The sequence below is a fragment of the Brevibacillus daliensis genome (assembly GCF_021245735.1).
Taxonomy (GTDB): Bacteria; Bacillota; Bacilli; order Brevibacillales; family Brevibacillaceae; genus Brevibacillus_B; species Brevibacillus_B daliensis.
Map to the genome: position 1 here is coordinate 514,887 of NZ_JAJISB010000003.1, position 52,867 is coordinate 567,753.

The window sequence follows — 52,867 nt, forward strand, 5'->3', positions numbered from 1 at the left end:
CAAGTGAGAAGTGATGCTATCAGGGAAGACAGAATCACTTTTTATCAAGCGGATATCTGTGTAGATGATCTCACAGATATTTTTTATGAAGAGAAACCAGATTTCGTGATTCATTTGGCAGCACAAGTAAGCGTACAACGATCTTTAACGGAACCACATCTCGATGCGAAACTAAATATCCTAGGAACAATACAGGTGCTTCGACAATGTGTAGCTCATAACGTTCAAAAAATTGTATTCGCATCCTCAGCCGCTGTGTACGGAGAACCAACTTGCAGTGTTATAAGCGAAGATCACGAATCTGTTCCCGCTTCTTTTTATGGTATTTCAAAAATTACTGCAGAAAATTATATCAAAATGTTTTCAAAGGAGTATGGACTCAATTATGCAATTTTGCGTTATGCCAATATATATGGAATGCCCCGTAACGGAGGTAGAGCGGCTGGAGTAGTATCGATATTTTTAGAAAATATTCGCAATGATTCTCCGACAGTGATCTATGGGGATGGAGAACAAACAAGAGATTTTATCTTTGTAAAAGACATTGCCCAAGCGAACGTAGCTGCCTTATTGCGTGGGGATCGTGAAACCTTCAATGTTAGTAGTAACTCGCCTACAACAATTAATCAGCTTTTTTACACCATAACTGAAATGATGGAAGTAGAAAGACATCCACAGTACATGTCAAAGAAATCAGGTGAAAATCAATACAGTTTATTAAATAATGCACATGCCAAAGAGATTTTATTATGGGAAGCAAAATGGGCATTAGTAGATGGCGTACGTGAAATCATTGAACGGCAAAGGATTGCTATTTATTAGAAAGGACAATGTGTACATGAAGATTCCTTTTTATATTCCATATCTAAATGAGGAAGAAATCGTGGAGGTAACTGCTGCCATTCAATCCAATTGGTTAAGCAAAGGACCAAAAACGCTTGAATTCGAAAAAGAGTTTGCAAAAAAGGTAGGAAGCCAATATGCGGTAGGATTGAATTCTTGTACAGCTGGACTTCATTTGGCTCAGTTAGCTTTAGGAATTGGGCAAGGTGATGAGGTGATCACAACTCCATATACATTTGTTGCCACGTCGAATACCATCCTGCATTGTGGTGCAAAACCTGTCTTTGTCGATATTGATCCGCTCACACTTAACATATGTGCAGAGGCTATCGAGCAGGCGATTACTCCGAGGACAAAAGCGATTATTCCCGTTCACTTTGCTGGATATCCATGTGACATGGATCAGATACGCGAAATTTCAAAACGGTACAATCTAGCCATCATTGAAGATGCAGCCCACGCTGTTTACACGAAATATAAAGATGAGCCAATCGGTAGTATCGGGGATATTACTTGCTTTAGTTTCTATGCTACCAAAAACCTGACAACTGGTGAGGGCGGAATGATTACCACGAACGATGAGGCGATTGCAAACCAAATTAGAATTATGAGCCTGCATGGCATGAGTCGCAATGCATGGAATCGTTATGCAGCAAAGGGTGCTTGGTATTATGAAGTGGAGCAGGCTGGCTTTAAATACAATATGACGGATATCCAAGCGGCAATGGGTCTTATCCAACTTCAAAAGTTAGAAGAAATGCAGACGCTGAGAAAGCAATTGGCCCAAGCCTACAACGAAGCGTTACGAGAAACGGATGAATTAATTCTTCCTTATGATTCACCGGAGCATTGTCATTCCTGGCACCTTTATTATATTCAATTAAAGGAGGACCAAGTAACTATCACGCGAAATGAATTGATCGAAAAATTAAATGAAGCAGGCATCGGCACATCTGTTCATTTTATCCCGGTCCCCCATCATCCTTTCTATCAGAAACAAGGCTATCGTTTAACCGACTATCCCGTGGCAAAGAAAACATATGAATCTATCATTTCGTTGCCTTTCTACCCAACTATGACCAAGGAAGCAGTAATGTATGTAGCTGAAACATTAAAAACCATCCTATCTTTGCACAAAAGGTAAGAGATGAATAAAAGATACCAAATAACAAAGCGCCTGATTGATATGTGCAGCTCCCTCATCGGATTAGTTCTATTAAGTCCAGTTTTTCTACTCATTGCATTATGGATCAAACTTGACTCGGTAGGACCGGTGTTTTTTAAGCAAGTCCGAATTGGGAAAGAGGGGAAATCTTTTCATATTTATAAATTTCGCACCATGATCTCAGATGCAGAGAACGTTGGTAAACAACTAACGACTGCGAACGATAAACGAATTACGCGTTGTGGTGCTATACTACGTAAATTCAAATTAGACGAGTTACCTCAATTGATTAATGTGGTGAAAGGCGAAATGAGCTTGGTAGGACCACGACCAGAAGTCCCTACATATGTTCGCCTGTATAACGATCAGCAAAGAAAGGTACTTACGGTAGCTCCAGGTCTGACTGATGAAGCATCGATTAAATACCGCAATGAGAGTGAGCTCCTTTACCATGCTGCAGACGCTGAACAAATGTACATCGAACAGATTATGCCTGATAAATTAAGCATGAACATTCAATACATTGAAAAACCTTCTTTGTTGGCAGACTTCCAAATCATTTGCAAGACAATTTGGGTTGTTATTAAAAAATAATACGATATACCACGGATGGAGGAGGGAAAATTTCCTGTGTTGCCCTTGAGTAAATAGAAAGAATCTACAAAATGGGGCGTTGGAATAACTCCCCTCATCCTAAATAATTGCAGATGACCGAAGGTGTTCATCATTTAACTGGCGTGCAAGTTCTAGATTTTGCACGTTTTCGCCATGATGCACAAGGTGATTTTGGCAGAAATGATAGGCAACAAAAAGTGTTAAAAGCGGTACTGGAGCAGAGTAAAGAGATTCGTTCTACAGCAAGAGCGAAAGAGAGTGGCCAGTTTGTTACATCAGAATATCTCTCTGAAGTAAAGAAGCTGTTCTACTTCAAACTTTATGAGATATACCTAATACTACAGAAACCAAATGGAGTAGCACGGAGGATATGCTTATGATAGATATTCATGTTCATATTCTACCTGGAGTAGATGATGGTCCGAGAAGCCAAGAAGAGATGATTCTTATGGCAAAACAAGCTGTTCATAACGGTATCACAACAGTTGTAGCTACCCCACATCATCGGAATGGTCTCTATGAAAATCCACCTGAAACTATCCTGCAAAGTCTCTGCGAAACAAATACGATCCTTCAACAACAAGAGATCCCACTTACAATCTTGCCAGGAATGGAGATTCGACTCTACTCAGATCTGATCAATGATTTACAAAAGAATCAATTAATCGCATTCAACCAGCAGAATCGCCATATATTGGTGGAATTACCGCATGATCATGTTCCTATTTATATGGAACGATTTATTTTTGAGTTGCGCTTAGTTGGATATGTACCGATCATTGCTCATCCGGAACGCAACATACATATTCGTACAAACCCTAACTTGCTATATCGGTTCATCGAAATGGGAGCAATGGCACAAATGACCGCAGCTAGTCTCACTGGTGATATGGGGAAAAATGTACAAAAAAGCGCTTGGGATATGATAAATCATCAACTTATTCAGTTCATTGCATCAGATGCCCATAATGTTGGAAAGAGGGGATTCATTCTTAGAGAGGCTTATGAGGTGATAGAACATCGTTTAGGTCGTGAATATGTACAACATTACAAGGAATCAACACAAAATATCATAGATGGAAGAGATTGTTTGGTACTTCCACCCACTAAAATCACTAAGAAATTCCTTGGTTTTTTTCGTCCTTTTACATAGTAATCACCATTTCCTTCTTATGAATAAAAAAGCATTCGTAAATAGGTTAGCAAAAATTCCTTCTCAATCAGCGATGGGATAAATGAATAAGAGACCATGGATAAAAAGGGGAAATGGTGATATATGGAAAGGACAGAAACGTACGAATTCTGGAGCATTGTTCGCAAACGGTTTCTCCTCATCACCCTCTTAGTTGTGTTCATCGTGGGTGCTACCGGTTTACTAAGTTTCTTTGTGATTACACCGGTGTATGAGGCTACAGCCACATTATTAATTCAAACAAAAGAAGAAAACAACCAGATCAAGTATGATGATTTAATTACAAATCAGAAGTTGGTAAAAACCTATGGCGAAATCATAAAAAGTAGGTATATTACTGAAGATGTCATCAAAAGGCTTAATCTACCGATCACTGTAAATCAACTGTTAGAAAATGTGAAAGTGAAATCAACCGAAGAGTCCCTTCTTACTTCTATCATAGTTAACGATCGGGATCCTAAAATGGCTGTTGACATAGCCAATGCCTATGCAGAATCATTTTCAACAAACGTTAATACAATCATTAAAGTGGATAATGTTTCGATTTTAGATGAAGCCAAGATTCCAGAAGTCCCCTTGCCGATTCGTCCACAACCATTGATTTATATGGCCATCTCCTTTGTTCTTGGTTGTCTGATAGCATTTGGACTGGCATTTTTTCTTGAAACACTAGATAAAACGGTGAAAACGCAAGAAGAATTGGAACAGATTCTCTCTCTACCGGTTCTTGGAATTATTGCAGATATCAATAAGTTGCGTCATACCCAAAATAACACCCAGGAGGCCATTCATGAGATCAAAGGCAATAACGAAGAGAGCAATCTGCCTGTATGAGCCTAATTCTTCTGTTGCAGAAGCGTATCGGATTTTACGGACGAATATTCAATTTACCTCTGTCATGAAACAAATCAAAACGTTGATAGTAACAAGCTCTGGACCTGAAGAAGGGAAAACGACTACCATTGTTAACTTGGCAATCGTTCTTGCGGAAACAGGTAAACGCATCATACTCATTGATGGTGATTTGCGAAAACCAATGATACATCGTGTGTTTAATCTGCAAAATGATAAGGGACTTACAAACTTTCTTACTGGTAAAGAACCATACAATCAAGTGATTCAAACGGTTCATAGTTGTGGGCTAGATGTGATCACAGCAGGACCTACTCCACCTAATCCTACTGATTTCATTGCCTCTCCAGATCTAGAAGCACTCATTAAACAATTAAGACTAACTTATGATATGGTACTCATTGATTCTCCACCCGTTTTGCCAGTAACAGATAGTCAACTACTCGCAGGGTATTCTGATGGGGTACTTCTCGTGGTTCGTGCTGGGAAAGCAACCAAGGAACATATCAAAAAAACCAAAAAAATGATGGAAATCGTTGGTGCACATGTCATAGGTACTGTTTTGAATAGTAAAAAAGTAGGGAAAAAGGGCATGGATGCTTACTACAGTTACACGGATTAATCAATTTCAATATCAAGCGTGCTCGTAATATGAAGAGAAAGGAGAGAGCACTTTGAAAGTAATGATTGTAGGTAGTGGGTATGTTGGATTAACAACTGGTGCTGTATTAGCTTATCTGGGACATGAAGTAACACTACTTGATATTGATACGAGGAAAGTTGACAATCTGCAACGAGGAACGCTCCCCTTTTACGAACCAGGATTATCAGAGATTCTTCAGGATGTGAAGCTGAATTATATATCCACATGGCATCAATTTGATCAAACCACTGACATCGTAATGATTGCTGTAGGTACATTGAGTAAGACGGATGGCGATGTTGATATGGCAGCAGTTGATGCAGTTGCGCAATCTCTAGGTGAGCAAATCCATTCGCAGTTCAATGGAATCATCGTTATGAAGTCAACTGTTCCTGTAGGTACTGCCGCGAGTGTTAAAGGGAGAGTAGAGCGCGGATTAGACGCACGCGGTATCAAAAAAGAAGTGGAAGTCGCATCAAATCCTGAATTTTTACGCGAAGGTCAAGCGCTTTTTGATTCCTTTTATCCTGAACGAATCGTTGTAGGCACTACTTCTAAGCAAGCACAAGCCATCCTTCATGATCTATATCTCCCTATCTTGCAACAAACCATGCAGGTTCCAACCGTGCTAGATCGACCATCAAATGATATCTACCCCGTCTTTATTAACACAACCAGTGTGAATGCGGAATTAATCAAATATACAGCGAATTCATTTTTGGCTATGAAAATATCATTTATTAATGAATTTGCTAATGTGGCAGAAAAAGTGGGGGCAGATATCAGAGAAGTAGCCTATGCAATTGGATTAGATAAAAGGATTGGCCCTCAGTTTTTACAGGCAGGTATTGGCTGGGGCGGGAGCTGTTTCGGTAAAGATATGCGTGCGATCCAACACCTAGCCAAGGAATATGGATGTGAAATGTCCATGATTCAAGCAACTATTGACGTAAACAATAGACAACGTGAAATCGTAATCAAAAAATTACAAGAGACTTTACACATCCTCAGAGGAAAAACCATTGGAATACTTGGACTATCCTTCAAGCCAAACACCGATGATATTCGTGAGTCCCCATCTTTAGACATCTTGCGAAAGTTGTTAGATTTAGGTGCCTGCATAAAGGTATATGACCCGCTAGCCATGCAAGTTTGTCAAAGCAGATTCCCAGAGCTCACTGTAGAGTATTGTGAAAATGTGGAAACGTTGTTTAACGGTTGCCATGCGGTAGTACTTGTGACTGACTGGCAAGAGTTTAGAGGGCTAGACTATCCTGAGTTAACAAGAAAAATGGTAAAACCGATTTTTATTGATGCTAGAAATGTTTTAACAAATGAGCAGATAAACGAAGCTAAATTGATGTATGTGGGAATGGGAAGAGGTGGTTTGAAATGGGTCAAAGAGTTCTAGTTACAGGGGGAGCAGGCTTTATAGGGAGTCATTTAGTTGATTCACTTCTTGCTGATCAATATGAGGTACTAAATATCGATAATTTTGATCCTTTTTACGATCGATCAGTGAAAGAAAGGAATATAAAACGAAGCCTCGTTCATCCGCATTATACGTTTAAAGAATACAGCATACTTGATCGAGCAGGGATTAACCAACTATGTGAAGAGTGGCAACCTGATCTTATTGTTCATTTAGCTGCGAAAGCGGGGGTTCGACCATCTGTGGAGTCTCCACAAACCTATTTTGACACGAATGTAACAGGTACAGTCAACATCATGGATGCAGCTGTAACACAATCCGTTAAAAAAGTAATTCTAGCTTCCTCCAGTTCTGTGTACGGATTAAATCAGACAACACCTTTTGCAGAGACTGACCCCATTTTGGACCCAGCTTCTCCGTATGGTGCTAGTAAAATTGCTGGTGAAGCGATCGGAAGAAGTTATAGTCATTGTTACTCACTTCCGGTTACAGCACTTCGCTTTTTTACTGTCTACGGCCCAAGACAACGTCCTGATTTAGCAATCCATAAATTCGCGCGAAAAATAGTAAAAGGCGAATCGATCCCAGTCTTCGGGGATGGCACTACAAGCCGTGATTACACGTTCATTGATGATATCGTTGCCGGAATTCGAGGAGCGATGGAAAGGGAGCAGACTGGATACGACGTGTTTAATTTAGGGAACGATCAACCAGTTTCATTAAGACAATTAATTGAAGAACTAGAAGAAGCACTAGGCAAAAAAGCAAAAATCGATTGGCTTCCTCCACAAATCGGGGATGTTCCACATACCTGGGCGAATATTGAGAAGGCCAAACAAATAGGCTACTGCCCAAAAACAGATTTTAAACAAGGGATTCATCGCTTTGTGGAGTGGTTGCACGGAAGTAAGTATGAGATCACTACTTAGCTTCTATTTTATTATCTTTGGATGTGTCGGTGTATTAGCCATTACATCTGTCTTGCCCCTTCCATTATTGCTAGCTCTATTCATTCTGTTATGTGTATGGCTTCGAAATAGTCAAGAGAGAGTTCTTCAGGTTGAACTCTCTTTACTATCACTTGTTCATGTCTTGTTTTATTGCTTAATCGTGATCATTATAAGTAGCTATCTATTACAAACTTTAGAACTTGGTTTTAGTGAAAAAGGTTTACACCACCTGTTGTCCTATCTCATCGTTATCCCAGCATTTTACTTCGCCATCTACTTTGGCCTTCACGCTTCAAAAATAAGCATGGATCTGGTATTTAAGTACATCGCGTACGGAGTAATGTGGACGGCTACTTTTGCCATAATTGAATTTGTAAGTAAGAATTATTTGCATATGGGAGATGTAGTGGATGAACTGACTCTTCGTGCGGCATATGAACCAATTTACAATATTAGCGGTCATTCCTTTATCAGAGCTCGGAGTGTTGCTGAAGAATCCGGTCACTACGCGATGTATCTTGTGATGTTCAGCCCATTCGCTCTCTACTACTTTTACCAAGCGAAGAGCAGGTTCAAGACCTTCATTTGTTTTTTTGTGATGTCTCTAGCGTTAGCAACTACCTTTAGTGCTAGTGCTTTTCTCTCCGTTTCTATCTCTCTCGTCGCGACTACCGTTCTTTATTTATTTCAAACGAAGAAAAATAAAGTGTTAAAAATCATTCTTACTGCATTGATCGGGATTATGTGTATTACCTTGTTTTTCTTCATTAGTGATAGCTTGCATTCCTTTGATGCTGTGTTCTCTAAACTCACTTTTGAAGACACGCGTTCAGCACAAGATCGCTTGCGAAGATGGCTATTTGCCTTTGATCTCTTCCAACAAAAACCGTTCATCGGAGGGGGACCTGGCATATCAGCCATACTAACAGACTCAGGTATTGTGAATCTTTATTTGGAGTTACTTACACAATTTGGTGGGCTGGGTTTTATCGTCTGGATCGGATTGTTATTTGTTTTTCTCAAGTTGATCATGCGAATAAAGGGTGCAATGCGTTATGTATACTTTTTCTCCATGTCAGCAGCTCTCATTCATTATGCAGCTATTTCTAACTACTGGTTTCCCTGGCTGTGGAACCTGTTCGCCTTGATTTCTTATCACTCACATATTCAATTTCAATACAATCTGCAAACAAAGAACGGTGAGGTGTCATTAGATGAGCATTAAAGTCCTCATGCTTTCAACAGGATTTGATATGGGGGGAGCAGAGCGACAAATAGCTGATCTCTCCAAAGAACTAGTAGCTCATGGGTACGAAGTTCGAATCGTCTCCTTAACACCACTCGGTCATTTAGCTAACCAAGCTGTCTGTCAAGGTGTAGATATTCTAAGTGTGAACAAGAGCAAAAAAGCGAATCTCTCTATGTTCATACAGTTATACAAGCTCATTCGTGCATGGAAACCAGATATTCTACACGCTCATCTAATCCATGCAAATATCTTGGCACGTCTACTAGGGATAGTTTTACGTGTTCCGATCGTGATTTCAACCGTGCACAGTTATAACGAAGGAAAGAGATGGGGAACACTAGCTTACCGTTTGACAGAATGGTTTGTAGATAAAACAGTTTTCGTCAGTCGAAAATCACTACAAAGGTATGTACAACTAGGTGCCGTTCGAGCAGGTAAAGCAGAAGCGATTTCGAATGGGCTCGATTTTACTCGTTATCACTCCAATCAAGTGTGGCGAGAGGAACTGCGAGCATCCCTGCAGATCGAGGATCATTTCGTTTGGCTGGCTGCAGGTCGTCTAGAGAAAGTCAAAGATTATGCAACCATGCTGCGTGCTTTTCAAATCGCAAGAAATTTTGAACCAAACTGCTTACTTTTAATTGCTGGAGAAGGTGTCTTAAAGTATGAATTACAAGTTTTGGCTACTGAGTTAGGCATAGCTGATCATGTTCGATTCTTAGGCCTTCGCCAAGATATACCAGAGATAATGAACGCTGCTGATGCATTTATATTATCTTCACAATTTGAGGGGTTTGGCAGAGTTTTAGTTGAGGCATTGGCGTGCGAATTGCCCGTTGTATCAACTGCGTGTGGAGGGCCTGAAGAAATCTTAGAAGAAGGGGAACTAGGTATACTTGTCCCAGTTGGGAGTGTTACTGAACTAGCGCAGGCCATGCAAAATGTGATGACTACTCAAATCCATCATTCGATTCGAGAAAACAGAGCAATGAGCGTAAAAAGTACCTATTTTCATGAAAGAATCGTCGGGCAGTGGGAAGAACTTTATCAGCGATTACTCAGGAAAAAAGGGATGAAAGCTCCAAAGATTGTGTATGAGGAAGGTAAAGAATGAACGCAAAATATATTTTTCGAATTGACGACGTGGCTCCTAACATGGAATGGGAAAATTACAACCGTTTAAAACACATCTTTCAAAAACATAATGTAAAGCCACTTCTAGGTGTGATTCCCGATAATCAAGACGAAGAGTTAAAAAAATGGCCAATCTGTACGTTCGACTTCTGGGAAGAGATAAGGTCCGTGCAACAACAAGGATGGGAAATTGCCATTCATGGCTATCAGCATAAGTTTCTCACAAATGACGCTGGCATCTTAGGAATACATCCTCGAAGTGAATTTGCTGGGCTGCCATTCGAGCAACAATACTCCAAATTGAAGCAAGCAAAAGAAATTTTCCTCGAACATGGAATTCAATCAAGCACCTTTATGGCACCTGCCCACACTTTTGATCAAGATACACTAAAAGCCTTACATTTGTTGGGAATTCATACTATTACGGATGGCTACGGTTTTTTCCCTTATTTGTACTCGCAGATCATGTTTGTCCCACAACTTTTTGCGTTTCCTCGGAAGATGCCTTTTGGAGTGTTTACGTTCTGTTTACATCCGAATCTGATGTCCGTCTCCGATATCATTTACATCGAGCAATTTATTCTCGCTAATCAGCGTGACATCATCCCGTTTGTAACAGCAAAGACTTATCTAACAAATAATCCCTTGTATTTTTGGATGGGAAAAGGAGCGGGATTTGTCCTTCAATTAGCAAGACGATTACGAATGTAGATTTTATAAAAAAAACTTCACTAAAGAAGGTTTGATACAAGTGAACAGAAAAGTAGCACACATCTGTACATCGCAATTAAGTTATAAGATTTTAGAGGAGAAACTGATTCAGCTTTCTTCGCAGTATGGCTATGAGATCCATCTCATCTCTTCTGAGGAAGGTCAAGATTCTGGAGCTTTTCGCAAAAATGGGTTACAGCAGCATTATGTCCCAATGAAACGCTCCATTCATCCTTGGGAAGATTTCAAGTCGATTTATCAGATGAGCCGCTTAATAAAAAGAGAGAAATTCGATATTGTACACACGCATACAGCAAAAGCAGGCATTATTGGAAGGATAGCTGCCACCATATCGAAAGTGCCACTGATCATCCATACTTCTCATGGGCTTCCGTTTTATGACGGGCAGCCATTTTGGCAACATCAATTGTATAAAGCAATAGAAATAATGGCATCTACCTGTTGCCATTATGTTGCGAGTCAAAATCAAGAAGATTTACAGAAGTTAGCCAAATACATTCGCGCAGATAAACTTATTTATGAAGGAAACGGCGTCGATGTGGCTGAGATAGACCGGTGCGACCACTTCACTACAGATGAGTTTATTCACGAAGTAAAAGCGAAGTATGGAATTCCCAACGATAAAAAAATAATCTTGATGGGTGCTCGCTTTGAACCTGTTAAAGATCATTTTTTACTACTGAAATGTTTACGATTGTTAAAAGAACAGGGGACTGAGCCGTTTTGTTGTTTACTTGCTGGGAATGGTCTACTGGAAGAGGAGATCAAACGAAGCGTGATCGAAAATGAACTTGAAGAGGAAGTTATTTTTCTCGGGTATCAAGCAGATATGTTTCCCTGGTTTAAAATGGCGGATCTATTGATGTTAACTTCCCAAAAGGAAGGGATTCCTCGTTTTCTGATGGAAGGAATGGCGATGTCAAAAGCAGTGGTTGCTACCGATGTTCTCGGAACAAAAGAGCTGGTCGTGCACAACCAAACCGGCTTGTTATCCAGATATGGCGATGCTAATGCACTTGCATTCGCAGTGAAGAGGTTGCTTGAATCTCCAGAAGTGAATAGGGAGTTCGGTATTGCTGGTCGTCAGAGGATAGAAGAGCAGTTCTCTCTTGAGGCAGTCTTAAAAAGGATGCATGAGCTCTATCAAAGACAGAAATATCAGGTAAAGGCTACATATGAACAAGTATAAGCTTCGCATGGACTTATGAAAGGAGGGAAAGGAATGAAAGTACGTAAAGCGATCATCCCTGCGGCAGGATTGGGAACACGCTTTTTGCCAGCAACAAAAGCTCAACCCAAAGAGATGCTTCCGCTCGTAGATAAACCAACCATTCAATACATTATTGAAGAAGCGATCGAATCAGGAATTAAGGATATCATTATCGTAACAGGTAGGAGTAAGCGTTCTATTGAAGATCATTTTGACAGATCCTACGAGTTGGAATCTGCGTTGTTAGCACGTAATAAATACGAACAATTGGAAGAGATCAATCGCATTTCTAATCTTGTAGACATTCATTATATTCGACAAAAAGAGGTAAATGGTTTAGGTCATGCAATATGGTGTGCACGCAAATTTATTGGGGAAGAGCCATTCGCTGTCTTATTAGGAGACGATGTGGTTGTGTCCAAAACGCCATGTTTACAGCAACTAATCTCTTTGTACGATCAACACCATACAAACATCATTGGCGTACAAAAAGTAATTGAGGCAGAAGTGGTGAATTACGGTATCGTTGAACTAGACCAGCATCTTCGTGATGGCTGTACGATTCGTAACATCATAGAAAAACCATCTATTGAAGAGGCACCTTCGCAACTTGCCGTAATGGGACGCTATATTTTACAGCCCGAAATCTTTGATATTCTTGAACACCAAAAACCAGGATTAGGCGATGAAATCCAGCTTACGGATGCGCTTTGCTCTCTCTTAGGAAAGCAATCGATCTTAGCTCATACAATTGAAGGAAAGCGATACGATGTTGGTACGAAAAAAGGATTTATTGAAGCAACATTAGAAATCGCGCTGAATCGTCGTGATTTGCGAAACGATGTCATCCATATTATAAAACGGTTAGTTGAACAAATTGATGTAGACGAATTGGGCGACCGAAATTGGATGTAAGAAGCATACCAAAAGATTTCCTTACCGGTTTCAAAGAATCTCGATTGGTTCGTAACGTGTCATGGTCTCTCATAGGGAATATCGTGTATGCCTGTAGCCAGTGGGGAGTACTTATTGTTATTTCGAAATTAGGTTCTACGGCGATGTTAGGCGAATTTGCCATAGGGCTAGCTATCTCTGCTCCTGTTTTTATGTTTCTTAATTTTCAACTGCGTGCGATTTTGGCTTCTGATGCGAACGATCAGTTTCGTGTGAATCAATATGTCGGCCTACGGATTTTTTCCAATGTACTGGCTATCATTTTCCTGTTTGTTATCGTGAGTATGCTTTCTTATTCATTGGAACAGAAGCTCATTATTCTATTGATTACAGTGTCCAAAGCGATCGAATCCTTTAGTGATATTACGTATGGAATTCTGCAAAAAAGTGAGAAAATGAAACAAATAGCAATTTCTCTGATGCTTCGAGGCATGTCCATGATCATGATCGTATTGTTGACTCTCTATGTGACGGAGAGCTTAATGCTCGCAATGATCGGGCAGTGTATGGCCTGGTTAGGCGTATTCATTTTTTATGATCGAAAAAATGCGAAGAAAATAGACAAACTTCAACCCGTTATTGACAAAAGTCAATTATGGCAATTGTTAAAAACGGGCTTGCCGATGGGGATAACAGCCTTGCTTTTATCGCTCAATACCAATATACCTCGTTACTTTATCGAACATTTCCAAGGGGCATATGGATTAGGCATATATATTGCGATCGAAAGCATCATTGCAGTGCCCCAAACGCTATCGGATGCTTTAGCGCAATCGACTCTTCCCCAAATGTCGAAAAGCTACGCGAAAAAAGACATGTTTGCTTTTCGTTCCTTACTGCGGAAATTGATGATTATTGGCGTTGTAATGGGGATCGTACAGATACTGGTAGCTGCTGTGGCTGGTTCCTTTATTCTCCGTTTGATGTATAACCCTGATTACGCGCATTATTCTATCCTTTTTATTGGGTTTATGATTTTATCCGCCATGCTTAATTTCCAAACATTTCTCAATATGTCGATCAATTCTGTCCGTATTTTTCAGTTACAGTTGCCAATCAATCTAGCAAAATTGCTAATCATCGTCATTCTGTCAGTTTTGTTGATTAATGATTTTGGAATAACTGGCGCACTAATCGCTTTAATCATGAGTGCAGTCTTTTCTGTCGTCGCTTTTACAATAATCCTGCTCCAAAGGATACGCCAGGTACCGAAGGAAGGGTAAACATGCTGGTTGTAAATAGAAAAAAATTTTTTCTGAAGATCGCAGAGGTGTATTTCTGCGAACAAGATAATGCAAATGCTCAAGATGTTGATGTAATTATGTATGTTCAATCTTCCCATGATAGAGAAGGGGCGAAGCAATTCCACACCCTACAAATTGACCTATCCAAAGAGGAAGATCTTTTATTTCAGGAACTGGGGAAGAACAACCGCTACAAAATAAAAAGGGCAGAAAAACAAGATCATGTAACGTTCACGATCCTGACTTCACCCGAAGATAAAGATATCGATGACTTTCTCTCTTATTACAATATCTTTGCAAAAACGAAACAGCTACCGAAAGGCAACAGACAAAAGCTGGCTGCTCTTCAAGAGATGAACGCGATCGCAATCACCGAGGTGAAAGATGAGCAGGGAAATCGTTTGTGTGCACATGTGTACGTATTAGATCAAGAAAGGGTAAGGCTCTTATACTCTGCTTCACACTTCCGCCAATTAGCAGATTCTGCACAACGTAGCCTTATTGGGCGGGCGAATCGATATTTACATTGGTTGGACATCAAGGAATTCAAAGAGTTGGGTTATCGGACGTATGATTTCGGAGGGTTAGCCTTAGAGGGGGCTGAGGGTGAAACAGGACAAATCGATGAGTTTAAAAGGGGATTCGGAGGAAGGATTGTAACGGAATTTAATTATTTTCAGCCAAAAAGTGCATTAGGTAAAATGGCGGTGAAACTCTTTATATAATCGTGAATGATTTATTGTGCATCTGCCCGCCATGTGCTGATTCTCCACGTTTGAGGAGAGGGGTTAACAGTAGACTGAGTCGTATTGTAGAAACGAATGGTTACTTGGTTATCGGCACTAACAAAGCAAGACCAAATGATCCCGGCTGGAGGTACCCGTACTGGATTAGCCACGGCTGTATCGCCCGTTTTGGCGCCATTTACTGTAATAACGTAATCGTTCGTCGTTTGTTTTGCCATATTAGGGAGATCAATGATTGCTTGCCGGTTTCTGAAATCTCTTAAGGCTTGCCCACCATTTATTTCTAAGCGTTGAAGACTCAATCCAACTTCTGCACCTTTGGATGCGTCGGTGTGAGTTAACCGGACGAAGACTGGAGTTGCACTAGTGTTTTCTAGAACAATTTGGAGGTCACGATTAATGGGGTTTTGCTGTAATCGCCACACACCAGAGATGGCGGGATCAGTAATCCCCAATTTATTTATGTTAAGGCCAGAACTGGCAAAGGGACGATCGTAATCTTGAGAATCACGATCAACAATGAAGTTTCCTGCTCCATTATTTTCAATATTGCTGCTAATGATTCCTGATCGGAACCACATGACGTGATTTCGATCTGCACCAGGATCTAAGATGAATTCACCTGTTTGGTTATCTTCTACGTACGCGCCATAGAATTGATGTCCTTTCGCTCCCTTTTTAAGATAAATCCCTTTTTGTACATTTTGTTGACAGGCGACGCCAATAAACGTACAGTCTATTGCATTTTCAATAACGAGTCCATGCCCTTTATTGGAGCGGATATCAGCACCTAATAACAACCCTGCATTTACGTTAGGACTAATTGCGCTATCATGCACGTAAATACCGCTTCCTGTATTGCCTAAGCAGAACACATTTTCTAGTCTCCATAAATTGCAGTTGTTCCCTATATCTGTTCCAATCCGTATACCTATCCCTTGATGAGAAGTAGAAGAGACATTCTTTATGAGTACGCGACTACCTATCACTTGGATACCGTCTTTTCCATTACCTGTATGACCATAAACTTGCAAGCCTAATAGAACGGAGTCGTCAGATAAAGAAATACCTACGAAATTACCATCTTTTTTAATAACTGTAGGAGCACTAGGTGTCACATATTCAGAACTATAGCCTGCTCCTTGCAGGGTGCATTTTGGAGGAAGAACGATTGTACTCGTAATCCGAAAGATCCCCACGGGTAAAATTACAGTACCACCCTTGGCGCTGACCAAATTTAATGCACTTTTTAATGCCGCTGTGTCATCTGAAATTCCATCTCCAACTAAGCCAATGGCTATCGCATTGACACTTAGGTCGGCTAATGCCTTGCCTTCGATTGTTACTTCTGCCATTTGTGCGGTGCTACCTACTTCTTGTACTGCGGTTAGCTTTTTCTCTGAAGGGGAGGTAGTATCCGGTTGTGAATGATTCATTGATTGGTTGGCGTTGTTTAATTTTTGCTTGGCATTCGCAAATACTTTTTCTACATTCGTTTCTAGGCTTTTCATAAGCTTTTTTATATTTTTTTTTAATGCCATTCTGTACCACTCATTTCTAATATTTTGTCGAAAGATGCAATGCAGATCTCGTATAGCGATATAATTGGGTTCTGCTTGTCTAAAAAAACAGGAGAGGTTGAGAGAAATGTCGCAATTACAAGATGCTACAATCGCTTGGCAATACCAATAAAATAAACCTAAATAACTTCTGACCATTATCAGAAAATATGTTATTGATGGATTCGAATTAGCTTATTCGATTGAAGGAGAAGGTGTTCCTGAAATAGTAATAATTAGTGCTATTTACCTGGTGTTAAAAATTTAAGAGTTGGATTAATTAATTAACTTTAGAGTCTGTTGACTCTTTTTTTAATTGGTGGTCAAGAAAGAAATTGCGGAGATTGAAACGCAATTAAAGGGAATCATGCGGTACACCGAGGAAGAAATTGAAGAACTATAAATGGGTTTAAGGAAAATTGGCAGAAGGCGACAACAGCAAAGGATACTATCATAATATTTCACTTATTAGGGCTAAAGTATAATTCAAGCTTAATTGGTAAAAATGAAATTGAAAGAGAAAGATCAAGTTGATTATATGTGAATAATTATCATTTCACAGGGCAATTATTTCCGTAGATATCAACTAACATGCTTCTTTTAAAATTTTCGATTGAAAATAATTAAGGTGAAACAGTGTTTATGAAGTGAACTAGACTCCAAAATTTATATAAGCGATGAATCAAAATACTGAGAAGGAATAAAACGTATGCGTTTTTTTAAGAAACAAAGAAAAAACAGTGTAACCCACTCCTCATTCGAGCAAGGAGATCAAAGTAAGGAAAATAACAAAGACCTGTTAAAAACAAGCCTCGAAGGAAATATTCAATATGTAAAGCAAGTGCTCGGAAATAGCAGAGACATAGTGATTAGAGAAATACAAATTGGCAAAAAAGGTGTTAAAGCAGGTATTTTCTATACGGATGGATTGGTGGATACGAATTCCATTCAGAACTTTATTTTGGAATCGCTCATGTTAGATATCCATACCGACCAGGGTCAAATCATATCATCTCAACATAATGTTTTGCAAATATTGAAAGATGACATCCTTACGGTTGGAGACATACAGGATGTTACTGAATTCAGTTATTTATTAACTTCCTTGTTATCAGGGGATGTTGTCCTCTTAGTGGATGGATATGCACAAGGATTCACAATTGGCATGCGTGGTGGAAAAGACCGTGGTGTCACAGAATCTACCACTGAGACAGTTGTTCGAGGACCCAAAGAAAGTTTTACAGAGAACTTGCGTACCAATACGGCGTTAATTCGCCGAAAAATAAAAACTCCTAATCTTTGGTTGGAAACAAAAACAATCGGAAGAATGACCAGAACAAACGTAGCAATCATGTATATTGATGGAGTCGTGAATGACAAAGTTGTTGAAGAAGTGCACAAGCGTCTAGATAGAATCGATATCGATGGGATCCTAGAAAGTGGTTATATCGAGGCATTGATTGAAGATGAAAAGTTCAGCCCTTTTCCGACTATATATTATTCGGAACGACCTGATGCGATTGCTGCAGAACTTTTGGAAGGGAAAGTTGCCATATTAGTGGATGGAACGCCGATTGTTCTAGTCGCCCCGGCACTGTTTGTTTCCTTCATACAGTCCGCAGAAGATTATTATCAACGTGCAGACATTAGCACCCTCATTCGTTTGCTTCGCTTTTTTAGTATATTTATTGCTCTACTAGGACCATCCCTATATATTGCTATCACAACGTTTCATCAGGAAATGCTACCAACTGGGCTTCTGATTAATTTAGCCGCCCAACGGGAAGGCGTTCCTTTTCCTGCATTTATTGAAGCTCTCATGATGGAAACGGCATTTGAAATCCTGCGGGAGGCTGGCTTACGAATGCCAAAGGCTATAGGACAAGCCGTATCAATTGTAGGAACACTGGTGATTGGTACTGCAGCAGTAGAAGCTGGGTTTGTATCGGCTGCCATGGTAATCGTTATTGCAATCACGGCGACTTCAAGTTTTGTGCTTCCTACCTTGGCCTTGTCAATGTCCATTAGGATGCTCCGTTTCCCAATGATGGCGCTTGCCGCTTCTTTTGGCTTGTTCGGGATACTCGTTGGATTTATTGCACTTGTTCTTCACTTGTGTAGCTTGCGTTCTTTTGGGGTTCCTTATATGAGTCCTTTTGGCCCTTTTATCCCGGAGGACATTAAGGATACGCTTATTCGGGTACCCTGGTGGAGGATGTTTTCTCGCCCACGTTTAATCAGCCAGAAAAACATCAAACGCGAACAAAATTCAGCCTCGAAACCGCCACGGAATAAAATGTGAGATTGAAAAACAAAATTATCAAAACAGCATAGAAAACACATAGCTCGTCTATTTGGACTTGGAAGCCCGATTCCAAGCTTGCCAAAGGTATAAAAAGAATTGGAACAAATAATTTTGAATTGCCCGTGAATACATAGTAGATATAAAGATTTGACGCATCGGTACAGTATCCCATTCTTTCATAAAGCAAAGGAAGAAAGGAGTAGATGAAAGTGGTGGCTGTTATAGGAATCTTTGTAATCGTCGCTGTGATCGTCGCGATAGATGTTCCTCCTCTTTTGAGAAAAAAATGTAAAAAGGAACTAGGGATATTTTCCGTTCTTCTACTATTTGGAACCGCGTTAAGCATTGCCCAAGCCCTAAATATTAAATTTGCCAATCCGCTAGATTGGATTACAACCATTTATAAACCGCTTTCTGACATTATTGAGAAACTTTTAAAGTGAAAACGATTTTACATGGTTAAAGTTTTTAAGAAACATTCATTCAAAAAGGACTAAATGGAGTCTTCTTCCCCTTAGATATAAGCATGTATAAATAATTCGAAAGGAATTTAATCTATGAAACGCTACGTTACATTGCTTATCATGCTGCTCGTATTTCTATTATTTACTACAGGTTGCTGGAACCGTCGTGAATTAAATGAACTGGCTATCACACTAGCCTTCGGGATAGATAGTACAATGGATGGTCAATATCTTGTAACCGCCCAAGTAGTAAATCCTAAGGAAGTGGCTATGGGAAAGGCTGGTGGAGGAAACGGTCGTTCACCGGTAATCATCTATCAGGCGAAAGGGCAAACCATATTTGAGGCTCTTCAAAAAATGACAAAGGAATCCCCAAGGAAAATTTATCCCTCACATCTTCGGATGCTTGTGATTGGTGAGTCATTAGCAAAAAAAGGAATTGGAAAATCGTTAGATATTCTCTCAAGAAACAGTGAACTGCGATCAGATTATTATATTGTTGTAGCTAAGGGAATGAACGCAGAAGATATCCTCAAGGTGCCTACAGCTTTAGAGAAAATACCTGCCATTAATTTATTTGATACCCTTAAAGAAACTGCAAAAGCATGGTCAGCGACAAGTTTCGTTACGTTAGATGATCTGATCACGGATTTGGTAAGCGACGGAAAGCAACCGGTGTTAACAGGAGTCTTCTTGCATATGAAAGGCGATAAAGAAAAAGATTTAGGTAATCAGAACGTAGAAGTGATTGATACCCCAGCCCGATTATTCTTTCAAAAATTAGCAGTGTTTAAAAAAGATAAATTAGTTGGCTGGTTAGATGAGAAACAAAGCAAAACGTATAACGTCATTACAAACAAAGAGGCAGGTACAGCTGTGAACGTACCGTGTCCTAAAGGCGGAAAATTTGTGTTTCATGTGACGAGTTCAAATACTGAAATGAAAGGTAAAATAAAGAATGGAAAGCCTGAGATAGATCTAAATGTTCACGTAGAAGGCAGTATAGGTGAAGTAGAATGCGATATCGACTTGACAAAATCAGAATCAATTGACAAGTTAGAGGAAATGTATGAAAAAGAAACGAGGAAAATATTTAACAACGCAATAAAACAAGTGCAGGAAAAATATAAAGTGGATATATTTGGATTTGGCGAGGCAATTCATCGTGCTGATCCTAAAGCCTGGAAAAAACTCAAAAAAGATTGGAATAAAAGTTTTGAGAACTTACATGTAAATTTACATGTACAAGGAGAAATCCGACAGATAGGCACAATAGATAATACCTTTTTAGAAAAGATAAAGTAATTTGCTTGGTTTATACAAGGAATGGGAGCATGCATTCGAAAATCATAAATAAAGATGTAAAACCCGTTATTTTTTATTCAGAAGTTGAAATTTATACTATGTTATTCCATTAAAGCGCCCTTTAATGGAATAACACCTGAGATTCTATTTGCGGGCATTGTTGAGATTACTATAAACTCTTTCATAGCTGGTTTGTGCAAAAATGATAGAATTTCACAAAAGTTTCTTAACAAATAAGATCCGATCTTAGTTTGATCCATCATTTTTCTGCACTTTAGCGATTGTTAATAATAACAATGGAAGCAAAAACCCGACTGTCATAGCATAAAACGGCCAGATGTCTGAAATCAAGTTATTATAATAGACGATATTAGGTGCCATAATCAAAGTAAAAACAATCAAAATCATGCCAAGTGGAAAAACCAAAGAACGATAATCTTGCAATTTTAACGTTTGTGCCAGACCTAAAACGGTCACATAAAAAAACAAACTTAATCTAATAAACATCGTGGTGAACCATATTACGGCGAGTATTGCTTCCAGCCTCGTCAAAAAATTAGCGATATTAATTTTCTTAGCCAACTGATAGCTTGGATAAATTTGTCTAGCTGTTGAATCTGCACCAAGAACAAGAATGGCTAACATTGTAATAATGATCAAAACACTTCCAGCCAACCATTGCCCGACAAAAAGGCTTTTTCTTATTCTGTCTTTTTGACTCACAAACGGAAGGATCATCAGAACCGCAACTGGTTCCATAAAGGGCAAGATAAGAAATGATATAGATCCCCGAATCACCGGTTTCAATCCTTCCTCCAATACTGGTTGCAGATTTTGAAATTGAATCTCAGGCAGAAGAAAAATCATCAATGATGATAACAATAATACAACAAAAGGGAACAATATTTCCGCGCTTCGCGCCAAAGGTTCCAAACCGAGGCGTGTGGCCATGAGGACGATACTCATAAAAAGAAACATGATAACTTGAATTGGAGTTTCAGACATAATATGACTTGTCATAAAATCCCCAATTTCTCTCAGGTAAGTCGCTGTAGTTATAAAAAAGTAGCTTATAAATACAAGTGAAATCGCTATTCCCAGCCACTTACCCAAAATTTTTTGGCTGTATTCCACTAATGATAAATCAGGATAGCATTTTCTTAACGCGTCATATAAAAAAACAACCAATAACGGTGCTATTGCCACGCTAAAAATACCTGAAATCCAGGCATCTTGTTTAGCTTCGGAAGCGACAATGGAGGGAATAACTAAAATAGAATCACCAATCGTATATAATATCACTAATATCGTCAGTTGACGGCTTCCGATTTTACCCTTCTCAAGCATTTTGATAAGTTCCTTTCACGACAAAACGTTAAGTTTTTAAAAAGCAATTGCCTATATAAAGGATAAAAAACAAAGATAAGCTAAATTTTCTTCCCTTTTAGCTGGCTCACCCAGCTCATTTGTATATTCTTTACTATTATAAACAGAAGGCGAATGTACAAACCCAGTTGAATACAAGTTTGTTTTTTTATTGCTACCGGTTACATTCGGCTGTTTGGAAAATCATCAATCAGGGATAGGGAAGCGCAGTATGTCGGGTATGTCGATGATTACGCCTTTTTTGCATGGGGATTGCTTGAGCTGTATGAAACAACAGGTAATACGGAGTATCTATCTCATGCTAGTCAACTGACAGACGATTTCCTAAGAAATTAATAAACGTCGTTTTTCTGTGTGATAACAGAGAAACGACGTATTTATATTAGAGTTGTTTTTCAGTTTTACCCTATCTAAATTTCTCCTGAGTAAGACGAGGTTTATAAGGCTTATCCACTTTCCTAAAGTGAAGAATCCGCCACACTTCGAAGATGAGGTGATGAGTTACCTGATCCAGTTCCTCTGTACGTGAGATGATTTTATAGATGCGCTCCATTAAAATATCGTATTCATCTTGGCTTAGATGTAGATGTGGCAAAGAATACACCCTCTTTATCATGATTGTATAGCCACATTCTTCCAGTAAATGCTGCCTTATAAACATCGTGCTACTGACTGATTAATATGACGAACGATAAGGATAGCGGCGATTGGTTCTACCGCCAATATTATGCAGCACTGACCCCTAAATATTTCACACCATTGCAGGGAAAAGTAATAAAAAAACACAGCAGATCAGATTAGATTTTGCTGTGTTTTTTGGTGGAATATCACGTTATTATCCGATTCTTGTGAGCATGGCATTGCCAAATTCTAATTCAAGCAGTTTGTCTCTTACCTGAACAGGATCATACTGCCACTCAGCTTCCTGCATATCGCACGTTATAGGGGCATCACAGAGAATCGTTGCCAGTTTACGACAGAGAAAAACAGTATCTTTGTTCTCTTCCAGCTTTGCTCTCATTTTCGGTGTTAGTAGGTGCAGGTTTTCATACACACCTTCAAGGGAACCATATTCTTTAATTAATTTAATGGCTGTTTTTTCTCCAATTCCAGGACATCCTGGAATACAGTCAGATGTATCGCCTTGAAGTGCTTTCACGTCAATGACTTGAAGCGGAGAGATTCCTTTTTGCTCTAATAGAAATTCGGGATTGTAATGTTCATGCTTCCCGCCATTTTTCAGGATCTTTACATGAACGTTATCACGGATTAATTGCAAGCTATCATAGTCACCACTAACAATGACAACCTCATTTCCTTCTTGTGAGACACGGTTTGCGATTGTGCCCAATATGTCATCTCCTTCGTATCCCGGAACTCCAAGATTCGGGACAGAAAAGGCAGAGGTAACTTCTTTAACCAGATCAAATTGAGGAATTAATTCCATTGGCGGTTCAACCCGATTTGATTTATAACCGTCATACCATTGGCTGCGAAGGAGAGTTTCTCTGGATGCTACATCCCAGGCTGCAATTACATGTGTTGGTTGGGTCAGATCTGCATAATCAAGTAGCATTTTGGTAAAACCATAAACAGCATTCGTGTAAACGCCAGATGATGTTTGACGAATACTGCCTGTCCATGATGAGCCGTAAAAGGCACGGAATAAAAAGCTCATTCCGTCGATTAACAAGACCTTATTATTTAATATCAATGAGGAAATCTCCTTCCGTAAAAAAACGCTATGGAACATTATAACACGAACAAGTGGAAACAGACCTATTCACCCAACATCTAACAAAATAAAGCAGGAATGAAATTTCGAGTTTGTAACATGATAGTAGTACAGCAAAAGCAATACAACAAGTAAAGCTCAAACAAAGGTGTACGGCACATTTCTCTCAGATGGTTGTAATCGGCACTCAACTTATCAAGCTACCAAAAACGCCTGGAAAGTTGAACGCTGACGGCAACAAAGCCGCAGCAATAAAACATGAATGGAGATGAAAGGTTATGGCAGTTAACAACGGGTCTAGCAACAACCTTTTAGTTCCTCAAGCGAACCAAGCTCTTGACCAGCTGAAGTATGAAATCGCAGCTGAATTTGGCGTTCAATTGGGTCCAGATACCACTTCACGCCAAAACGGTTCTGTTGGTGGAGAAATTACGAAGCGTCTAGTTTCTTTCGCAGAACAACAACTTGCTCGCTAATTTTTGGTCCAACTGAATAAGTGGATGAGAAAAGGGGCCCGCGTGGCCTCTTTTCCTTTTATAGACGGATTATGTACATGAAAAAAGGACGCGTATTTCCTGCTCCTTTTTCCAAGAATTATCCTACTAACTACTCGGTTATTACTTACCAAGCGTAACCGTTTTCGCATTCCTATGAACCATAACATATTTAATGTCATTTTCTGAATACTGCTGAGGAGAAGTGTCTAAAGCGGAAGAACTATTTGAAATAGGTTGAGATGTAGAGTATTGGAATGAATAAGATGGTTGAGAAACATGGTGATGTTTGTGTTTATGTTTGCGTACCCTTACCTTACTTTTGTGATGGTGGGAGTGAGCAGTCTTTTCTGTGTAGTTCTCAATTGTAGATGGATTAACATATGGAAAGATGTCCTTTTCCAGATTAACAATGCTGTGGATATGAGCTATAGGTAAGTGATAAACGGATTTTTCGTGCACAAGGTTAAGGTAATTAAAGAACAGTTCTGTTAGAGTACCATCTATACTTCTGGGTCCACGTTGATTTATACGAACGTAAGTGTTTTTCAAAAAAAGTATTAATTCATAGAAACTAGAAGCTTCGATATATTGATCAAGCGGACTAATGTGACCAAAGAGCTCTTGTCGCTCCTGTAGTTCCTCATTTTCATCAAAGAACCCAAGCCGGCCAATACTTTTTACTAAAGGTGTATAGTAATAGATAAATTCCTTCTCGATTGTTTCAATGACAAAATAATCACTGGATACATAGCGGAGGACACCCCAATTTGCTTCTGATCCACCTTGTTCAACTTGAACCAAACGATTCACCATTGAGATAAGCAGTTGCTGAAACGTAGTTGCCGAAACTACCTCTTCTGGAATTCCTGATATGATTTTAAAAGGAGAGGCACTAAAATCCTGTTCAACACTTGAAACCTGAGTTAGTTGATAATAGATCACTCTGCTTCGTTCCGTCAACAAAACCAACAGGTCGCCATATGCAGCTAGCAGGATCCCTTGCTTTGATTCATAGCCTCCTTTAAAGACACGTACAGTCTTACCCACCAGATGGTGTAAGGCTGCCGGATTTGGCATTTCGATCATTTATGCATAGCCCCTTTCAATGACCACCAAGATATTTACACTGCATGTATATGTACCTAGTAGGTTCATGGCTGCAAGTTTCCGTGTTTTTACCAAAAAATCCACGAGTGCCCTGGTTGGTAGCCTTTTCTTTACCATAGTGGATAACCGCACAATCAGCACGAGCGGACTAGTCATATGGTAATGGTGAATAGTCTAAGTAGCGGTAGAAAGGGGATCAAGCTATGCGAAAAAGCACCGCGAAGCGTATATTGAAAGAATATCCTGAATTTGAACAATGGTTAAGAAAGAAGCCATCTAGAGTGGCAAAGGTGCTAAGCAATCCAGAGGAAATTGGTAGATATCTCGGAGAATGGGAGGCAGAAAAAAAACGGAAGCGTCTAATACCAATTGTTGACCTCGACAACATTTCACAGAAAACAAGAATGGTTAATGAAAAATTGACCAGCCTCCAAAGTTTCTTGGATTTACTTTCAGATAACAAAGAAAAATAAGTGAATTCCGAATAGAGAGGGAGGGCGAGATGCTCAACCCTTTTTTCTTTTCCATCTGCTATACTAGAAGAGATTATCTTTAGGAATAGAAATGAATAATAGCAGGTAAAGAGATGTTTTTAACTCATAAATTATCATCAGGAAGGTTGACAGTACAATTATGATTGAACGTTACGGACATGGCGGAGATATATGGACAGCCGCTGAAACTTATCAACTTAACCCAGATCAATTGCTCGATTACAGCTCTAACATCAATCCATTTGGTATACCTTCTAGATTACTGCCAGAACTGCAAAAAAGAATGCCTGAGATTGTTCGATATCCGGATCCTAGTTGTCGTAACCTGCGTAAACAATTATCAAAAACACTTGCTACTAATATTTCCCCGGACCATATATTAGTTGGTAATGGGGGGGCTGAATGCCTTCATCTAGCTGTTACAGCTCTTGCACCAGAAAAGGTAGGTATTATCTATCCATCTTTTTCCGAATATGAGAGTATTTCTGTACAAGCAGGGTGTCAAATAGTCGGGATACCAACCACTGCGGAGAATAACTTTTTACCTAAAGTAGACGATTTGTTGTTACAGGTGAAGCATGTGGATATGTTGTTCCTGGGGCATCCCAACAATCCAACTGGAAATTATCTACAACCAAGGGAATTATTACAGGTAGCAGAGGCTTGTGAAGAGGAACAAACCTATCTTTGTGTAGACGAAGCGTTTATTGACTTCATTGCAGATGGAGACTCGTTATCACTTTTACCTCATATAACGAAATTCAAGCATGTTTTAGTGTTCCGGTCTATGACAAAAATGTTTGCGATTGCTGGACTGCGCCTTGGGTACGTCGTTTCTCAACCTGACGTGATAGAAAAGCTATCTCGTAAACAAATTTCATGGAGTGTTAACCATTTGGCTCAAATTGCTGGGGAACTTCTTCTGGAAGAGCACGATTTTGTTGAAGAGACAAAGAGATACGTAAAAAACGAAAGAGAACGAATAACTGGTATACTTCGTTCCATTTCAGAATTAATTTGCTATCCGAGCGAAGTTAATTATTTGCTCCTTCAGTTAAAAACCATTTCATCGGCCACACTACAGGAAGAGATGGCGAAACGTGGTGTGTTAATTCGAAATTGTAGTATGTACCCAGGATTAACTGATGGGTTCATTCGGATCGCGATAAAGACAAAAGAGGAGAATGACATAATGATTGCCGTCCTCATGCAGGCATTACAAGCAATCACCTACAATGGGGAGGAATAATGATATGGGAAAATTGATACTGGTTATGGGAGGCGTACGTTCGGGTAAAAGTAGTTTTGCCGAACAGCTTACCTCTGCACAGGGAGATGAAAAACTCCTCTATATAGCAACTGGACAGGCATGGGATGACGAAATGAGAGAGCGAATTCGTTTGCATCAGAATCGAAGAAAAGAGAAATGGCTCACACTGGAAGAAGCAGAAGATTTACCTGGTCTTATCAGATCCCTACATGATAATCCAGAAGAACGTGTAGGTTCACATAACATCTCTGCTATTTTAGTCGAAACATTTACAGGGTGGATCGCGAATCTTATGATGAGCATGCCAGAAGATCAACTTTCAAAAGCAGAGACAAAACAAGCATTTCAAAACAAGGTAGCAGCTTGCTTGGATGCTATTCGTGGCCTGGATGTTACTTGGATAATCGTTTCAGATGAAGTGGGTCTCGGTGGTGTAGCTTCAACCAAGCTGGGTAGAAGTTTTCAAGACATTGCTGGCTATGCCAATCAGTTACTTGCTTCATTTGCAAATGAAGTATATTTCGTTGTCGCAGGAATACCGATGAATATAAAAGGGGCGAGTCATTCATGAATGCGTTTTTTTCCGCACTCACATTTTTGACTCGGATACCTGTAACGTATACATATGCAGAGAGCGACTGGTATAAAAGTGCTCGGTTTTATCCATTGGTTGGACTTGTTATTGGTTGTTTGTTAGCTCTTTCGTCAAGCTTATTGGGGTACCTTTTTCCAGATATGTTGGCGGGGCTGCTTCTTGTTAGCTTCTGGATTTGGGTAACTGGGGGACTTCACCTTGACGGATGGATGGACACAGCGGATGGTCTGGGTTCTGCGAGAACTCGTGAACGAATGATCGAGATTATGAAAGATAGCCGAGTAGGAGCAATGGGAGTCATTGCTTGTTTCGTGTTACTTTCCATTAAGGTTATCTCCGTGTATCTGATTATGAATAATCTGGTGGTAATCAGATATGCAGCCCTACTCCTTGCTATACCAATGATGGCACGAATGAGCATGCTAGCCTCTATCTACTATTGGCCATATTTGCATCAGAAAAGTGGAAAGGGCTCAGCACAAGGGCTTAAGGGTGGACTAAGCAAATGGAGTTTTATCATTTCTCTGCTTCTTTCATTCTTTATTATGATCATCGCTTGCGGTATCTGGGCAGGTAGCTTATTAACAGGGATTACAATCGTAGTCCATCTCTTGTTTAATAGTAAACTCATGAAGGAACTACATGGTTTATCTGGGGATTCATATGGGGCATTGGTTGAAGTAACCGAAACGCTTCTATTGGTAGGAGCAGTTTCCTACGTTCATCTTGGGGGAATGATTGGATGGTAAAAGTAATTTGGATGCGCCACGCCGTCACATTAGAAAATCAAGCAAAGCAATATATTGGACATCTGGATGCTCCGCTTGCGCAAGCAGGGGTTGCCCAGGCTGAGCAGGTTGCCAAATTTTTTGCAAATCGTCCACTAACGGCCATTTATTCAAGCGATTTGCACCGAGCAAAAGAAACAGCATTTCTGGTTGCCAAATATCATTCACATATTGATGTGCTGACAGATTCTAACCTGCGAGAGGTATCTTTTGGTGACTGGGAAGGGCTTACTTATCAAGAAATAGAGAAACGAAACCGCGAATTGATTTATCAGTTCTACAATAATCCTTGGGAAGTGGCGCCTCCTAATGGAGAGAACCTGATTCAGCTAGAATCTCGTCTGAAAAAATTTGTAACAGAGCTTATTTCGAAGCATTGCAAAAAGGATACGCATTCCGAAGCTACTGATGAGGAATCGATTGTATTAGTGGTAACGCATGGTGGAATGCTGCGATTGGTTTCATCCATACTACTATATCAGGATCGGAATCGATATTTTGATTCTTCCATAGGACATGGACAATTTATGATAACTAGATGTACAGATGATGAGGTGTGGCAGATTTGCAACTTATAAAAGATCTTCATGTATCAATTACACACGAACGGCTTTTGATTCATTACCCCACGGGATTTCGTGCATGTTCAAGTGCTCTCTGGGGTGGAGGTTTTGTATCGGCAAAATGGATTTTAAACAAATACGTGGATATTGATTACCTTTCCGATCAGCCAAAAGAAGATATTCACGCATTTCTATTGGATGAAAAAGCAAATCCAGATTATTCAATCGGGATGTTAACCGCAGCCCATGTGGATGAGGCAGGTACCGCGTACATTCGTGGTGATCAGTTCGAGGTTTGTGTGATAGCAACCTCTGGGGTAGGAAATGCAGCCAGAGCAGGCAGTGTAGAGCAGCGGTATAACGCCTATTCAGCTGGAACAATCAATATCACTATTTTTGTAGACGGAAGAATGACAGACGGAGCCATGGTTAATGGAATCATCACGGCAACAGAAGCCAAAACAATTGCACTTTCTAACATGGGAGTGACAGACGAAAAGGGAAGAATTGCAACAGGAACAACAACAGATGCCGTCGTGATTGCAGCAACCAATGATGAACAACGTTTTTTACACATTCATCCGTACGCTGGGTCAGCTACTGAACTGGGACATGCAATTGCCTGTGCAGTAATTGAAGCTACGACTCAAGCAATTACTAATGAACGTAAAAGAAAAAATAACAGGGGTTAAGATTTCATGAATATTTTTATTGGTATTAAATTACTTGCTGCTTATTTTCTAGATTTATTAATCGGAGATCCAAAATGGTTACCTCATCCTGTTATTGGAATAGGAAAAGGGATCAGTGTTTTGGATAAATCTATTCAAAAGTGGAATCAGCACTTAGTGAAAAAGGGAGCCTCGGCTAAGGTAACTGGCCGTCTATTAGGTTTGCTTTTTCCCTTGCTAATCGTATGTGGCGTTTTCTTGCTGACATATGAAGTTCTTCAGCTTTTAGCAATGATTCACCCGTGGCTCGCGATTGCTATTGAAATCTTGCTAATTTCAACTACGATTGCAACTAAAGGCTTAAGCCAAGCAGGAATGAAGATTTATCAAGCTTTGGTGAAAAACAATCTAGCTGAAGCACGATTTGAATTATCGATGGTAGTAGGGCGGGATACGGAAAAACTAAATAGTCGTGACATATCTCGTGGAGCTATTGAAACCGTAGCGGAAAACATTGTGGATGCAGTAACAGCACCACTGTTCTTTGCATTTATTGGGGGAGCTCCACTTGCCATGGCGTATCGTGCGGTGAATACACTTGATTCTATGGTTGGGTATAAAAACGAAACTTATCAACATATAGGATGGGCTTCAGCTCGCTTGGATGATATCTGTAATTTTATTCCTGCACGTGTTACCTTTTTGTTTCTGGTAATGGCGTCCTGGGTACAAAAAAGTGACTGGAAAGCAGCATGGCGGATTGGACTACGAGATGCCCTAAAGCATCCAAGCCCAAACAGTGGATGGACGGAAGCTTCCGTTGCAGGAGCTCTTAAAATCCAGCTAGGTGGGAGAAATACATATAAAGGTGTTGTCTCCAACCGTGCAAAAATGGGTGATCCGCTTGAAATTATTCAACCCACTCACATCAAAAAAACGATCGATCTATTATATACCTCCACTCTATGCTATCTGACTATAGCGTTATGTATTAGTTGGGTACTTCTGTACTAAAAAGTTTCACATGTACTTAATTAGCTAACTGGACAAAAGAGAATGTCATGGAGGATAATAATTTAAGGTTGTCGAATTCCTAGATGATATAAGAACACTATGTACCAGCACGAGTATTGGAGGTTCACAAGTTATGAGCCAAACAAAAAACATTGATAAACATATACCCAAAAAAGTACTGAATCGATTAGTATCTATGTTGGCTCCCTATGAACAAGCTGTTGATGAGATTAAGTTAAAAATAAAAGGTATCAAATATGGATTCCTAAAAAGTGGTCGCTATTCTCCGATAGAGTTCGTGGTTGGAAGAGTAAAGAAAACGGACAGTTTACTTCGAAAAGCGCTACTAAGAGAAATTGACTTTACCCAGGACGACTGGGAAAAACGTCTGTGTGAAGAGATTACTGATATAGCGGGAATTCGGGTTGTCTGCCGTTATATTGATGATGTGAGAGAAGTACAACAACTTCTGATGGAACGAGAAGACTTGGTTGTGCACGAGATGAAAGATTATATTTCTAATCCGAAAGAATCTGGATATAGAAGTATACATATAATCGGGTCTTACACGGTTTATTATGGAAACGAAAAGAAAGTGCTCCCATGTGAATTACAAATTCGTACGTTAGGGATGAATTTTTGGGCCACGAATGAACATGAATTACGATATAAATATGACGGTAATATTCCGACTGATGTCTTGGAACAATTGCATGTAGCTTCTACCGTTACCAACCAACTAGATGAGCTAATGAATAATTTACGCCAGGAAATCATGACGCCAGCAGAACTTGACTCCGATTTGGAAGAGAAGCTGGAAGAAATCTTTTCATTGTATGTGAAACAGGATTTTGATTCTGCAGCAGCCCTGTATAAGGAACATTTCTCTGGTTATGAAGAAGCCTTTCTTGAAAATCCAAAATTCCGCATGATTAATGATTTGCTAGGTAAGCGTTTGCGATAAGGCAGATAAGAAAAACTTCTATCGAAGTCTATTCGATGAAGCTGGTCCTTCCTTAGTGGATGATTTTCATGTGTATCAAGTTGAGAAGCTCCGAAGTTTATACTTTCTGATACAGGTAAACACAAATAGCCTCGGTAAAGAGAGCGAGGCTATTTCTAATATGATTTTCATGTGATAACCGACGAATTTTTCTAGCTAGACCAGTTTTTCAGGATCGAGCAAGAGATCGAGTTCTTCACTACTCACATTTGTATCCCGATATGCAATATCTCGTACGGTTTTGTTTTCCGCATGAGCAGTTTTGGCAATCTGTGCTGCGCGTTCATACCCGATTTTCGGGTTAAGGGAGGTAGCGAGAGCTGTGCTGTGTTCAACATAATAGCGGCATCGTTCCTCATCTGCTTCAAGGCCAGCTATACATTTTTCATGAAAAGCTTCTATTGCATTGGTCAAGATTTCCAGTGAATGAAGCAGATTATAGGCAATTACGGGCATCATCACATTAATCTCAAGCTGTGCACCTAACGATGATGCTGTGATGACTGCATCATTTCCTATAACTTGTGCAGACACCATATACAACATCTCAGCCATAACAGGATTTACTTTTCCTGGCATGATGGATGAGCCTGGTTGCACAGGAGGAATTCGTAATTCAGCCAAACCTGTACGTGGACCAGATCCTAATAAACGGATGTCGCTAGATAACTTGATAAGATGAATGGCTAGTTCCTTCAGTGCATGACTAAGTTGGATTGCTGCAAGTGTATTTTGCATAAAGGCAAATCGATCTCGTGGCTGTTTAAATGGCTCGTTCGTCCTGATTACGATCTCATTTAGTGTTCGTTCGGAAAAATCAGGGTGAGCATTAATTCCAGTCCCTACAGCATTACCGCCGATTCCTATCGCATATAACTGGGTTAGGGCAAGGCGGATGCTTTTTTCAGCGGTTATAAGCTGTTCGTAGTAACCCATAAATTCATGACCTAAACGAATAGGAACAGCATCCTGCAAATGCGTTCTACCCGATTTGATAATCGGCATAAACTGTCCTGCTTTCTTTTTCAACGCATACTGCAACCGATGAAGGGATGGAAGCAAACCATTTTTTACCTGATCGACCGCACTTATATTGATCGCTACATGAATGGTATCATTAGTAGATTGAGCCATATTTACATGATCATTCGGATGAATCAGGGAAAAATCACCTTTTTGACCGCCTAGGAGTTCAATTGCTCTGTTCGTAATCACCTCATTCGCATTCATGTTTTGAGATGTTCCAGCACCAGCTTGATATACGTCGACGACGAACTGATCGTCCAGTTTACCGTCGATTACTTCTTCAGCCGCTTTAATAATTGCACGTGCGATGTTTTCGGGAAGCATACCCACTTCCATGTTCGCTACAGCCGCTGAAGCTTTAATGATTCCTTGTGCTTTAATAAAAGAACGAGGTAATCGTAACCCGCTAATGGGAAAGTTATGAATGGCTCTTACTGTTTGTGCATCATAATAAGCCTCACTGGGAATACGAACTTCGCCCATTGTGTCCTTATTTGAACGGTAATCCATTAGCCACACCCTTTCTAGAAAGTAATTCTGAAACAGACTACATATAGATCACACATTTTCACCTTATGTACAACTACTTGAACTCACTTGTATGAACCCTCTACACTTGTTCACTGTAACGATCGTTTGGTAGAGTGATTGTAACTAGTTCGTAGATAGTTCATAGAAAGGACTCGCTCTTATGAAGAAATGGATTACATCAATACTTACTGTAGCTTTATCCTTTTTTGCTTTTGGAACAGGACAAGCTTTTGCCGAGCAACCAGCCACACTTACACCAGAAATGATAAATGGTGAATCAGCTGTTTTGATGGACGGAACAACCGGGACTATACTATTTGAAAAAAACCCACATAAACCGTTATATCCTGCTAGTATTACCAAGATTGCTACAGCTATTTATACGATTGAAAGAGGAGCAATAAATGATACGGCTATCGTTTCCAAAAAAGCAAGGCATGCGGAAGGCACTCGAGTTTACTTAGAAGAAGGCGAATCGGTCAGTATGAAGAATTTGCTTTATGGCTTGATCATGCATTCTGGAAATGATGCTGCTATCGTAATAGCGGAGCATTTAGATGGCTCCACGGAAGTCTTTTCAGAAAAGGTAACCAACTATTTAAAAGAAAAAGTAAACGTGCAAAATACAAATTTCACGAATCCCCATGGTCTTCATGATGATAACCACTATACAACAGCTTATGATATGGCCAAAATTTCACGTTATGCGATGGCTGATCCCCTTCTGCGTGAAATAGCAGGGACGAAAACATATGAATGGCATCAGCAGGAATGGGATACCGTCCTGGTTAATCACAATAAAATGCTTCGAAATTATGAGGGAACCACTGGACTCAAAAATGGATTTACCGACCAAGCTGGCAATACTCTGGTTGTCACTGCGAAACGTGGAGATACTGAACTTATTGCCGTCACCATGAAAGCACCATCTAGTGCCTTTTCGTATAAAGACGTGACAGCTCTATTGGACTACGGCTTTGCCAATTATGAAACACAGCAAATCGCCACGGGTGGACAATCCTTTGTCTACACGGGAGAAAATGAAAAAGAAGAACCCATGAAATTCTTTGCAGAATCTAATCTTTATGCAACGGTTCCTAAAGATCAAACCTATGCTACGGAAATTCAAAATACGGGAGATTTAGTAGTCCAGTTCGAAAATGGGGATAAAACGATTCTTCATCTAAAAGCGGAGAAAAAAGAGGAAAAAGCGGAGGTACTAGCGGCATCATTACCGGAAGAGAAAAACAAGATCGCTCTGTATGGTATTACAGTTGGCTGGAGTTTCCTCAATCTATTTATGCTTTTATATCTGTTTAAAATGATTAAAATAAAGCGTCGCAATGTAGTATACCGGAAACGAAATTACTAACATCAGTACAAGGTAGGACATACATCAGAGGTGGAACAGAATGAAACTTGTATTTTTATCTGATATTCACGGTTCACTTACCTTTGCGAAAAAGGGTATAGAAGCATTCGAGCGAGAAGAAGCCGATTATCTTATTCTTCTAGGTGATCTTATGTACCATGGACCTCGAAATGCTTTGCCAGAGGAGTATCTACCTGCGGAAGTGGCAAATCTTTTGAACCGATTTAAGGATAATGTTATCGCGGTACGAGGAAATTGCGATTCGGAAGTTGACCAAATGCTGATCGAGTTCCCGATGATGAGTGATTACCATATCATTTTGACCGAAAAACGACGCTTGCTCATTACTCATGGACATATCTATCACGAAAATAATCATCCTTACTTATCGAACGGTGATGTGCTTATTCATGGGCATACTCATGTTCCGGTAGCAAAAGCTTCAGAGGGCTTGTACATTATTAATCCAGGCTCGCTTGCCATACCAAAAGAAAATCATCCCCATACGTACGGAGTGTATCAGGACGATACCTTCACAATAAAGACGTTAAGCGGGGAAGAATATATGAGTATCCAGTTTGGAATGTAGTATTGAACCAGCTGGTTTCGTTTACAGAGTATAAAAGGGAAGGCATGCCAACAGTGGCATGCCTTTTTATTATCTAGCCCTATTTTTGGACGGTAGATAGTTGATTACGCACCATGTGGCACTATCAAACGATAAAGGAAGTCGATTGAAATTTCTATCAATAGTATGTTTTGTAACACAAAATCAGCCATTACAAATATGGCACATTGTTTGCAAGATGTAATAGGATGAAACAGTTTCTGCAATTGATCTTACTCACAAGTAAGGAGGTAGATTATGTCCGTAGTTATTTCACCATCCCTGCTTGCCGCTGATATAGGAAACCTGTCAGAAGAGCTGGCTCTGTTGGATCAGTATGGCATCCCTGTTTTGCATATTGATATTATGGACGGTCATTTCGTACCCAATATGTCCTTTGGACCAGATCAAATCAAGATGATGCGTTCATTATGTAAAGCAGAGTTTGACGTTCACATGATGGTTCAAGAACCGGATCGATATATTCCGGCATTTGTAGATGCAGGGGCAGATAGAATTACGATACATGTAGAGGCTACGACTCATGTTCATCGTTCTTTACAATTAATTGCTTCATACGGAAAGAAGATTGGGATTGCCTTAAATCCAGGAACACCAGTTGATATGTGTAAACATGTGCTGGGTATGGTTGATATTGTGTTAGTAATGAGTGTGAATCCAGGATTCGGTGGGCAGAAATCGATTACTGACATGTTAGGGAAAATTGAAGAATTAGCACAACTAAAAGAGCAACATGGTTATTCTTATACCATTCAAGTAGATGGAGGAATTAATCAAAGTAATATTGCATCTTTTGTAGAGGCTGGTGCAGAAGATATTGTAATGGGTTCAGCCATTTTTCAAAAAGGAAGGACAGAAGAGAATATGAAAGCATTCGAAAATTGGCTTAAATCGTAACTTGCTCTGATCATATTTTGGTGGTTGCAATGTCACTATAGATTGAAATAGACATGTAACGTACAAGGAGGTGATTGCTTCTTGATTACAATTGGAGCATCCATCATGTGTGCTGATCAATTAAATTTGAAGCAGGAGATTGACAGGCTTGAACAAGCAAAAATCGACTACCTACACTGCGACGTCATGGATGGACAATATGTACATAATTTAGCAATGGGACCGTATGTGTTAGAGCAAATCAAGGAATATACGAGTATCCCGTTAGATATTCACTTGGCAATGGTGAGGCCAGAGCGATTCTTACGAGAATTCATCGATCTTGGTCCAGGTATTATATCCGTTCATGCGGAGAGCACACCGCACTTGCATCGTGCTATTAGTATGATTCGTGATCATGGGATTAAAGCATCTGTTGCCCTAAACCCAAGCTCACCAATTTCTTACGTAAAAGAAATCATTCATCTTCTTGACATGGTACTCGTGATGACAGTAGATCCTGGTTTTGCCGGTCAACGCTTTGTTCGTGCTACTCTACCTAAAATTGCCGAGCTAAAACAACTATGTGAAGACAAGGGATTAGACAATATGCTGATTCAAATTGACGGTAATATTCACAGCGGAACCATTCCCGAAGCTGTTGCGGCAGGAGCTAACTTTTTAGTGGGGGGAACCTCAGCAATCTTTAAGGGACCAGATTCTGACTATGGGGAATTGGTGGCGAAAATGCGCACATGTGTCTAATTCAAATATCAGATCGATAATCAGACGGGAGAGATACAACATGAAAGCACTAGTTAAATTCGCAAAAGGGTCTGGAAATGTAGCATTACAAGATGTGGCTGTACCTGTACCTGCGGCTGGACAAGTTCGTATCAAGGTGAAACGTGCGGGTATCTGCCAAACAGATATGGAGTATACACATGCAGAAGAGTCTTCAGTTCAACCTCCTGTAACACTGGGCCATGAATTGTCCGGGGTTATTGATGCAGTAGGGGAAGGCGTAACCAACTTTAAGTCAGGAGATCGTGTAATTGGTCAAACTACTTACCATGTTTGCGGTAAATGCAGATACTGCCGTACATGGAATTACAACCACTGTATAGAAAGAAAAGGGATCGGTTCCATTGCAAATGGCGGTTTTGCTGAATATTTGGTTATTCCGGCAGAAAGTGCAATGCATATGCCAGAATGCATGAGTTTTGAAGAGGGAGCACTAGTTGAACCTGTTGCTTGCGCCGTTCATGGACTTATCGAGCGTACCAATATTCCTGCTGGTGCTGTCGTTGTGGTACTTGGACCTGGTACAATCGGATTAGCAGCTGCAATGGTTGCAAAATGTCAAGGTGCACATGTTGTGCTTGCTGGGCTAACTCATGATGAAGAGCGTTTGCAATTAGCAAAATCTCTCGGTATCCAAACTGTTGTTAACCAACAAAAAGAAGATCTTGAGCAAATCGTTCTAGGTCTGACAGAAGGTTATGGTGCTGACTACGTGGTTGAATGTGCTGGCGCAGCAAAAGCTGTAGATACTGGTTTTAAAGTACTTGCTAAACTAGGTGTATTTGTTAGCATGGGTGTGTTTGTTACTCCAATCCCAACTGATTTCTATGCGATCCACAAAAAAGAGATCACAATCATTGGTTCGAAAAGCCAAAAACCATCTGCTTGGAATACTACAATTAAACTGATTGAACAAGGAATTCTTGATGTAAAACCATTGGTAAGCGCTGTATATCCACTAACGAAATGGGAAGATGCCTTTGCGCACTTTAACCGCAAAGAAGGCGTAAAAATCATGTTAAATCCAGAAGAATAATCAGCTAAAATGCCCTCAATCATAGATAAAAATAGAGATTGAGTCGTTAAACAGATAAGAAACCTACAAAAGAGATAGAGATACGTGTGATAGTGAGTTGGGAGATTATTATAGAGAGAAGCGACGGACGGAAAATAGAGAGAGAATAAAGAATAGAGAGAAATCATCGAGAGCACCTGCTAGTTGTACACGTTTTTGTACACGAGCGGGTGCTTTGTAGGTTGACTAATAATATCGACACCTTTATAATTAAGTTATCTTAACAATAAAGGTGGTTTACATGTAGTGAGTTCACAACTGAATGATACGTTACTTGCATGCGTAAAAGAAATGAATGAAGCAGAATACACAATTAATGCGCTTTTACTGCATGAGTACCGTAATTTGTTACATGATGAAATAACAACTAAGCAAGCGCTTCTTCTAGAACTGATTCATAAACAAAAAAACATAACAGTTCGTGAACTGGCAGAGAAAATGGATGTCTCCTCCAGCGCCATTAGTCAGATTATAAGTAAATTGGAGAAAATGCATTATGTTAAGCGTGAAATTAATCAAAGCAATCGAAGAGAAATTCTCGTTCAATTAGACGAGCAAGGATTTCTGTATTTCGTTAAGCAAGAACAGGTAGAACAAGACATCATCCGGCGTTTTTATTCCAAATTAGATTTGGAAGAGGTGATTCTATTAAAAAATCTCACACTTAAGTTAAGGGATATTGTAGAACAAGAATTACAACCTGAGTAATTCCTATTCGATAGCATCTAGAAGAAGTAAACCTTAGATTATGTCATGCATCAAGAGAAATCTGGTTGTTTTTCACTATGAACGAACAACCAATTCTTTTTCTTTAATGAGTAAGGTGACTAAACAATTTAAATAACTTACTTGTGAACTGTAATTAGCGGAGGGATGATCTCATGACTAATAAAAAACAAAAGTTAGAACATTTGTTTGCTACACTCCAAATCAAGAATGATTGTAACGGTGCTGTTCTGGTAGCAGAGAAAGGTAAAGTATTGTACCAAGGAGCTTTTGGATACGCCGATTTTACCACAGAGCGGAAACTAGTCTTAGATTCTGTATTTGAGTTAGCTTCTTTATCCAAACCCTTTACAGCAATAGCAATGATTTTATTGCAGCAGCAAGGAAAGATAAACTATGATGACCTAATAGAACAATGGTTACCACAACTTCCTTACAAAGGGATAACCATTCGTCATTTACTTACTCATACATCCGGATTGCCAGATTACATGGAAACCTTGCGAAACCATTGGGATCATTCCAAAATCGTTACAAACAAAGATGTACTTGATATGTTGATCAAATATCAGCTTCCGGCTGTTTTCTCGCCTAACGAGACATTTCTATATAGTAATACAGGGTACATTATCTTGGCGTTACTAGTTGAAACGATTACGGGAAATAGCTTTGCAGATTATATGAAAGAGAATGTTTTTACTCCTTTTGGCATGAAAAATACAAGGGTATATAACAGAAGGTACAAAGAGGAGAAAATAGATAATTATGCGTACGGCTACGTGTACGATATCGCCTCCGGTCAATACAAACTCCCTGACGATGTTCCTGAGACAGATTTCGTTGTATACCTAGATGGCGTTCAAGGAGATGGAGCTATTAATTCTACGATAGGTGATTTATTCGCATTTGATCAGGCACTATATGAGAATAAAATCATAAAACCATCTTCTCTAATTGAGGCTTTCTCACCCGGACAATTATCCAATAATGAAACGTTTGATTATGGTTTCGGCTGGATTCTTGAAGGACATGCAGAAAAGGGAAAAATGGTAAGTCATGGTGGAGGATGGCCTGGTTATTCAACTTCCATGACACGTTATATCGATCAACAAAAGACGATTATTTTCCTGAGTAATCGAGAAAATCCGGTAGAGTATGACCAAGAAATCATTGCTTCAGTTGAAAATATCTTATTTGATCAACCATTTACGGTACCAGAACGTGAGAAAGAGAAGAAGGTAGCTCAGATTAACAAGGACGTATACAATCACTATGTTGGAACATATCTTATAGCTGGTGAGAAGAGAGCTACTATCTATACTGAAGCTGGTCACCTTTATACCCAGATTGAAGGTCAGGTACACTTTGAAATGTATCCCGCTTCCGAGACTCGTTATTTTCTCCGACATCTCCCAGTAGAAGTGGAATTTGTCAGGGCTCAAGAGGGGAAAGTAACGCATTTTATTATTTATCAGAATAATGAAGCGATAGAAGCTACTCGAATCGATTAGAAAATTAGATAACCCACTTAATAGGCGAAATTTCGATTAGAATGCCTGTAAGTGGGTTTTATTTCATAACTAATAAGGTTTGTTTATCCGGTGTGGGTTTACTCGAAGAAAGAGTAAGCAAGCAATAGAAATAATAATAGGCACAATCAGCTAAGAAAAAGCAAAAGGTGCAATTAATATACAACAAGTTACTGAAAGAAATGCCGAGAATCTTCCAATACGGTCATAAAACAAACAACACAGGAGACAATGGCTCTGGCTACAAAGAACGTGATGTGATGCGCAGTACCTGGGTAAGTGTATTACTTATCGGTATTATATTCACTTTTATCGATCGTTACAGTGGGTACCATACATATGAAAATACTGGAGATTTTATCACTCGTAAGAAAATAAATAATAGTGGCTTGAAACTAACGCAACGTCAGGTTGTATAGTAAAGCTGCCGGTAATAATTAATCGTACGAAATGAGGGGATGATCATAAATAGAAAATGGAAAGTTGGAGAATTAGCAAAGCAAACCGGTTTAACGGTACGTACACTTCACCACTATGACCAGATTAGTTTATTTTCTTCATCCGAGGTTTCAGATTCCGGACATAGAATTTATAACGAAGCAGATGTTGCTAAATTACAACAAATCCTCTCGCTCAAGCAATTAGGATTTACTTTAGAAGAGATTAAAGAAACGATTGAAAACCCTAATTTTAATCCAATTGAAATAATAAAAGTACAGCTAGAATCGGTTAAAAAGCAAATTGAAGTACAAGAACAGTTGTACAGTAGGCTAGAAGGCATGTATGAGCTCCTTGCGACCCAACAAGAAGTTCAGCCTGAACAATTTATTAAATTAATAGAGGTGATCAATCTGAGTGAAAAATACTTTACGCAAGAACAAATAGAAAAGATGAAAAAACAGACTGGACATTTCAGTCCGGAAGAAGAAAAGAAAATCGAAAACCAATGGTCTGAGCTAATTGCTAAAATTCGTACTGAATTTGATAGGAAAACTCCGGCTAATCATCAGGAAGTTATGAATTTGGCCAATCGTTGGCAAGAATTGACTAAGAGGTTTACCGGTGGTGACCCAGAGATTGTCAAAGCTGCTGAACGTTTTTATGCAGAGAATCCCAATAATGCACTTCAACATGGAGTAGATGGAGAGCTTTATAAATATATTAAAGAAGCGATATCACACATTTAGCTTTATAAACCTACTCTGTTTTAGAGAAGTAAAAAATCTATGTTCTTTATATGGCGGATAACAGATTTTACAAAGAGTGCTTCTAGTAATAAAAAAAAGACGATTTTTCCCCTTATAGTAGGGAAAACCGTCTTTTTCCTTCCGTAAAATGTATTGTCATGGGTTTTATGTCAAAATTCTGTCCACTAACCTATGGGTTATCCGCATTTGTATCACCATATAATATCCTGTAAGGTACGGTTATCAAATTCTTTCAAAAAGTTACGCATTGCAATAGATAGAACTCCCTTTAACTTACAATGAGGGGATAGTGTACATGTTCCACCTTCCATGAAGCACTCCGCAAGCGAAAAATCCCCTTCTGTAAGCTTTAACAGTTCACCTAGATTAATTTCATCCGGACGTTTTCCTAGTCGTAGCCCACCGTATCTTCCTTTTGTAGATTTGATATACCCTTCTTTAGCCAAGAGATGGACGACTTTTTTTAAGTGGTTCAGGCTCAGTTCCAGTTCACTCGCAAGTCTTTCAACGGTGTATAGTTCATCTGGAGATGCAGCCAGAGTAATTAAGATTCGAAAGGAAAAATCACTAAATTTGGATAGACGCATGATAAATCTCCCTTATTGAAACTATGATAATTGCTATCTCCTCCTCATTATATCAAACAAATGTGCATTTTATATATACAATATAGCATAGTTATGTTATTTTAAATGTGCATAAAGTTTACACATTTAAAAGGGGAACTTACAAAATGCTATCTGATAAAACGATTTCTATTGTAAAAGCAACTGTCCCAGTTTTAGAAACACATGGCGTAACGATTACGGAAACTTTTTACCGAACTATGTTCGAAAGAAATCCTGAAGTTAAAAATTTCTTTAATCAATCGAACCAAAAAGCAGGAGGGCAGCCGATAGCCCTTGCACAAGCTGTCCTTGCAGCCGCAAAAAATATTGATCAGCTTCATGTGCTGGAACCAGCGATCATGCACATTGTTCACAAACATCGCAGTCTTCATGTAACACCTGAATTGTATCCAATTGTAGGAGAAAACCTACTATTAGCTATCAAGGAGGTACTTGGGGATCAGGCTACTGATGAAATTATAAATGCGTGGGCAGAAGCATATGGTGCAATTGCAGATGTATTTATTTCTCTAGAAAATAAGCAAGTGAAAGAGACCTTACAACAAAATGGCTGGGAAGGATATTTACCGCTTATTGTGACGGGAATTGTACAAGAGAGTTCAAATATTAAATCTTTTTATTTGAAGCGTCCAGATGATAAGACCCTTCCCGTTCATCAAGCGGGACAATACATTAGCGTACAGGTTGATGTACCAGGTGTCTCGTACAAGCAACCAAGACAATATAGTTTATCTATGGCACCTAACTCAGAGTACTATCGAATTAGCGTAAAAAAGGAAGAACAGGGTATTGTGAGCGGACTGCTACATAATAATTGGAAAATGGGCGACACACTCGAGGCTGCATCTCCATCAGGTAATTTTGTATATGAAGGAAAAGAAAATACTCCTGTTGTTTTTATAGCTGGTGGGGTCGGAATTACACCATTATTATCAATGCTGCATGTAGCAAAAGCAGATACTCGTCCCATTCATTTTGTTCACTGTGTTCAAAATAGTGATGTACATCCTTTTGCGGAAGAAGTCAAATCGTTGGCACGAAGCCATATGAATCTCAAAGTTACCACCATTTACTCGAATCCGATACCTGTTGATCAGCCAGATGTGGTGGGTTTACTATCGAAGGAATGGATCGGCAAGCATGTATCAAAAGAGGCAGATGTATATGTATGTGGACCAACTTCATTTATGAATCATGTAGTACAGTGTTGCCAGGCGAATGGGTTAGCAGAAGAACAAATTCGCTTTGAAGTATTTGGTCCATCAATCGGACTCGGCAACAATTAATTAATCAAGAAGGGTGGTTTTGAGAGGTTATCGTTAGATTTCGTATCAGACCACCCTACTTATTGATATACTTTCTGAAATGACTCCTTTTCGTTATATATATCTTATCTTCAAATAATAATTGTGATGATTTGGGAGAATTGTTACTAATTATAAGATTAACGTAAATAATTATGATAATATTATATAAGCATCTGTACATATAAACGTAAGATAGAAGAACCGAGTCAGATAGGCAGGGTTGATTACATGAGGAATATCAGGAACATTATGTTTATCACAGCAGGCTTTCTCTTCATAGGAATTGGTATCGTGGGTATCATTCTGCCAGTACTTCCTACAACCGTTTTTTTCTTGATTGCTTCCTTTTGTTTCGCAAAAGGGTCCAAAAAATTTGATAATTGGTTTAAACAGACCAAATTATATAAAAAATATTTACATGGATATGTCACCACACGCGCTTTATCACTACCGGCGAAAATTAGAATTTTAATAATATCCGATTTGATGACACTACTTTCATTTTTTATGGTGGATATTATATTCGTTCGAGTTATATTGGTCTTACTAACCATCTATAAATATTATTACTTTATATACAAAATCAAAACTTCCAAGCCAATAGGTAAAGTATCGGAGGAAGCATAATAAAATCTAATAAGAATGTGATCCTTACATTCTCTCTTAGTAGGATTCGATCTATCCAAGTGTAGACCGAATCCTACTTTTCTTTTATCTTCATACCCTTCCCTTTGCATTATTTTCAGACTATTGTATTATTTTTATAACTAACTTGTTTGAGATTGAGGTATTACATTTTCGAAGGAGATGACAAGCATGAATATGAAGCCATTGGAAGATACGATCATGGGAGCGTTAGGAATTGAAATTGGGGAAGTGTCTGCAGAACGAGCAACTGCCACTATGCCAGTTTGCGGAAAAACACATCAACCATTTGGATTGCTTCATGGAGGAGCGTCTGTAGTACTAGCTGAAACAATCGCCAGCTTAGCAACCTGGAATTTAATTGATCAGGAGAATGAAATGGCGGTTGGTCTCGAAATAAATGCAAATCACATTAGGGGTAAGCAAGATGGTATCGTAACCGCTATCGCTACTCCCTTACATAAAGGACGCTCCACGATGGTATGGGATATCAAAATTGTTGACGAGGAAGAAAAACTAATTTGTATTTCGAGATGCACGGTGGCGATTGTTCAGAAGAAAAAATAATACGGTCACGGGAGAATAACCATACACGCTCATGACATGAAGCAACCATATTTCTGCCAGTTTTGACGGAAATATGGTTGCTTTCCTGCTAATGACTTCATGGAATATCCAGATGATGGTATCAATAACATGTAGCATGTTAGGCTATCTCACTTGCTGTTAAAGAGAGGAAGATGTTATGAGATTTTATTAGCTAATTATGTTACATGTTCTTGTATTGTTACTGATGGGATGTACAAGTAATGATATCAAAGAGAATGAGGAACAAATAGAAATTGCGACAAATGAAATGAAACACTTACAAACACAACTAGATGCTCTGAAAAAGGAACTAACCGTTCAAAAAGAAATAATTGAGAAATTAGAGGGTGAAAACCAATTTATAGTGAGGGAGATAGCCACGCTTGAAAATCGGTGCAATATGAATCAGACGTTACTTACTAATCTTCCTGGGATTACTCATAAACAGGGAGATATAAAAGAAGCTACATTAGGAAAAGACGGAGTTAGTATTCTAGTGGACTATGCAGAGTTCAAACAAGATCTTACAGCCCCTAACAATTTTGTGATAGGTAACGAAAAGGAGGAACGTGACGAATTACTAGCAGGTTCAGACTCGTTTTATGTTCTTAAAGCACTAGTACCTACTTTCATAAACAGTGAAGATTTTGTCAGGAGTGAACATGACGGTTTATATGATTCATATATCATTGGAAATAAGGTTGTCTTGGTAAATGAGAGGTATGTAGCATAAAGATTATTGAGATTAGCCCGAAAGATCTTTCGGCATAAAATTTTTAAGTTCAGTGTTTCGTTCACTGAACTTTTATTCATAAAATAAATATTAAATCGCCAATTACTTAAACATTTAATGATTTTCATAAAATTATATATAAAAATTCAATTTATAAATACAATCATATTTATCATTTAAGCTATGAGGTGGATATTTTGGTTGCGATTGATTTATCGATACTCGATGCTTTGAAAGAAAATAGCAGGATAACAGCTTCCGAAATAAGTAAAAGAGTGAGTCTCTCTATTCCGGCAGTATCAGAGCGAATAAGAAAAATGGAAGAAGCGGAAATCATTGAAGCATACACAATAAAAATCAATCTAGTAAAGACGAAATGCAGCTGTTGTCCTTTATTTTTGTCAATATTGATCAAACCGAACATATCGAAGAGTTCAGAAAAACTATTGTTCAATGCAGTTCTGTTCTAGAATGCCATCATGTTGCCGGTGAATACGATTATTTGTTAAAAGTCCTTCAAAACGATAAAATCCAACCGATATATATCCTTTTCGGTGAAGAATCTTATTTAATCCGTGAGTTTATCCGCTTCTTAAGAAAAAAGTTGGTTGATTCAGAGTACGGTGATATGAACTATGGACAATATGATTGTAATGAAGCTTCCATTGAAGATATCGTTATGGAAGCTGGGACGATTCCTTTCCTGTCAAATAAAAGACTAGTATGTGCGTTCAACGCAACGTTTCTTACTGGTAATAAGGGCAAGCTCGATCATAATATGGATTCATTGCTGGAGTACTTATCGGATCCACCAGAGTTTACTTCTCTTGTACTTGTTGCTCCAAGTGAAAAATTAGATGAACGGAAAAAGATCGTAAAAGAATTAAAAGAAAAGGCGTGTATTATTTCTTGCCAATCATTAAAAGGAAATCAATTGCATCAATGGATTTCAAAAAAAGGGTTGGAGAACGGTGTACAACTTCCACTTAACCAGGCTGCTTATCTTGCAGAACTAATTGGGAATGATCTTTCGCAATTACGAAGTGAAATAATGAAACTGGCCACTTATGTAGGTAAAGGAGGAGCTATTACCTTAGAAACCATAGAGTTGTTAGCCTCTCCTTCTTTAAATAGGGATGTCTTTAGTCTAATAGATCATGTGGTAAAGGGTAATGTGAAAGAAGCATATCGAATCTTATTTGATTGCTTTACTGCAGGCGAAGAACCAATTAAGATTCTTGCTCTTTTTATAAGACATTTCCGTATCATGCTTCAGGTGAAATTCTTATTAGAAGAAGGGATCAAACAAGAGCAATTAGCTGCGAAGCTAAAAATTCATCCTTTCTCAGTTAAGAAAGCAATTGGACATCAAACACATTTTACGGAAGAATCACTAAGACTATTTCTTTCAATGCTATCTGAATATGACCTTCAGATGAAGACAGGAAAAATTGATAAACAGTTAGCCTTACAACTATTCATTTCTATCGTAGTTGAAAAATATCATGCCAACAAAAGCTTGTAGCTAATGATCATTTAGATGTGGAGAAAATAAAAAAACAGAGGGGTCACTGGATGTAATTTTATCAAGACCTAAATGATTGAAACATTTAAAAACAAGAGACTAGCACATATTTGATATGACTAATATGTGCTAGTCTCTTTTCTTTTTGCACTGTTAAATAAAAATGTTGATTTTCATTCTCGGATGGAACAATGGATATACCGTTTTAAAGATGTGACTACCAAATATCTCCACAATTACCTTGCTTTGTTCTTGTTTGTTGATAGTCGTAGCAATGTAAAAACACAATATAAAAGAACCTCTACTAACATCATTTTCATTTAAAATAACTGATACTTATGATAGTTTGCGTTTATCTAAATTCATTGTATGGGTATCATTCAAACAACGTTGTTTAAATAAGGATATTTGCAATTATGATGGGAAAGATACACCTAAAAATAATTTAGGATGATGTAAATGAATAGAAAGGGTTCTCTTTTGTTGCTATTGTATTTAGTATCTTAATTTTTATAGCAATTAGTGGGACAGTATATGCAAATTCAGACGATAAGCCTCAATCATTTGAACAGATTTATCATGAAATTGGATATAAAAATGTCCAAGAAGCTATAACAGATTTGGAACAGCATTTCAAGCAAAATTTAAAACTGCCAATAAGAGTACCACCTATCCAATTTACGCACTATTTCGGAAGATTTAATGATTTGGATGGTGATATAAATGACTCTTTTGAAGTGAAATTTATTAGTGATAAATCACCTGAAAATCATTACGAAATCAACGTACGACCTGTAAAGTATAAAATTCCAATAATAGATAAGTATGTTTTGGCGTGCATATAGTGAGTGAAACCACTGACGAATGTTGCATCTTAAAATGAGGAGGGACGCAAAAATGAAGCGATTCTTTAGTAGCCTGGTGTTGTCTTATTTCATTTTATCCAAATCAATTATGCTCTCGAACTTGATACCTGACTGATCGACCATAGTTTGATTTCCCTGAATAAAAATCTTCTTCTCAGAGATCAATTGTTCAAGGGGGTGAGCATAAGCCTTCAAATCCTCTAACGTCGTTGAGAGGATCTCCTGACGATCCCGCTCTAGATCTGCTTTAGAAAACTGCTCGTAATGCATTTGTGCACCGATTCCTTGCATACCGCCATCTTCTGTACTATTGTATAAATCGAATTCATTCACAGTGTTGATGATGATGCTATCTAACTCCTGCTGGGTCAGATTCGATTCACGCAGAAATTTACCGAGCCCGTTAAACACTTGGATGGATGCTGCGATATCCGGGGTTCGAGCAGCAGTGAGCGTCACACTTTTATCTTGACCGATTAGCATTGTTCCACCGTATGCGCCTATATCACGCATTGCTGGCATCACATAATACGTTTCCAAGTATTTGGCCAGAACTCTCAGCTTGCCTGAGTAAGGAATCTTGGAGTTCGAGAGATTGCCTGCCTGCATCACAGTTGCCACATTCTCTGTACGGCTTGAGTCGACAAGAGCTGTTGAATTATTAGCCGTAGGCAGCTTGATTGCTGGCTTAGGATAAATTTTGTTGCTTAACTCAGTTAGTACGGGCAGTATCGCTTCTTTCGCTTGCTTGTAGAAGGCATTGCTGCCATTCACATCTATCACTAAACCATTGCGATTGAATACCATGTCTCGAATTGTAGAGAGTTTCTTCGTGGCTGCTTTTTGCTTGTCTTTGCTTGAGTTGATTTCTTGCAGATAGCGCAAATAAGACAAGGAGCCATTGCCAGTGGGACCGTTGGCCAAGTTGTTATACCGATTGGCTGCAGATTGGCCAGATATGGCGTAATCATATATGAAGGCTTCTTCTACCACATTGTAGTGTACATTTTGCTCAATTTCCGTCAGGTGATCTCCCAGCTTGCTCGAGTCAAGAATGCTTGAATCGCTTAAGAGCGCTGCTAATTGTTTCAATAGAGCTCCGAGTTCAGCTTCCTTGCCATGAATCATGACATTTAGTGTAGGATGATACTGTGAGTTATCATTATACTTGCCATAGGTGATGGTGAAGAAGCTGATTCCGTTGATGTTTCGTTCCTGAAGAACCTGATTATAGACATCTGTCAGCAATTTGGCTTCAATCGCCTGTGAAGCATCCAGAATAGATTGATCAAATCCTAAGGAGATAGTGAACTCCCCATTCATATCCAAGTTGGTATGTGTATAAACAATTTGATCGATGACCTCTTTCGTAACATTGAAGTCGAGTGAAGACTGCTTGAAATCCTCGAGCTCGAGTTTGGGATTTGCTTGTAAGACTTCGGTAGATTCAGGCGTAGCCAACCATTTCTCAAAAGCCTCCGATTGCTGCTGAATGGCTACCAGCTCAGCTTTACTGTATTGTTTCTCAGGGGCAGGTTTCTTAGCAGAAGGCTTGTTTTGGCTGTTGCCTTCGGCTATAATTGTACTTTTATGCGGATTATCAAGGAAATAGCGTTTGACGATATTTTGCAGATAGCTTACTGCCTCTGGTTTCAAAAGCTCGTTATAGTAAGCAGCTTTGTCCAGATAAAGTAATGAATTATCGGCGTATGCAAAGCCATCCATTGCATTGCTAATATTTCCTAAATCTCCGCTATAACTTAAATATTCAATACTTTGGTCGATCTGCGCATTGAGCTCTTCACGGTTAAAGCCGTGCTCAGTGAAGCTTTTCAGCGTCTGCATATAATTCGTGATGACTTGCTCCTTCTCAGCAGCCACTACATCTGGAAAAAGAATTCCCTGTGTAAATATTCCACCCTCATTCCCGCCGACGGTTAGCAGGCTTGGATAGGCTTTCGATACTTTCTTATTAACTAAACTTGATATAATATCCATTGCAGCGACTTCCTTTGGATCTTTCATGGAAGGTCCAGCAAACAGCAGACCGACACCGTATGTATTGGATTTCTTCTCTCCCGGCAGGGCTGTATAGACCGTTCCTGAAGGTGTATTTGGTACGGCGTTAGAGCGGATATCTTTTTTGGACTCTGACACTGGCTTATATTTGGACAGATAAGAGTGAATGGTGCCAAGTGACCAATTCAGATCCTGGTTGCCTGAAAGGTAAATGAGCGCATTAGAAGGCTTATAGTATTGGCGATAAACCTCAAGCACATCGTTATAAGTGAGCTGCTCTAATCCTTCAATCGTTCCTCCGCTCGAAAAGTTGAGGGAGTTTCCGCCATAAAGGCTGTCATAAAGCTGTTCCATCAGGAATTGGCCTGTGTCACCACCCCCATTGATTTTTCCTTTCATCTCGTTGTAAACGATCCCGTTATATTGAACCTGTCCATTCTTGATTTCTTTGCGTACGCCTTGCTGAAGAAAAATGTTCTTTTCATGCAGAAGCATAGGTTTCATTACAGCATTCAAATACACATCGGTCAGATTCTCAAAATCCTTCTGATTTCTCGTCGTTATAGGATACATCGTGTAATCATCTGACGTAATGGCATTTAGCAAGCTGGCAACGGAACTGCCGCGGAGGTAGTTCTGGATATTGCGCGATGGGTACTTCTCTGATCCGCAAAGAAGCGCATGCTCTAGTACGTGGTTCGCTCCCTTGTCATCCTTGGGCGGTGTTTTGAATCCGATGGCAAAGGACATGTCCTTGCTGTTGTTATCTAAATAAAGCACTTGTGCACCTGAGCTATGCTTTAATAAATACGCTGTTTGCTGTCTATCACTTAGCTGCTGTTTCTTCACAAGTGTAAAGCCATACTTAGTTACATTAATTCCTGCAATTGCATGGTCAAATGTCGGAGTAGATGGAGTTACTGCCGCAGCAACAGCATTTGGTGCTCCTTCATTAACTGCTGCCAAGGCAGAAGTTGAAGCTGACAGAGCTAGGCTTGCTGATAGCAGTATAGCGCAGCTACGTTTACTAACGATCGATTTCAGAATGAACTTCATGGTGATTCTCCTAACTTTTGATAAATTTATTTAGACTTTTGAACTGATAGTGTAAATATAGGACATAGTTTTAAAGTATTTCGCAAAAAAATCTAAAGTTTTCTTAAAAGTTTTTATAGGGATCAAAGCAGAAGCGTTACTAGGAAAGATTCTTGAAAAAAGCAACCAAATGTCTCAGATTCGGGTGCTTCTTCTGTTATAGGTAATTTGTTATAGGGGAAGAGTAGGTAATTCGTTTATTTGGAGCCGAGAATTTGGGCTTGGCCTGACCAATAACAATAGTATAGATAACCGCTCACCAGGCCTGATTCACCGAACTTATGAATTTAATAACTGTACTTGTCAAAATTCACTATAAAATAAATACAAAAATAGAGACATCCTTGACTCTCTGTGTAAAATAGAAGTGCAACCAACGACTCTACGCAGAGGAGAACAAGAAATGTCTCATATGTATACGTTATCACAACATCACAATTGGAACAATATTTTTCGACAATGGAAACTGCCGTTGTATTTTTCCAAATCGGTTTTGAATCATATCACCCACTTTGTAAATGGCGTGTTGTCCCAAGGTTTCTCAGGTACACTAACGGATATCCACCGCGAGAGCCTTCACAATCGGGATCGTAGAAGCCTTAGTCATTTCTTATCCCATGGAAAATGTAATGAGCAGTTCCTAAAGCAAATCGTACGTAATATCGTTTTTAAGCAAGTAAAATGGAATTCAAAATAGAATGACAGTCCTATCTTTGTTATTGTAGATGATACTGTGTGTGAGAAAACAAAGCCTTCGTCACGGGCGCTCTTTTCGATCCAAGGGTCGACCTATCATCATTCTCATCTAAAGGGCAAACAGGTCTATGGTCATGCTGTGGTTGAAACGATGCTTCGCACTGGTGATGTTGTGTATCCATTTGCATTGGAACGTTATGAACCCAAGGGCAAAAGCAAGATCGATCTAGCCTGCGACATGATTAAGCAAGTGCCCATTTCCAATCAAAAGACGTATGTGTTAATAGACTCGTGGTATCCTTCGGCCTCTGTTCTCCAGACAAGTGCGCAACAAGGTTTCCATGTGATTAGCGGCCTAAAGACGAATCGCATCATTTATCCGCAAGGGATTCGGCAATCGATCAAACAATTCGCTTCGTATTTCTCGAAGTCTGACACCGATCTCGTGACCATCGGAACAGACCATTATCGAGTTTATCGCTATGAAGGAAAGCTCAACTTCCTTGAAAATGGAGTTGTTCTTCTCTGCTGGAAAGAGGGAGAAGGGTTAGAGCCTAAGCAAATGAAAGCTTTTCTAAGTACAGATGTTTCTTTATCTAACGAGCAAATTTTGAGTTATTACAGCAAACGCTGGTCGATTGAAGCCTATTTTCGAGCTGCGAAAGTGCATCTTGGCATGGATCGATATCAATTTCGATCTACGAAATCTATCGATCGTTATTTGGCACTGCTCTCGTTTGTTTCGATGTGCTGTATTTACAGTGGACAAGGCAATCTCTTTGATGGATTACATCAATATCGTCGGCAGAAACAGCAACATTGGATTGAGTATATCTACAAGCAAGCCCAATCTGGTGTAACCCTCGCTCAGATTAAAACGCAGCTTCGAGCTGCATAGGGATACTAAAAGCTTTTTTGGATTTACAAATTCTTGAAGCGATTATTGGCAAGTACAGTAATTACAGAAAAACACTTCGGATTTTATAATCTGAGGTGTTTTTTTGTGAGGGAGAGTACTGCTTCACAATGGCTCTTCATTACAGATAGTGGTAGTGAAGTGTTCTATACTGAATAATAATGCGTTCCATCAGTAGGATTACTATTAATAATAGAAAAATTTTAAAATTGTATATTATGTTAAATTATTTGTTTTTTATAAAAATAATAATCTAATACTATATAATTAAAAGATTGGTACTAGATATAAATTAGGAGGAATAAGAATGAAACCATGGAGTTAGTATAGTTTCATGGACACATCTTGGTTAAGTT

Annotated in this window: 53 protein-coding genes and 1 pseudogene (1 of these 54 running past the window's edge); 46 read left to right on the forward strand and 8 right to left on the reverse strand. The window is 39.2% G+C overall.

The features are described from left to right. From LM917_RS05585 to LM917_RS05660, 16 genes are all read left to right on the forward strand, one after another. Window positions 1-822, forward strand: the 3' portion of a protein-coding gene (locus LM917_RS05585; RefSeq protein ID WP_232696486.1) for an NAD-dependent epimerase/dehydratase family protein. Its footprint begins 93 nt before the window's first position; 822 of the gene's 915 nt are visible here — the last part of the coding sequence; its start codon lies beyond the left edge, outside the window; its stop codon occupies window positions 820-822. A 16-nt stretch (window positions 823-838) separates the two neighbouring features. Beyond that, window positions 839-1,987, forward strand: coding sequence for a DegT/DnrJ/EryC1/StrS family aminotransferase (locus LM917_RS05590; protein WP_232696487.1), 1,149 nt, complete (start codon window positions 839-841; stop codon window positions 1,985-1,987). A gap of 3 nt (window positions 1,988-1,990) precedes the next feature. After that, on the forward strand, window positions 1,991-2,602 hold the full coding sequence (locus tag LM917_RS05595; protein ID WP_232696488.1) for a sugar transferase: 612 nt from the start codon (window positions 1,991-1,993) through the stop codon (window positions 2,600-2,602). 113 nt (window positions 2,603-2,715) lie between these two features. Beyond that, window positions 2,716-3,003 (forward strand): LCP family glycopolymer transferase, encoded by a 288-nt coding sequence (locus LM917_RS05600; protein ID WP_232696489.1) that lies wholly within the window; start codon window positions 2,716-2,718, stop codon window positions 3,001-3,003. Next, entirely contained in the window at window positions 3,000-3,776 is a 777-nt protein-coding gene (locus tag LM917_RS05605) for a tyrosine-protein phosphatase (protein WP_232696490.1), read from the forward strand. Before LM917_RS05600 ends, LM917_RS05605 begins: the two co-directional genes overlap by 4 nt. Window positions 3,777-3,899: 123 nt before the next feature. Continuing rightward, window positions 3,900-4,649 carry a YveK family protein gene (locus LM917_RS05610; RefSeq protein ID WP_232696491.1) on the forward strand — a complete coding sequence of 250 codons (750 nt, stop codon included), beginning with the start codon at window positions 3,900-3,902 and terminating at the stop codon, window positions 4,647-4,649. Continuing rightward, window positions 4,606-5,289, forward strand: a complete 684-nt coding sequence (locus LM917_RS05615; protein WP_232696492.1) for a CpsD/CapB family tyrosine-protein kinase — start codon at window positions 4,606-4,608, stop codon at window positions 5,287-5,289. The genes LM917_RS05610 and LM917_RS05615 overlap by 44 nt, the downstream gene beginning before the upstream one ends. A 61-nt stretch (window positions 5,290-5,350) precedes the next feature. Continuing rightward, window positions 5,351-6,721: a UDP-glucose dehydrogenase family protein gene (locus LM917_RS05620; protein ID WP_232696566.1), complete on the forward strand. Its 1,371-nt coding sequence runs from the start codon at window positions 5,351-5,353 to the stop codon at window positions 6,719-6,721. Further along, window positions 6,703-7,671 (forward strand): GDP-mannose 4,6-dehydratase, encoded by a 969-nt coding sequence (locus LM917_RS05625; RefSeq protein WP_232696493.1) that lies wholly within the window; start codon window positions 6,703-6,705, stop codon window positions 7,669-7,671. Before LM917_RS05620 ends, LM917_RS05625 begins: the two co-directional genes overlap by 19 nt. Then, on the forward strand, window positions 7,655-8,917 hold the full coding sequence (locus LM917_RS05630; protein WP_232696494.1) for an O-antigen ligase family protein: 1,263 nt from the start codon (window positions 7,655-7,657) through the stop codon (window positions 8,915-8,917). The genes LM917_RS05625 and LM917_RS05630 overlap by 17 nt, the downstream gene beginning before the upstream one ends. Further along, on the forward strand, window positions 8,907-10,055 hold the full coding sequence (locus LM917_RS05635; RefSeq protein ID WP_232696495.1) for a glycosyltransferase: 1,149 nt from the start codon (window positions 8,907-8,909) through the stop codon (window positions 10,053-10,055). Before LM917_RS05630 ends, LM917_RS05635 begins: the two co-directional genes overlap by 11 nt. Continuing rightward, on the forward strand, window positions 10,052-10,786 hold the full coding sequence (locus LM917_RS05640; protein WP_232696496.1) for a DUF2334 domain-containing protein: 735 nt from the start codon (window positions 10,052-10,054) through the stop codon (window positions 10,784-10,786). The genes LM917_RS05635 and LM917_RS05640 overlap by 4 nt, the downstream gene beginning before the upstream one ends. A gap of 40 nt (window positions 10,787-10,826) precedes the next feature. Beyond that, window positions 10,827-11,996, forward strand: coding sequence for a glycosyltransferase family 4 protein (locus LM917_RS05645; protein ID WP_232696497.1), 1,170 nt, complete (start codon window positions 10,827-10,829; stop codon window positions 11,994-11,996). 33 nt (window positions 11,997-12,029) lie between these two features. Next, window positions 12,030-12,932, forward strand: a complete 903-nt coding sequence (gene galU / locus LM917_RS05650; protein ID WP_232696498.1) for a UTP--glucose-1-phosphate uridylyltransferase GalU — start codon at window positions 12,030-12,032, stop codon at window positions 12,930-12,932. Further along, a complete protein-coding gene (locus LM917_RS05655) occupies window positions 12,923-14,194 on the forward strand; it encodes an oligosaccharide flippase family protein (protein WP_232696499.1) in 1,272 nt (423 codons plus the stop codon). Before galU ends, LM917_RS05655 begins: the two co-directional genes overlap by 10 nt. A 2-nt stretch (window positions 14,195-14,196) precedes the next feature. Beyond that, the gene (locus tag LM917_RS05660) at window positions 14,197-14,940 is read left to right on the forward strand and encodes a GNAT family N-acetyltransferase (RefSeq protein ID WP_232696500.1); all 744 of its coding nucleotides are present in this window, start codon (window positions 14,197-14,199) and stop codon (window positions 14,938-14,940) included. Window positions 14,941-14,951: 11 nt separating this feature from the next. On the opposite strand, the gene LM917_RS05665 is transcribed toward LM917_RS05660, so the two are convergent. Further along, a complete protein-coding gene (locus LM917_RS05665; protein WP_232696501.1) occupies window positions 14,952-16,502 on the reverse strand; it encodes a glycosyl hydrolase family 28-related protein in 1,551 nt (516 codons plus the stop codon). 727 nt (window positions 16,503-17,229) lie between these two features. Between LM917_RS05665 and LM917_RS05670 the strand changes: the two genes are divergently transcribed. From LM917_RS05670 to LM917_RS05680, 3 genes are all read left to right on the forward strand, one after another. Further along, window positions 17,230-18,822, forward strand: a complete 1,593-nt coding sequence (locus LM917_RS05670) for a spore germination protein (RefSeq protein ID WP_232696502.1) — start codon at window positions 17,230-17,232, stop codon at window positions 18,820-18,822. 206 nt (window positions 18,823-19,028) lie between these two features. After that, window positions 19,029-19,268, forward strand: a complete 240-nt coding sequence (locus LM917_RS05675; RefSeq protein WP_232696503.1) for a hypothetical protein — start codon at window positions 19,029-19,031, stop codon at window positions 19,266-19,268. A gap of 114 nt (window positions 19,269-19,382) precedes the next feature. Continuing rightward, window positions 19,383-20,594 (forward strand): Ger(x)C family spore germination protein, encoded by a 1,212-nt coding sequence (locus tag LM917_RS05680; protein ID WP_232696504.1) that lies wholly within the window; start codon window positions 19,383-19,385, stop codon window positions 20,592-20,594. Window positions 20,595-20,840: 246 nt separating this feature from the next. Here LM917_RS05680 and LM917_RS05685 read toward each other — a convergent pair whose 3' ends face one another. The 3 genes from LM917_RS05685 to LM917_RS05695 all read right to left on the reverse strand — a co-directional run bounded on the left by LM917_RS05685 (window position 20,841) and on the right by LM917_RS05695 (window position 23,694). Further along, complete coding sequence (locus LM917_RS05685; RefSeq protein ID WP_232696505.1) at window positions 20,841-21,941, reverse strand: GerAB/ArcD/ProY family transporter; 1,101 nt, start codon at window positions 21,939-21,941, stop codon at window positions 20,841-20,843. A 445-nt stretch (window positions 21,942-22,386) separates the two neighbouring features. After that, window positions 22,387-22,575: a hypothetical protein gene (locus LM917_RS05690; protein WP_232696506.1), complete on the reverse strand. Its 189-nt coding sequence runs from the start codon at window positions 22,573-22,575 to the stop codon at window positions 22,387-22,389. 240 nt (window positions 22,576-22,815) lie between these two features. Further along, the gene (locus LM917_RS05695; protein WP_232696507.1) at window positions 22,816-23,694 is read right to left on the reverse strand and encodes a 5'-3' exonuclease; all 879 of its coding nucleotides are present in this window, start codon (window positions 23,692-23,694) and stop codon (window positions 22,816-22,818) included. 299 nt (window positions 23,695-23,993) lie between these two features. On the opposite strand from LM917_RS05695, the gene LM917_RS05700 reads away from it, so the two are divergent. Beyond that, window positions 23,994-24,191 carry an alpha/beta-type small acid-soluble spore protein gene (locus LM917_RS05700; protein WP_232696508.1) on the forward strand — a complete coding sequence of 66 codons (198 nt, stop codon included), beginning with the start codon at window positions 23,994-23,996 and terminating at the stop codon, window positions 24,189-24,191. Between the two features lie 141 nt (window positions 24,192-24,332). Here LM917_RS05700 and LM917_RS05705 read toward each other — a convergent pair whose 3' ends face one another. Continuing rightward, complete coding sequence (locus LM917_RS05705) at window positions 24,333-25,298, reverse strand: hypothetical protein (RefSeq protein ID WP_232696509.1); 966 nt, start codon at window positions 25,296-25,298, stop codon at window positions 24,333-24,335. A 224-nt stretch (window positions 25,299-25,522) separates the two neighbouring features. Between LM917_RS05705 and LM917_RS05710 the strand changes: the two genes are divergently transcribed. The 8 genes from LM917_RS05710 (at window position 25,523) to LM917_RS05745 (ending at window position 31,678) form a co-directional block, all read left to right on the forward strand. Next, window positions 25,523-25,792 (forward strand): hypothetical protein, encoded by a 270-nt coding sequence (locus LM917_RS05710; RefSeq protein ID WP_232696510.1) that lies wholly within the window; start codon window positions 25,523-25,525, stop codon window positions 25,790-25,792. A 160-nt stretch (window positions 25,793-25,952) separates the two neighbouring features. After that, complete coding sequence (gene cobD, locus LM917_RS05715; RefSeq protein ID WP_232696511.1) at window positions 25,953-27,062, forward strand: threonine-phosphate decarboxylase CobD; 1,110 nt, start codon at window positions 25,953-25,955, stop codon at window positions 27,060-27,062. 4 nt (window positions 27,063-27,066) lie between these two features. After that, window positions 27,067-27,654 carry a bifunctional adenosylcobinamide kinase/adenosylcobinamide-phosphate guanylyltransferase gene (gene cobU, locus LM917_RS05720; RefSeq protein WP_232696512.1) on the forward strand — a complete coding sequence of 196 codons (588 nt, stop codon included), beginning with the start codon at window positions 27,067-27,069 and terminating at the stop codon, window positions 27,652-27,654. Continuing rightward, window positions 27,651-28,427 (forward strand): adenosylcobinamide-GDP ribazoletransferase, encoded by a 777-nt coding sequence (gene cobS / locus LM917_RS05725; protein ID WP_232696513.1) that lies wholly within the window; start codon window positions 27,651-27,653, stop codon window positions 28,425-28,427. The genes cobU and cobS overlap by 4 nt, the downstream gene beginning before the upstream one ends. Beyond that, window positions 28,421-29,044, forward strand: a complete 624-nt coding sequence (locus tag LM917_RS05730) for a histidine phosphatase family protein (protein WP_232696514.1) — start codon at window positions 28,421-28,423, stop codon at window positions 29,042-29,044. Before cobS ends, LM917_RS05730 begins: the two co-directional genes overlap by 7 nt. Then, complete coding sequence (locus tag LM917_RS05735) at window positions 29,032-29,721, forward strand: adenosylcobinamide amidohydrolase (protein ID WP_232696515.1); 690 nt, start codon at window positions 29,032-29,034, stop codon at window positions 29,719-29,721. The genes LM917_RS05730 and LM917_RS05735 overlap by 13 nt, the downstream gene beginning before the upstream one ends. Window positions 29,722-29,727: 6 nt before the next feature. Further along, the gene (gene cbiB / locus LM917_RS05740; protein ID WP_232696516.1) at window positions 29,728-30,714 is read left to right on the forward strand and encodes an adenosylcobinamide-phosphate synthase CbiB; all 987 of its coding nucleotides are present in this window, start codon (window positions 29,728-29,730) and stop codon (window positions 30,712-30,714) included. A gap of 133 nt (window positions 30,715-30,847) precedes the next feature. After that, a complete protein-coding gene (locus tag LM917_RS05745) occupies window positions 30,848-31,678 on the forward strand; it encodes a GTP pyrophosphokinase (protein WP_232696517.1) in 831 nt (276 codons plus the stop codon). 195 nt (window positions 31,679-31,873) lie between these two features. Here LM917_RS05745 and LM917_RS05750 read toward each other — a convergent pair whose 3' ends face one another. Next, the gene (locus tag LM917_RS05750) at window positions 31,874-33,253 is read right to left on the reverse strand and encodes a class II fumarate hydratase (RefSeq protein ID WP_232696518.1); all 1,380 of its coding nucleotides are present in this window, start codon (window positions 33,251-33,253) and stop codon (window positions 31,874-31,876) included. A gap of 181 nt (window positions 33,254-33,434) precedes the next feature. Here LM917_RS05750 and LM917_RS05755 point away from each other — a divergent pair, with 181 nt between their 5' ends. From LM917_RS05755 to LM917_RS05795, 9 genes are all read left to right on the forward strand, one after another. Then, window positions 33,435-34,646, forward strand: coding sequence for a D-alanyl-D-alanine carboxypeptidase family protein (locus LM917_RS05755; protein ID WP_232696519.1), 1,212 nt, complete (start codon window positions 33,435-33,437; stop codon window positions 34,644-34,646). 40 nt (window positions 34,647-34,686) lie between these two features. Beyond that, window positions 34,687-35,235: a phosphodiesterase gene (yfcE, locus tag LM917_RS05760; RefSeq protein WP_232696520.1), complete on the forward strand. Its 549-nt coding sequence runs from the start codon at window positions 34,687-34,689 to the stop codon at window positions 35,233-35,235. A gap of 276 nt (window positions 35,236-35,511) precedes the next feature. Beyond that, window positions 35,512-36,171, forward strand: a complete 660-nt coding sequence (gene rpe, locus LM917_RS05765) for a ribulose-phosphate 3-epimerase (RefSeq protein ID WP_232696521.1) — start codon at window positions 35,512-35,514, stop codon at window positions 36,169-36,171. A gap of 81 nt (window positions 36,172-36,252) precedes the next feature. Continuing rightward, a complete protein-coding gene (gene rpe, locus LM917_RS05770) occupies window positions 36,253-36,915 on the forward strand; it encodes a ribulose-phosphate 3-epimerase (RefSeq protein WP_232696522.1) in 663 nt (220 codons plus the stop codon). Between the two features lie 40 nt (window positions 36,916-36,955). Beyond that, complete coding sequence (locus LM917_RS05775) at window positions 36,956-37,990, forward strand: zinc-dependent alcohol dehydrogenase (RefSeq protein ID WP_232696523.1); 1,035 nt, start codon at window positions 36,956-36,958, stop codon at window positions 37,988-37,990. 285 nt (window positions 37,991-38,275) lie between these two features. Next, entirely contained in the window at window positions 38,276-38,737 is a 462-nt protein-coding gene (locus LM917_RS05780; RefSeq protein ID WP_232696524.1) for a MarR family winged helix-turn-helix transcriptional regulator, read from the forward strand. A 173-nt stretch (window positions 38,738-38,910) separates the two neighbouring features. Then, window positions 38,911-40,266: a serine hydrolase gene (locus LM917_RS05785; protein ID WP_232696525.1), complete on the forward strand. Its 1,356-nt coding sequence runs from the start codon at window positions 38,911-38,913 to the stop codon at window positions 40,264-40,266. Between the two features lie 167 nt (window positions 40,267-40,433). Beyond that, the gene (locus LM917_RS05790; RefSeq protein ID WP_232696526.1) at window positions 40,434-40,703 is read left to right on the forward strand and encodes a hypothetical protein; all 270 of its coding nucleotides are present in this window, start codon (window positions 40,434-40,436) and stop codon (window positions 40,701-40,703) included. A gap of 39 nt (window positions 40,704-40,742) precedes the next feature. Next, entirely contained in the window at window positions 40,743-41,471 is a 729-nt protein-coding gene (locus LM917_RS05795) for a MerR family transcriptional regulator (RefSeq protein WP_232696527.1), read from the forward strand. A gap of 212 nt (window positions 41,472-41,683) precedes the next feature. On the opposite strand, the gene LM917_RS05800 is transcribed toward LM917_RS05795, so the two are convergent. Then, window positions 41,684-42,079 (reverse strand): RrF2 family transcriptional regulator, encoded by a 396-nt coding sequence (locus LM917_RS05800; RefSeq protein WP_232696528.1) that lies wholly within the window; start codon window positions 42,077-42,079, stop codon window positions 41,684-41,686. 146 nt (window positions 42,080-42,225) lie between these two features. On the opposite strand from LM917_RS05800, the gene hmpA reads away from it, so the two are divergent. The 7 genes and pseudogenes from hmpA to LM917_RS05835 all read left to right on the forward strand — a co-directional run. After that, window positions 42,226-43,407: an NO-inducible flavohemoprotein gene (hmpA, locus tag LM917_RS05805; RefSeq protein ID WP_232696529.1), complete on the forward strand. Its 1,182-nt coding sequence runs from the start codon at window positions 42,226-42,228 to the stop codon at window positions 43,405-43,407. Window positions 43,408-43,656: 249 nt separating this feature from the next. Next, window positions 43,657-44,055 carry a YbaN family protein gene (locus LM917_RS05810; RefSeq protein WP_232696530.1) on the forward strand — a complete coding sequence of 133 codons (399 nt, stop codon included), beginning with the start codon at window positions 43,657-43,659 and terminating at the stop codon, window positions 44,053-44,055. A 189-nt stretch (window positions 44,056-44,244) separates the two neighbouring features. Beyond that, a complete protein-coding gene (locus LM917_RS05815) occupies window positions 44,245-44,640 on the forward strand; it encodes a hotdog fold thioesterase (protein WP_304502579.1) in 396 nt (131 codons plus the stop codon). Window positions 44,641-44,839: 199 nt separating this feature from the next. Continuing rightward, the gene (locus tag LM917_RS05820) at window positions 44,840-45,394 is read left to right on the forward strand and encodes a hypothetical protein (protein WP_232696531.1); all 555 of its coding nucleotides are present in this window, start codon (window positions 44,840-44,842) and stop codon (window positions 45,392-45,394) included. Window positions 45,395-45,582: 188 nt separating this feature from the next. Then, window positions 45,583-45,864 carry an Lrp/AsnC family transcriptional regulator gene (locus LM917_RS05825; protein WP_232696532.1) on the forward strand — a complete coding sequence of 94 codons (282 nt, stop codon included), beginning with the start codon at window positions 45,583-45,585 and terminating at the stop codon, window positions 45,862-45,864. Beyond that, window positions 45,771-46,919, forward strand: a complete 1,149-nt coding sequence (gene holA, locus LM917_RS05830; protein ID WP_232696533.1) for a DNA polymerase III subunit delta — start codon at window positions 45,771-45,773, stop codon at window positions 46,917-46,919. The genes LM917_RS05825 and holA overlap by 94 nt, the downstream gene beginning before the upstream one ends. A gap of 168 nt (window positions 46,920-47,087) precedes the next feature. Further along, window positions 47,088-47,289 (forward strand): annotated as a pseudogene (locus LM917_RS05835) (IS1595 family transposase); the annotation flags it as partial. 559 nt (window positions 47,290-47,848) lie between these two features. Here LM917_RS05835 and LM917_RS05840 read toward each other — a convergent pair. Next, window positions 47,849-50,860: an insulinase family protein gene (locus LM917_RS05840; RefSeq protein WP_232696534.1), complete on the reverse strand. Its 3,012-nt coding sequence runs from the start codon at window positions 50,858-50,860 to the stop codon at window positions 47,849-47,851. A gap of 442 nt (window positions 50,861-51,302) precedes the next feature. On the opposite strand from LM917_RS05840, the gene LM917_RS05845 reads away from it, so the two are divergent. Together LM917_RS05845 and LM917_RS05850 are read left to right on the forward strand one after the other, a co-directional pair. After that, the gene (locus LM917_RS05845; protein ID WP_232696535.1) at window positions 51,303-51,596 is read left to right on the forward strand and encodes a hypothetical protein; all 294 of its coding nucleotides are present in this window, start codon (window positions 51,303-51,305) and stop codon (window positions 51,594-51,596) included. A gap of 21 nt (window positions 51,597-51,617) precedes the next feature. Further along, entirely contained in the window at window positions 51,618-52,493 is an 876-nt protein-coding gene (locus LM917_RS05850) for a transposase (protein WP_309241935.1), read from the forward strand. Window positions 52,494-52,867 lie beyond the last annotated feature (374 nt).

Bases quoted from the DNA above. Each gene is read 5' to 3' on its own strand.
- cobD (WP_232696511.1), top strand. From the start codon at position 25,953: ATGATTGAACGTTACGGACATGGCGGAGATATATGGACAGCCGCTGAA.
- LM917_RS05810 (WP_232696530.1), top strand. From the start codon at position 43,657: ATGAGGAATATCAGGAACATTATGTTTATCACAGCAGGCTTTCTCTTC.
- LM917_RS05730 (WP_232696514.1), top strand. From the start codon at position 28,421: ATGGTAAAAGTAATTTGGATGCGCCACGCCGTCACATTAGAAAATCAA.
- LM917_RS05630 (WP_232696494.1), top strand. From the start codon at position 7,655: ATGAGATCACTACTTAGCTTCTATTTTATTATCTTTGGATGTGTCGGT.
- LM917_RS05680 (WP_232696504.1), top strand. From the start codon at position 19,383: ATGAAACGCTACGTTACATTGCTTATCATGCTGCTCGTATTTCTATTA.
- galU (WP_232696498.1), top strand. From the start codon at position 12,030: ATGAAAGTACGTAAAGCGATCATCCCTGCGGCAGGATTGGGAACACGC.
- LM917_RS05600 (WP_232696489.1), top strand. From the start codon at position 2,716: ATGACCGAAGGTGTTCATCATTTAACTGGCGTGCAAGTTCTAGATTTT.
- LM917_RS05705 (WP_232696509.1), bottom strand. From the start codon at position 25,298: ATGATCGAAATGCCAAATCCGGCAGCCTTACACCATCTGGTGGGTAAG.
- holA (WP_232696533.1), top strand. From the start codon at position 45,771: ATGCAGCTGTTGTCCTTTATTTTTGTCAATATTGATCAAACCGAACAT.
- cbiB (WP_232696516.1), top strand. From the start codon at position 29,728: ATGAATATTTTTATTGGTATTAAATTACTTGCTGCTTATTTTCTAGAT.
- yfcE (WP_232696520.1), top strand. From the start codon at position 34,687: ATGAAACTTGTATTTTTATCTGATATTCACGGTTCACTTACCTTTGCG.
- LM917_RS05685 (WP_232696505.1), bottom strand. From the start codon at position 21,941: ATGCTTGAGAAGGGTAAAATCGGAAGCCGTCAACTGACGATATTAGTG.
- LM917_RS05700 (WP_232696508.1), top strand. From the start codon at position 23,994: ATGGCAGTTAACAACGGGTCTAGCAACAACCTTTTAGTTCCTCAAGCG.
- rpe (WP_232696521.1), top strand. From the start codon at position 35,512: ATGTCCGTAGTTATTTCACCATCCCTGCTTGCCGCTGATATAGGAAAC.
- LM917_RS05620 (WP_232696566.1), top strand. From the start codon at position 5,351: ATGATTGTAGGTAGTGGGTATGTTGGATTAACAACTGGTGCTGTATTA.
- LM917_RS05755 (WP_232696519.1), top strand. From the start codon at position 33,435: ATGAAGAAATGGATTACATCAATACTTACTGTAGCTTTATCCTTTTTT.
- cobS (WP_232696513.1), top strand. From the start codon at position 27,651: ATGAATGCGTTTTTTTCCGCACTCACATTTTTGACTCGGATACCTGTA.
- LM917_RS05665 (WP_232696501.1), bottom strand. From the start codon at position 16,502: ATGGCATTAAAAAAAAATATAAAAAAGCTTATGAAAAGCCTAGAAACG.
- LM917_RS05710 (WP_232696510.1), top strand. From the start codon at position 25,523: ATGCGAAAAAGCACCGCGAAGCGTATATTGAAAGAATATCCTGAATTT.
- LM917_RS05660 (WP_232696500.1), top strand. From the start codon at position 14,197: ATGCTGGTTGTAAATAGAAAAAAATTTTTTCTGAAGATCGCAGAGGTG.
- LM917_RS05590 (WP_232696487.1), top strand. From the start codon at position 839: ATGAAGATTCCTTTTTATATTCCATATCTAAATGAGGAAGAAATCGTG.
- LM917_RS05605 (WP_232696490.1), top strand. From the start codon at position 3,000: ATGATAGATATTCATGTTCATATTCTACCTGGAGTAGATGATGGTCCG.
- LM917_RS05795 (WP_232696527.1), top strand. From the start codon at position 40,743: ATGATCATAAATAGAAAATGGAAAGTTGGAGAATTAGCAAAGCAAACC.
- LM917_RS05625 (WP_232696493.1), top strand. From the start codon at position 6,703: ATGGGTCAAAGAGTTCTAGTTACAGGGGGAGCAGGCTTTATAGGGAGT.
- LM917_RS05615 (WP_232696492.1), top strand. From the start codon at position 4,606: ATGAGATCAAAGGCAATAACGAAGAGAGCAATCTGCCTGTATGAGCCT.
- LM917_RS05670 (WP_232696502.1), top strand. From the start codon at position 17,230: ATGCGTTTTTTTAAGAAACAAAGAAAAAACAGTGTAACCCACTCCTCA.
- LM917_RS05750 (WP_232696518.1), bottom strand. From the start codon at position 33,253: ATGGATTACCGTTCAAATAAGGACACAATGGGCGAAGTTCGTATTCCC.
- LM917_RS05745 (WP_232696517.1), top strand. From the start codon at position 30,848: ATGAGCCAAACAAAAAACATTGATAAACATATACCCAAAAAAGTACTG.
- LM917_RS05595 (WP_232696488.1), top strand. From the start codon at position 1,991: ATGAATAAAAGATACCAAATAACAAAGCGCCTGATTGATATGTGCAGC.
- LM917_RS05800 (WP_232696528.1), bottom strand. From the start codon at position 42,079: ATGCGTCTATCCAAATTTAGTGATTTTTCCTTTCGAATCTTAATTACT.
- LM917_RS05785 (WP_232696525.1), top strand. From the start codon at position 38,911: ATGACTAATAAAAAACAAAAGTTAGAACATTTGTTTGCTACACTCCAA.
- LM917_RS05640 (WP_232696496.1), top strand. From the start codon at position 10,052: ATGAACGCAAAATATATTTTTCGAATTGACGACGTGGCTCCTAACATG.
- LM917_RS05815 (WP_304502579.1), top strand. From the start codon at position 44,245: ATGAATATGAAGCCATTGGAAGATACGATCATGGGAGCGTTAGGAATT.
- LM917_RS05675 (WP_232696503.1), top strand. From the start codon at position 19,029: ATGAAAGTGGTGGCTGTTATAGGAATCTTTGTAATCGTCGCTGTGATC.
- LM917_RS05840 (WP_232696534.1), bottom strand. From the start codon at position 50,860: ATGAAGTTCATTCTGAAATCGATCGTTAGTAAACGTAGCTGCGCTATA.
- hmpA (WP_232696529.1), top strand. From the start codon at position 42,226: ATGCTATCTGATAAAACGATTTCTATTGTAAAAGCAACTGTCCCAGTT.
- LM917_RS05775 (WP_232696523.1), top strand. From the start codon at position 36,956: ATGAAAGCACTAGTTAAATTCGCAAAAGGGTCTGGAAATGTAGCATTA.
- LM917_RS05820 (WP_232696531.1), top strand. From the start codon at position 44,840: ATGTTACATGTTCTTGTATTGTTACTGATGGGATGTACAAGTAATGAT.
- LM917_RS05845 (WP_232696535.1), top strand. From the start codon at position 51,303: ATGTCTCATATGTATACGTTATCACAACATCACAATTGGAACAATATT.
- LM917_RS05610 (WP_232696491.1), top strand. From the start codon at position 3,900: ATGGAAAGGACAGAAACGTACGAATTCTGGAGCATTGTTCGCAAACGG.
- cobU (WP_232696512.1), top strand. From the start codon at position 27,067: ATGGGAAAATTGATACTGGTTATGGGAGGCGTACGTTCGGGTAAAAGT.
- LM917_RS05635 (WP_232696495.1), top strand. From the start codon at position 8,907: ATGAGCATTAAAGTCCTCATGCTTTCAACAGGATTTGATATGGGGGGA.